The sequence below is a fragment of the Lysobacter olei genome (genome assembly GCF_054777355.1).
This window is the reverse complement of record NZ_BAAHAT010000006.1, coordinates 115,344-170,475: the sequence shown is the minus strand read 5'-3', so window position 1 is coordinate 170,475 and position 55,132 is coordinate 115,344. Positions and strand designations below refer to the sequence as shown.

Annotated in this window: 52 protein-coding genes and 1 tRNA gene (2 of these 53 only partly in view); 34 read left to right on the top strand and 19 right to left on the bottom strand. The window is 67.2% G+C overall.

Features of this window, described 5'->3' with window-relative positions:
• From ACYVBS_RS10730 to ACYVBS_RS10720, 3 genes are all read right to left on the bottom strand, one after another.
• Nucleotides 1–616, bottom strand: the 5' portion of a protein-coding gene (locus tag ACYVBS_RS10730) for an FKBP-type peptidyl-prolyl cis-trans isomerase (protein WP_460823585.1). Its footprint begins 164 nt before the window's first position; only the first 616 of its 780 coding nucleotides appear in the window; its start codon is at nucleotides 614–616; its stop codon lies beyond the left edge, outside the window.
• 110 nt (nucleotides 617–726) lie between these two features.
• Nucleotides 727–1,665, bottom strand: coding sequence for an FKBP-type peptidyl-prolyl cis-trans isomerase N-terminal domain-containing protein (locus ACYVBS_RS10725; protein ID WP_460823584.1), 939 nt, complete (start codon nucleotides 1,663–1,665; stop codon nucleotides 727–729).
• 116 nt (nucleotides 1,666–1,781) lie between these two features.
• Nucleotides 1,782–2,351, bottom strand: a complete 570-nt coding sequence (locus tag ACYVBS_RS10720) for a glutathione peroxidase (RefSeq protein WP_460823582.1) — start codon at nucleotides 2,349–2,351, stop codon at nucleotides 1,782–1,784.
• Between the two features lie 126 nt (nucleotides 2,352–2,477).
• Here ACYVBS_RS10720 and ACYVBS_RS10715 point away from each other — a divergent pair, with 126 nt between their 5' ends.
• The 5 genes from ACYVBS_RS10715 to ACYVBS_RS10695 are packed head-to-tail and all read left to right on the top strand — an operon-like array spanning nucleotide 2,478 to nucleotide 5,760.
• Nucleotides 2,478–2,747: a hypothetical protein gene (locus ACYVBS_RS10715; protein WP_460823580.1), complete on the top strand. Its 270-nt coding sequence runs from the start codon at nucleotides 2,478–2,480 to the stop codon at nucleotides 2,745–2,747.
• Between the two features lie 2 nt (nucleotides 2,748–2,749).
• A complete protein-coding gene (locus tag ACYVBS_RS10710; RefSeq protein ID WP_460823579.1) occupies nucleotides 2,750–3,121 on the top strand; it encodes a GntR family transcriptional regulator in 372 nt (123 codons plus the stop codon).
• Between the two features lie 5 nt (nucleotides 3,122–3,126).
• Nucleotides 3,127–4,002, top strand: a complete 876-nt coding sequence (locus tag ACYVBS_RS10705) for an ABC transporter ATP-binding protein (protein ID WP_460823686.1) — start codon at nucleotides 3,127–3,129, stop codon at nucleotides 4,000–4,002.
• Nucleotides 3,999–5,048, top strand: a complete 1,050-nt coding sequence (locus ACYVBS_RS10700; protein WP_460823577.1) for an ABC-2 transporter permease — start codon at nucleotides 3,999–4,001, stop codon at nucleotides 5,046–5,048. Before ACYVBS_RS10705 ends, ACYVBS_RS10700 begins: the two co-directional genes overlap by 4 nt.
• A 40-nt stretch (nucleotides 5,049–5,088) precedes the next feature.
• Nucleotides 5,089–5,760 carry a hypothetical protein gene (locus ACYVBS_RS10695; protein WP_460823576.1) on the top strand — a complete coding sequence of 224 codons (672 nt, stop codon included), beginning with the start codon at nucleotides 5,089–5,091 and terminating at the stop codon, nucleotides 5,758–5,760.
• 71 nt (nucleotides 5,761–5,831) lie between these two features.
• Here the strand turns inward: ACYVBS_RS10695 and ACYVBS_RS10690 are convergent, their stop codons facing one another.
• Entirely contained in the window at nucleotides 5,832–7,238 is a 1,407-nt protein-coding gene (locus tag ACYVBS_RS10690) for a class II fumarate hydratase (protein WP_460823574.1), read from the bottom strand.
• A gap of 184 nt (nucleotides 7,239–7,422) precedes the next feature.
• Between ACYVBS_RS10690 and purB the strand changes: the two genes are divergently transcribed.
• The 9 genes from purB to ACYVBS_RS10645 all read left to right on the top strand — a co-directional run bounded on the left by purB (nucleotide 7,423) and on the right by ACYVBS_RS10645 (nucleotide 19,096).
• Nucleotides 7,423–8,805, top strand: a complete 1,383-nt coding sequence (gene purB, locus ACYVBS_RS10685) for an adenylosuccinate lyase (protein ID WP_460823573.1) — start codon at nucleotides 7,423–7,425, stop codon at nucleotides 8,803–8,805.
• 247 nt (nucleotides 8,806–9,052) lie between these two features.
• Nucleotides 9,053–10,207 carry a ribosomal protein uL16 3-hydroxylase gene (locus ACYVBS_RS10680; RefSeq protein ID WP_460823685.1) on the top strand — a complete coding sequence of 385 codons (1,155 nt, stop codon included), beginning with the start codon at nucleotides 9,053–9,055 and terminating at the stop codon, nucleotides 10,205–10,207.
• A gap of 1 nt (nucleotide 10,208) precedes the next feature.
• A complete protein-coding gene (locus tag ACYVBS_RS10675; RefSeq protein ID WP_460823572.1) occupies nucleotides 10,209–11,111 on the top strand; it encodes a GNAT family N-acetyltransferase in 903 nt (300 codons plus the stop codon).
• Between the two features lie 130 nt (nucleotides 11,112–11,241).
• The gene (locus ACYVBS_RS10670; RefSeq protein ID WP_460823571.1) at nucleotides 11,242–14,073 is read left to right on the top strand and encodes a 2-oxoglutarate dehydrogenase E1 component; all 2,832 of its coding nucleotides are present in this window, start codon (nucleotides 11,242–11,244) and stop codon (nucleotides 14,071–14,073) included.
• Nucleotides 14,074–14,125: 52 nt separating this feature from the next.
• Nucleotides 14,126–15,340, top strand: coding sequence for a dihydrolipoyllysine-residue succinyltransferase (gene sucB, locus ACYVBS_RS10665; RefSeq protein ID WP_460823570.1), 1,215 nt, complete (start codon nucleotides 14,126–14,128; stop codon nucleotides 15,338–15,340).
• A 122-nt stretch (nucleotides 15,341–15,462) separates the two neighbouring features.
• Nucleotides 15,463–16,905, top strand: coding sequence for a dihydrolipoyl dehydrogenase (gene lpdA, locus ACYVBS_RS10660; protein ID WP_460823569.1), 1,443 nt, complete (start codon nucleotides 15,463–15,465; stop codon nucleotides 16,903–16,905).
• Between the two features lie 83 nt (nucleotides 16,906–16,988).
• Entirely contained in the window at nucleotides 16,989–17,582 is a 594-nt protein-coding gene (locus tag ACYVBS_RS10655; RefSeq protein WP_460823568.1) for an LOG family protein, read from the top strand.
• A gap of 84 nt (nucleotides 17,583–17,666) precedes the next feature.
• Nucleotides 17,667–18,659, top strand: coding sequence for a YhdH/YhfP family quinone oxidoreductase (locus ACYVBS_RS10650; RefSeq protein WP_460823567.1), 993 nt, complete (start codon nucleotides 17,667–17,669; stop codon nucleotides 18,657–18,659).
• Nucleotides 18,660–18,730: 71 nt separating this feature from the next.
• Nucleotides 18,731–19,096 carry a response regulator gene (locus ACYVBS_RS10645; protein ID WP_460823566.1) on the top strand — a complete coding sequence of 122 codons (366 nt, stop codon included), beginning with the start codon at nucleotides 18,731–18,733 and terminating at the stop codon, nucleotides 19,094–19,096.
• Between the two features lie 88 nt (nucleotides 19,097–19,184).
• Here ACYVBS_RS10645 and ACYVBS_RS10640 read toward each other — a convergent pair whose 3' ends face one another.
• Nucleotides 19,185–20,099 carry a DnaJ C-terminal domain-containing protein gene (locus ACYVBS_RS10640; protein WP_460823565.1) on the bottom strand — a complete coding sequence of 305 codons (915 nt, stop codon included), beginning with the start codon at nucleotides 20,097–20,099 and terminating at the stop codon, nucleotides 19,185–19,187.
• Nucleotides 20,100–20,253: 154 nt separating this feature from the next.
• Between ACYVBS_RS10640 and ACYVBS_RS10635 the strand changes: the two genes are divergently transcribed.
• Nucleotides 20,254–20,736, top strand: coding sequence for a redoxin family protein (locus ACYVBS_RS10635; protein ID WP_460823564.1), 483 nt, complete (start codon nucleotides 20,254–20,256; stop codon nucleotides 20,734–20,736).
• 125 nt (nucleotides 20,737–20,861) lie between these two features.
• Here ACYVBS_RS10635 and gyrA read toward each other — a convergent pair whose 3' ends face one another.
• From gyrA to smc, 7 genes are all read right to left on the bottom strand, one after another.
• The gene (gyrA, locus tag ACYVBS_RS10630; protein WP_460823563.1) at nucleotides 20,862–23,510 is read right to left on the bottom strand and encodes a DNA gyrase subunit A; all 2,649 of its coding nucleotides are present in this window, start codon (nucleotides 23,508–23,510) and stop codon (nucleotides 20,862–20,864) included.
• Between the two features lie 337 nt (nucleotides 23,511–23,847).
• A complete protein-coding gene (mtnA, locus tag ACYVBS_RS10625; RefSeq protein ID WP_460823561.1) occupies nucleotides 23,848–24,909 on the bottom strand; it encodes an S-methyl-5-thioribose-1-phosphate isomerase in 1,062 nt (353 codons plus the stop codon).
• 38 nt (nucleotides 24,910–24,947) lie between these two features.
• Nucleotides 24,948–25,706, bottom strand: a complete 759-nt coding sequence (locus ACYVBS_RS10620) for a DUF3011 domain-containing protein (protein WP_460823560.1) — start codon at nucleotides 25,704–25,706, stop codon at nucleotides 24,948–24,950.
• A gap of 115 nt (nucleotides 25,707–25,821) precedes the next feature.
• Complete coding sequence (epmA, locus tag ACYVBS_RS10615; RefSeq protein ID WP_460823558.1) at nucleotides 25,822–26,805, bottom strand: EF-P lysine aminoacylase EpmA; 984 nt, start codon at nucleotides 26,803–26,805, stop codon at nucleotides 25,822–25,824.
• On the bottom strand, nucleotides 26,802–29,150 hold the full coding sequence (gene ligA, locus ACYVBS_RS10610) for an NAD-dependent DNA ligase LigA (protein WP_460823556.1): 2,349 nt from the start codon (nucleotides 29,148–29,150) through the stop codon (nucleotides 26,802–26,804). The genes epmA and ligA overlap by 4 nt, the downstream gene beginning before the upstream one ends.
• Nucleotides 29,151–29,174: 24 nt before the next feature.
• Nucleotides 29,175–29,933, bottom strand: a complete 759-nt coding sequence (gene zipA, locus ACYVBS_RS10605) for a cell division protein ZipA (RefSeq protein WP_460823555.1) — start codon at nucleotides 29,931–29,933, stop codon at nucleotides 29,175–29,177.
• A gap of 49 nt (nucleotides 29,934–29,982) precedes the next feature.
• Entirely contained in the window at nucleotides 29,983–33,486 is a 3,504-nt protein-coding gene (gene smc / locus ACYVBS_RS10600) for a chromosome segregation protein SMC (protein WP_460823554.1), read from the bottom strand.
• Nucleotides 33,487–33,751: 265 nt separating this feature from the next.
• On the opposite strand from smc, the gene ACYVBS_RS10595 reads away from it, so the two are divergent.
• Both ACYVBS_RS10595 and ACYVBS_RS10590 read left to right on the top strand, forming a co-directional pair.
• Nucleotides 33,752–36,331 carry a type VI secretion system Vgr family protein gene (locus ACYVBS_RS10595; RefSeq protein ID WP_460823552.1) on the top strand — a complete coding sequence of 860 codons (2,580 nt, stop codon included), beginning with the start codon at nucleotides 33,752–33,754 and terminating at the stop codon, nucleotides 36,329–36,331.
• 40 nt (nucleotides 36,332–36,371) lie between these two features.
• The gene (locus tag ACYVBS_RS10590; RefSeq protein WP_460823551.1) at nucleotides 36,372–36,647 is read left to right on the top strand and encodes a hypothetical protein; all 276 of its coding nucleotides are present in this window, start codon (nucleotides 36,372–36,374) and stop codon (nucleotides 36,645–36,647) included.
• A gap of 107 nt (nucleotides 36,648–36,754) precedes the next feature.
• Here the strand turns inward: ACYVBS_RS10590 and ACYVBS_RS10585 are convergent, their stop codons facing one another.
• Together ACYVBS_RS10585 and ACYVBS_RS10580 are read right to left on the bottom strand one after the other, a co-directional pair.
• The gene (locus ACYVBS_RS10585) at nucleotides 36,755–37,048 is read right to left on the bottom strand and encodes a BolA family protein (protein ID WP_460823550.1); all 294 of its coding nucleotides are present in this window, start codon (nucleotides 37,046–37,048) and stop codon (nucleotides 36,755–36,757) included.
• Entirely contained in the window at nucleotides 37,045–37,344 is a 300-nt protein-coding gene (locus ACYVBS_RS10580) for a YciI family protein (RefSeq protein WP_460823548.1), read from the bottom strand. Before ACYVBS_RS10580 ends, ACYVBS_RS10585 begins: the two co-directional genes overlap by 4 nt.
• A 493-nt stretch (nucleotides 37,345–37,837) precedes the next feature.
• On the opposite strand from ACYVBS_RS10580, the gene ACYVBS_RS10575 reads away from it, so the two are divergent.
• The 3 genes from ACYVBS_RS10575 to ACYVBS_RS10565 are packed head-to-tail and all read left to right on the top strand — an operon-like array spanning nucleotide 37,838 to nucleotide 41,303.
• Nucleotides 37,838–38,683, top strand: coding sequence for a segregation and condensation protein A (locus tag ACYVBS_RS10575; RefSeq protein WP_460823684.1), 846 nt, complete (start codon nucleotides 37,838–37,840; stop codon nucleotides 38,681–38,683).
• 39 nt (nucleotides 38,684–38,722) lie between these two features.
• Nucleotides 38,723–39,646, top strand: coding sequence for an SMC-Scp complex subunit ScpB (scpB, locus tag ACYVBS_RS10570; RefSeq protein ID WP_460823547.1), 924 nt, complete (start codon nucleotides 38,723–38,725; stop codon nucleotides 39,644–39,646).
• Nucleotides 39,639–41,303 carry a pseudouridine synthase gene (locus ACYVBS_RS10565; RefSeq protein WP_460823545.1) on the top strand — a complete coding sequence of 555 codons (1,665 nt, stop codon included), beginning with the start codon at nucleotides 39,639–39,641 and terminating at the stop codon, nucleotides 41,301–41,303. Before scpB ends, ACYVBS_RS10565 begins: the two co-directional genes overlap by 8 nt.
• 48 nt (nucleotides 41,304–41,351) lie before the next feature.
• Here ACYVBS_RS10565 and ACYVBS_RS10560 read toward each other — a convergent pair whose 3' ends face one another.
• On the bottom strand, nucleotides 41,352–41,816 hold the full coding sequence (locus ACYVBS_RS10560; RefSeq protein WP_460823543.1) for an aminoacyl-tRNA deacylase: 465 nt from the start codon (nucleotides 41,814–41,816) through the stop codon (nucleotides 41,352–41,354).
• Nucleotides 41,817–42,080: 264 nt separating this feature from the next.
• Here ACYVBS_RS10560 and ACYVBS_RS10555 point away from each other — a divergent pair, with 264 nt between their 5' ends.
• Complete coding sequence (locus ACYVBS_RS10555; protein ID WP_460823542.1) at nucleotides 42,081–42,290, top strand: dodecin; 210 nt, start codon at nucleotides 42,081–42,083, stop codon at nucleotides 42,288–42,290.
• Between the two features lie 48 nt (nucleotides 42,291–42,338).
• Here ACYVBS_RS10555 and ACYVBS_RS10550 read toward each other — a convergent pair whose 3' ends face one another.
• Nucleotides 42,339–43,136 carry an amidohydrolase gene (locus tag ACYVBS_RS10550; protein WP_460823540.1) on the bottom strand — a complete coding sequence of 266 codons (798 nt, stop codon included), beginning with the start codon at nucleotides 43,134–43,136 and terminating at the stop codon, nucleotides 42,339–42,341.
• Nucleotides 43,137–43,205: 69 nt separating this feature from the next.
• The gene (locus ACYVBS_RS10545; protein WP_460823539.1) at nucleotides 43,206–44,366 is read right to left on the bottom strand and encodes a pyridoxal phosphate-dependent aminotransferase; all 1,161 of its coding nucleotides are present in this window, start codon (nucleotides 44,364–44,366) and stop codon (nucleotides 43,206–43,208) included.
• A gap of 265 nt (nucleotides 44,367–44,631) precedes the next feature.
• Here ACYVBS_RS10545 and ACYVBS_RS10540 point away from each other — a divergent pair, with 265 nt between their 5' ends.
• The 13 genes from ACYVBS_RS10540 to ACYVBS_RS10480 all read left to right on the top strand — a co-directional run bounded on the left by ACYVBS_RS10540 (nucleotide 44,632) and on the right by ACYVBS_RS10480 (nucleotide 54,438).
• A complete protein-coding gene (locus tag ACYVBS_RS10540; RefSeq protein WP_460823538.1) occupies nucleotides 44,632–45,102 on the top strand; it encodes a DUF3293 domain-containing protein in 471 nt (156 codons plus the stop codon).
• A gap of 36 nt (nucleotides 45,103–45,138) precedes the next feature.
• A complete protein-coding gene (gene ccmA / locus ACYVBS_RS10535; protein WP_460823682.1) occupies nucleotides 45,139–45,798 on the top strand; it encodes a heme ABC exporter ATP-binding protein CcmA in 660 nt (219 codons plus the stop codon).
• Nucleotides 45,795–46,490, top strand: coding sequence for a heme exporter protein CcmB (ccmB, locus tag ACYVBS_RS10530; RefSeq protein WP_460823537.1), 696 nt, complete (start codon nucleotides 45,795–45,797; stop codon nucleotides 46,488–46,490). The genes ccmA and ccmB overlap by 4 nt, the downstream gene beginning before the upstream one ends.
• An 87-nt stretch (nucleotides 46,491–46,577) precedes the next feature.
• Entirely contained in the window at nucleotides 46,578–47,348 is a 771-nt protein-coding gene (locus ACYVBS_RS10525; RefSeq protein ID WP_460823536.1) for a heme ABC transporter permease, read from the top strand.
• Entirely contained in the window at nucleotides 47,345–47,509 is a 165-nt protein-coding gene (locus tag ACYVBS_RS10520; protein ID WP_460823535.1) for a heme exporter protein CcmD, read from the top strand. The genes ACYVBS_RS10525 and ACYVBS_RS10520 overlap by 4 nt, the downstream gene beginning before the upstream one ends.
• Nucleotides 47,506–47,988, top strand: coding sequence for a cytochrome c maturation protein CcmE (gene ccmE, locus ACYVBS_RS10515; RefSeq protein ID WP_460823534.1), 483 nt, complete (start codon nucleotides 47,506–47,508; stop codon nucleotides 47,986–47,988). Before ACYVBS_RS10520 ends, ccmE begins: the two co-directional genes overlap by 4 nt.
• Before the next feature lie 65 nt (nucleotides 47,989–48,053).
• Nucleotides 48,054–50,102 carry a heme lyase CcmF/NrfE family subunit gene (locus ACYVBS_RS10510; RefSeq protein WP_460823533.1) on the top strand — a complete coding sequence of 683 codons (2,049 nt, stop codon included), beginning with the start codon at nucleotides 48,054–48,056 and terminating at the stop codon, nucleotides 50,100–50,102.
• Nucleotides 50,099–50,683, top strand: coding sequence for a DsbE family thiol:disulfide interchange protein (locus tag ACYVBS_RS10505; RefSeq protein ID WP_460823531.1), 585 nt, complete (start codon nucleotides 50,099–50,101; stop codon nucleotides 50,681–50,683). The genes ACYVBS_RS10510 and ACYVBS_RS10505 overlap by 4 nt, the downstream gene beginning before the upstream one ends.
• 128 nt (nucleotides 50,684–50,811) lie before the next feature.
• Nucleotides 50,812–51,279, top strand: a complete 468-nt coding sequence (locus ACYVBS_RS10500) for a cytochrome c-type biogenesis protein (protein ID WP_460823680.1) — start codon at nucleotides 50,812–50,814, stop codon at nucleotides 51,277–51,279.
• Nucleotides 51,279–52,283, top strand: a complete 1,005-nt coding sequence (locus tag ACYVBS_RS10495; RefSeq protein ID WP_460823530.1) for a tetratricopeptide repeat protein — start codon at nucleotides 51,279–51,281, stop codon at nucleotides 52,281–52,283. Before ACYVBS_RS10500 ends, ACYVBS_RS10495 begins: the two co-directional genes overlap by 1 nt.
• Before the next feature lie 133 nt (nucleotides 52,284–52,416).
• A complete protein-coding gene (metX, locus tag ACYVBS_RS10490) occupies nucleotides 52,417–53,565 on the top strand; it encodes a homoserine O-acetyltransferase MetX (RefSeq protein WP_460823529.1) in 1,149 nt (382 codons plus the stop codon).
• 142 nt (nucleotides 53,566–53,707) lie between these two features.
• Nucleotides 53,708–54,307, top strand: a complete 600-nt coding sequence (locus ACYVBS_RS10485) for a cysteine dioxygenase family protein (RefSeq protein ID WP_460823528.1) — start codon at nucleotides 53,708–53,710, stop codon at nucleotides 54,305–54,307.
• A 44-nt stretch (nucleotides 54,308–54,351) separates the two neighbouring features.
• A tRNA-Leu gene (locus tag ACYVBS_RS10480) sits at nucleotides 54,352–54,438 on the top strand.
• 51 nt (nucleotides 54,439–54,489) lie between these two features.
• Here the strand turns inward: ACYVBS_RS10480 and ACYVBS_RS10475 are convergent.
• Both ACYVBS_RS10475 and ACYVBS_RS10470 read right to left on the bottom strand, forming a co-directional pair.
• A complete protein-coding gene (locus ACYVBS_RS10475; RefSeq protein WP_460823527.1) occupies nucleotides 54,490–54,762 on the bottom strand; it encodes a hypothetical protein in 273 nt (90 codons plus the stop codon).
• Between the two features lie 111 nt (nucleotides 54,763–54,873).
• Nucleotides 54,874–55,132 carry the 3' end of a hypothetical protein gene (locus ACYVBS_RS10470; protein ID WP_460823526.1) on the bottom strand. Its footprint extends 1,073 nt past the window's final position, so only the last 259 of its 1,332 coding nucleotides appear in the window; its start codon lies off the right edge, out of view — the gene reads right to left on this strand; it ends in the stop codon at nucleotides 54,874–54,876.

The following is a 55,132-nucleotide window of genomic DNA, read 5'->3' as shown; positions in this document are numbered from 1 at the left end:
GCCAGCCCGGGACCACGCCCTGCAGCGGGAACACGACCGGTTCGCCACGGTCGTAGGAGCTGTCGAAGGTCTTGCCGTCCAGCAGGGTGCCCTTGTAGTGCACCTTCACCATGTCGGTGGCCTTCGGCTTGGCGCCGGTGCCTTCGGTGATGACCTGGTATTGCAGGCCGGAAGCCGTCGTCTTCACGCCTTCCTTCTTGGCATTCTCGGCCAGGAATTTCGTGCCCGCCTCGGCGTTCTTCTTGGCCTTGGCCATCATTTCCGCGATGCGCTTGGCCTGGATCTTCTGGCCGAAGGCCTCGCGGATGGCCTGTGCCTGCTTGTCGTCGATCAGTGCCTTTTCACCGGCCACGCCGGCCTTGAGGCCTTTGATCATGGCCTCGACGTCGTACTCGCCCTTCGCGGGCTCCAGCGACTTGGCGATGTCCAGGCCGATCACGTAACCGGCCTGGGCCTTCTCGCCCTCCAAGCCCGGGATCTTGGCGGCCGTGGACGCAGCGTCGGCGGACGCAGCGCCCGTGGCGGCGCCTTCAGCCTTGTCAGCGGGCTTGTTGCAAGCGGCCAGCGCCAGCGTGGCGGCGGCCAGTACGGCGATATGACGCACGGATTGCTTCATGGAACAGGACTCCATCGGGATGCGACGACCGTCGCGCTGGCGGGGGCCAACGCGGCGGATGGGCACGGAACGTGCCGGCGGAATGTGTCGTGGCGGGACTGAACGTACCGTTACGGCACGATCGCCATCAGCTCGACATCGAACTGCAGCGTGGCATTCGGACCGATCGGGCCGCCCGGAGTTCCGCGCGCGCCGTAGGCCAACTCGCCCGGGATCCAGAAGCGGAACTTGCTGCCCACGGGCATCATTGCAACGCCTTCGGTCCAGCCGGCGATCACCTGGTTCAGCGGGAACTCCGCTTCCTGGCCACGATCGTACGAGCTGTCGAACACGGTGCCGTCCAGCAGCGTGCCGTGGTAGTTCACGCGCACTTTGTCGGTCGCCTTCGGGCGCGGACCCGAGCCCTGGCGCAGCACCATGTACTGCAGGCCCGACGGCGTGGTGAACACGCCCTTCTCACCCTTGTTCTTGGCCAGGAACGCGGCGCCTTCGGCCTTGTTCTTGTCAGCCTGTTCGGTCGCACGCGCCTGCGCCTTCGCTTGCATGCGCTGCGAGAATGCATCACGGATGGCGTTGGCTTCGGTTTCCGAGAGCAGCGACGGCTGCTTGGCCATCGCGGTACGCACCGACTGCATCAGGACCGGGAGTTCGATCTCTTCCTTGATGCCCGCCAGCGAACGCCCGACGTCAGCGCCCACCAGATAGCCCACCTTGTCCTTGGCCACTTCGGGTGCCTTGGTGCCTTCCGGCGCCTTGCCCATGCGCACGCCAATGCGCTGCATCAGCGCGCCGCCCACGGCCTGCGCTTCCTTGTCGTCCAGCAGCGGCTTGCCACCGTTGAAGGCGTTCTGGACCGCGCGCTCGAACGCAGCCACGTCGAGGTCCGGACCCACGGGCGCGATCGAGGTCGCGACGTCCTGGCCAATCATGTAGCTGACCTTTTCACGGTCGGTCGTAAGCACGGTCTTGTCCTTGGCAATGGCGACGGCACCGGTAAGGGCCGCGGCAGTGGTGATGATCACGGCCAGGCCGCGCGAGAAAGCATTCATTCCGAGACAACTCCTGTCGGATACGCCGCTGGCGCGGCGCGAAGTCCCCATTGTCGCGGCCTGCGCCCCAGACGGCAATCTCAGGCGCCGATCAACGCGTCAGGAGGCGCCGGCATTCAGCGCTTGGCTGGCCGGGGGGCCTTCAGGGCCTGTTCGATGGCGTTCACGATGGCCTTGTCATCGGGCTTGGTGCGACTGCCCCAACTGGCCACCAGACGGCCATCGCGGCCGATCAGGTATTTATGGAAGTTCCACTTCGGCGCTTCGCCCGAGGCGGCCGCCAGCGCCTTGTAGAACGGCGTGGTTTGTTCACCCACCACGTGCACTTTCTCGAACATCGGGAATTTCACCCCGTAGGTCAGCGTGCAGAACTCCTGGATCTCCTTCTCGTCCGTGAATTCCTGCTCGCGGAAGTCGCCCGACGGGAAACCCAGGACGGCGAACCCCTTGCTCTTGTACTTGGCGTGCAGGGCCTCCAGGCCCTCGAACTGGGGCGTGAAGCCGCATTTACTGGCCGTGTTCACCACCAGCAGCACTTGGCCGCCATAGGTCGCCTCCAGGTTCACCGGGGTCTTGCCCGCCAGGGGACGAAAGGTGTGGGCCAGCAGGCCCGAGGCCGCCAGGACGGCGCCGCCAGCCAGCAAGGATGCGGCCGCAAAGGCCGCCAGGACGGGGTTTCGGGACATGGGAAGGCATCTCAAGAGGGCCGGGGCCCAAGTATGACTTCAGTTGGGTCGGCGGCGCTTGACGGGACGTATTTTGGTGTTATAGTTGCCTACAACACCGGTCTACTAACGAGCAGGACGTTCACCATGAACAACGCGCTCCGCCACACCGCACTGACCTTCGCCGCCGCCAGCGCCCTGCTGGTGCTGGTGGCCCTGCCCACGACGCCGACCAGCGTCGCCACGGGCGCGTCGCTTCCCAACCCGGTTGCGGCTGCGGCTGACACCCTCTCCCCCACGGGCCTGCCGTCCACGGACGGCTCCGTGGATGTCTCCAAACGCGTCATCAGGAAGAGTGCGCGCCACCGCCGGCAGACGTTGGTCATGCCCTTTTTCTCATTCGCACAGCGGGGTTGACCATGTCCGCAATTCAATGGAGCGATGGCGCTCCCATCTACCGCCAGCTGAAGGACCGCGTCATCGCCATGATGCTCGATGGCGTCCTCAAGCCCGGCGACGCCCTGCCCTCCGTCCGGCAGGTCGCGGCCGAGTACCAGCTGAATCCCATCACCGTCTCGCGCGCCTATCAGGAACTGGCGGACGAGGCACTCGTAGAAAAGCGCAGGGGACTGGGCATGTACGTCACAGAAGAGGCTGCAAGGAAGTTGCTCATCAATGAACGTGAACGCTTCCTCAGCGAGGAATGGCCGCTGGTACTGGAGCGCATCCAGCGCCTGGGCCTGTCCATGGAGGAACTGATGGGGCCGAAGGCCATTGGAGGTACGGCATGAACACCATGGCCAATGTCGCCACCGGCTCGGTGGTCACCGCCCGCAACCTGCGCAAGGCCTACAAGAACAAGGTGGCGCTGGACAACACCACGTTCTCCATCCCCACCGGCCGCATCATCGGTCTGATCGGCCCCAACGGCGCGGGCAAGACGACCGCGCTCAAGGCCATCCTTGGCCTGATCCCGTTCGAGGGCGAGCTGAACGTGCTGGGCCGCGACCCGCGCACCCAGCGTGACGAGCTGATGCGCGACGTGTGCTTCATCGCCGATGTGGCGGTGCTGCCGCGCTGGATCCGGGTCAAGGAAGCCATTGAATTCGTCGCCGGCGTGCACCCGCGCTTCGACCGCGCCAAGTGCGAGCGCTTCCTCGAGCACACCCAGCTCAAGCCCAACCTTCGCGTCCGTGAGATGTCCAAGGGCATGATCGTGCAGCTGCACCTGGCGCTGGTGATGGCCATCGACGCCAAGCTGCTGGTGCTGGACGAGCCGACCCTGGGCCTGGACATCCTCTACCGCAAGCAGTTCTACCAGCGCCTGCTGGAGGACTACTTCGACGAGGAGAAGACGATCATCGTCACCACCCATCAGGTGGAGGAGATCGAGCACATCCTCACCGACGTCATGTTCATCCGCGACGGCAAGGTGGTGCTGGACAACGACATGGAGTCGCTGGGCGATCGCTTCATCGAGGTGCTGGTGGACACCGCCCACCTGGACGCCGCCCGCGGCCTCAAGCCGATCGACGAGCGCTCGCTGCCGTTCGGCAAGACCGTGATGCTGTTCGACGGCGTGCCCGCCGCGCAGCTGGACCCGCTCGGTGAAACCCGCACGCCGGGCCTGGCCGACCTGTTCGTCGCCACCATGAAGGGGACCTACGCATGAACGCTGTTGCCGAGACCCATGTGCGCGCCCCGGTGGCCGCACCCCACTCCACCCACAAGCTGAAACTGCTGCTCAAGCGTGAGTTCTGGGAGCACAAGGGCGGTTTCCTCTGGGCGCCTCTGGTGGCCGGTGGGATCTTCCTGCTGCTGAGCCTGATGGGCGCTGGCGTGGGCGAAGCCTTCCTGCGCAAGGCCCCCGACCATGCCCGCGTCAACGTCGAGGGCGCGAGCTTCCGCGTCAACGGGCTGGACCTGTCCCAGCTGACCGAAAAGCTGGGACCCGAGGAACTGCACGAGTTCGGTGGCGTGATCGACGCCAGCCTGTACATGGCCGCCAGCTGGCCACTGATCGTGCTGACCTTTGTCGTGTTCTTCTATTGCCTGAGCTGCCTGTACGACGACCGCAAGGACCGCAGCGTGCTGTTCTGGAAGTCGCTGCCGGTGTCCGACCGCGACACCGTGCTGTCGAAGGTGGCCAGCGCCGTCGTGGTGGCGCCCGCGCTCGCCATCGTGGCCGGCATCGTGACCATGCTCGGTTCGATGGTGCTGTACAGCGGCCTGGTGCTGCTGCACGGTGGCAATCCGCTGACCCTGCTGTGGGGGCCCGCCAGCCCGCTTAAGGTGGCCGGCAATATGATCGCCTCGCTCCCGGTGTACGCGCTGTGGGCCATGCCGACCGTGGGCTGGCTGATGCTCTGCTCGGCCTGGGCACGCAGCAAGGCGTTCCTGTGGGCAGTGATGATCCCGGTGTTCGCAGGCATCTTCGTCACCTGGTTCGACATGATGCCGTACTTCAACCTCGAGGCATCCTGGTTCTGGAAGAACGTCGTGGCCCGCGTGCTGTTCAGCGTGGCCCCGGGCACCTGGTTCGACGCCGCCCGTATCGGCCACATCGATGCCGACGGCCCGCAGGCGGTGCATTCGCTGGTGAACCTGCAGACCACCTACTCGACCCTGGCCTCGCCCTCGCTGTGGATTGGCGTGGTGGCTGGCGCCCTGATGCTGGTGGTCGCGATCCGACTGCGCCGGTGGCGTGACGAGGGCTGAGCCCTCGTCCTTCCCCCCTAAATTGCACAAGGTCCATTCCATGAGCACCGTACGCAACGCAACCCTGGCCCTGCTGACCTGCGTCCCCCTGCTGGGAGCGTGCCAACAGGCCCCCTCGCCGGCACCGACCAGCGCCCCCGACGCGCCCGCCAAGAGTTTGGGCAAGGTGGTGGAAGAGGCCACCCAAGCAGCCCGCACCAAGTTGGCCAACGAGCCCATCACCCTCGCCAGCGACAACAACTCGCTGCCGAAGGCGGAGATCTCGCCCAAGGGCGACCTGTTGATCGATGGCAAGGCCGTGCCCGTCGACGCCGCACAGCGCGCGCTGCTGCTGGAACATCGGGCGAACGTCGTCGCCATCGCCGAGGCAGGCATGGCGATCGGCGTTCGTGGCGCGGACCTGGGCATGAAGGCTGCCGGCGAAGCGCTCAAGGGCGTTTTCACTGGCAATACCGACGAGATCGAAAAGCGGATCGAAGCCGAAGCGGAGAACATCAAGGCCGAGGCGGTGGTGCTGTGCGATCGCCTGCCGGCCGTGCTGGATTCGCAGCAGCGGCTTGCGACTGCGATTCCGGAGTTCAAGCCCTACGCGACGATGACCGAAAAGGACATCGACGATTGCCATGACGAGACGGCGACCAAGCCTGCCGCCCCGGCGGCACCCTCTGCACCACCGGCGCCTCCCGCCCCTCCGGCCCCGACTGAAGGCTGAGCCTTCGACAACACGGGATGGGGGAGAGTACCCACGGACGGCGTCGTCATGATGACGACGCCGTTTTTCGTTCAACCCCCTGACACACCCTCGCGGATACCGCCCTTGGTCAGCGCGCGCGGATCCAGGAGCGCCCGCAACTCAGCCTCTGGCATCCCGGTTTCCTCCACCGCCACCGCCAACACCGGACGCCCTTCCTTGTAGGCCTGCTTGGCAATGGCCGCGGCCCGCTCGTAGCCGATGATCGGGTTGAGTGCGGTGACCAGGATCGGATTGCGATCCAGCGCTTCCCGCACCCGTTCCGCGCGCACTTGCATCCCGGCGATGCTGCGATCCGCCAGCAGGCGCATGCCGTTGGCCAACACGTGGATCGCATCCAGCAGGTTGGCGCCGATGAGCGGCAGCATCACGTTCAACTGGAAGTTGCCGCTCTGCCCCGCCACGGTAATCGCCGTGTGGTGCCCCATCACCTGCGCACAGACCATCGCAAGCGCCTCCGGCACCACCGCATTGACCTTGCCCGGCATGATCGAGCTGCCTGGCTGCAACGCCGGCAATTCGACTTCGCCCAGTCCCGCCAGAGGACCCGAATTCATCCAGCGCAGGTCGTTGGCGATCTTCATCAACGCCACCGCCAGTGCATTGAGCTGGCCCGACAGCTCCACCAGATCGTCCTGCGCGGCGATGCCCTCAAAGCGGTTGGAAGCCGCCTCGAAACGCGTGCCAGTTAGCCCGGTCAATGCTTTCGCCATGGCATTGCCAAAGCGCGGATCAGCGTTGATCCCGGTCCCAATGGCGGTCCCGCCAATCGGCAAGCGCCGCACGCGCTTGAGCGTGTCCTCAATCCGCGCCTGCGCCGAATCCAGTTGCGCGACCCAGGTACCGAACTCCTGCCCAAAGGTGAGCGGCATGGCATCCATGAGGTGGGTGCGCCCGGTCTTGGTCACCTTCGACAGGGCCCGCGCACGTCCGGCAACGGTACGGCGCAGATGCTTGAGTGCCGGCAGCAGCGCTTCGCCCACCGCCAACCGCGCGGAGACCCGGATGGCGGTCGGCACCACGTCATTGGAGCTCTGCCCCAGGTTCACATGATCGTTGGGATGCACCTTCGCCTTGCCCAGCCGCGAGGCCAGGGTGGCGATCACCTCGTTGGCGTTCATGTTGCTGGAGGTTCCCGATCCGGTCTGGAAAACATCCACCGGGAACTGGGCGTCGTGCTCGCCCGCAACCACCTCGAGCGCTGCCTTGCGAATCGCCGCTGCCATGCCTTTTCGTAGCAACCCCAGGCCGCCGTTGACCTCGGCAGCAGCGGCCTTGACCAATCCCAGCCCCCGGATGAAGTCGCGCGGCATCGGACGGCCGGACACCGGAAAGTTCTCCACGGCGCGCTGGGTCTGCGCGCCCCAAAGTGCCTCCTCGGGCACCCGCAGCGCCCCCATGCTGTCGTGCTCGATGCGGTATTTCGCCTGCTTGGGCATGGCCGCGCTCCCGGTCCAGGTTCGGATGGACCGAGCATAACGCCGGGCCGGTATGGGCTCGTTTCACCGCCTGGCACGGAATGCCCCCTCTTCGGTGGCTCGCCGCCCTGCACTCCCGCGCCCCGGAAACGCCCGGACGCCGGGACCTGTAGAATTACGGCCCCGCTTCGCCTACCGCGCACCCATGACCGCCGCCAACGTCGTCGAAACCCAGCTGCTTGCCCTGTCCCCGCTCGATGGCCGCTACGCCGGCAAAGTCGACGCGCTGCGCCCGATCTTCTCCGAATACGGCCTGATCCAGGCCCGCGTGAAGGTCGAGGTGGAGTGGCTGCTCGTGCTGGCCAACGAGCCGGGCATCGTGGAACTCAACCCGTTCTCGGCCGCTGCCGTCGCCCGACTGCGCGCCCTCGCCGACGAGTTATCGGTCCGCGACGCCGCCCGGGTCAAGGAGATCGAGCGCACCACCAACCACGACGTCAAGGCCGTCGAGTACCTGATCAAGGAAAAGCTCAAGGACGACGCCGAGCTGGCCCCCGCGCTGGAGTTCGTGCACTTCGCCTGCACTTCCGAGGACATCAACAACCTCAGCTACTCGCTGATGCTCAACGCCGCGCGCGAGCAGGTCATGCTGCCGGCGCTGGACGGGGTGATCAGCAAGCTCCGCACCATGGCCCACGAATACGCCGGCCTGCCGATGCTCTCGCGCACCCACGGCCAGACCGCCTCGCCGACCACCGTGGGCAAGGAACTCGCCAACGTCGTCGCCCGCCTGCAGCGCCAGCGCGACGTGCTGGCCGCGCTGCCAATGCCGGGCAAGATCAACGGCGCGGTGGGCAACTACAACGCACACTCGGTCTCTTACCCGGACGTGGACTGGGCAAAGTTCTCGCAGGTCTTCGTGACTTCGCTGGGCCTGACCTGGCAGCCGTACACCACCCAGATCGAGCCGCACGACGGCATCGCCGAGCTGTGCGACGTGCAGAAGCGCATCGACACCATCCTGCTCGACCTGTGCCGCGACATGTGGGGCTACATCTCGGTCGGCTACTTCAAGCAGGCCGTCAAGGCCGGCGAAGTGGGCAGCTCGGCCATGCCGCACAAGGTCAACCCGATCGACTTCGAGAACGCGGAAGGCAACTTCGGCATCGCCAACGCGCTGCTGGAACACTTCGCCGCCAAGCTGCCGATCAGCCGCTGGCAGCGCGACCTGACCGACTCCACCGTGTTGCGCGCGCTGGGCACCGCCTTCGGCCACGCGCTGATCGGGTTCGAGGCGCTGGGCCGCGGCCTGGGCAAGGTCTCGGCCAACCCGGAGCGCCTGGCTGCCGACCTCGATGCCTCGTGGGAAGTGCTGGCCGAAGCCGTGCAGACCGTAATGCGCCGTCATGGCCTGCCGCAGCCGTACGAGCAACTGAAGGCCCTGACCCGCGGCCACGGCATCGACAAGCAGTCCATGCGCGATTTCATCGCTGGCTTGGAACTGCCGGCCGAGGCAAAGCAGCGCCTGCTCGAGATGACGCCGGGCAGCTACATCGGCATCGCCGAGCGACTCGCGAAGGAAATTTGATCGTCCTCAGGGCGAGCTGAAGGCGTCCGGGCGAGCATGCGTCCGGACGCCCCGGAACCCGTCCAATGGCATAAGCCGTGCCTCGACAGGGTGCGCCCGCCTCCACGACACCGGCGAAGGAGACCCGCCCATGGCCATCCGCAAGGCCCCGCGCAAACCAACCGGCCGCATCGCGGCACCAGGTAAGGCCAAGGCGGCCAATGATTTCCCCTTCGAGATCAATGCCCAGGGCAACGGCCCGCTGGGCATGTCGCCGGAGGCCTTCCTGCGCGACTACTGGCAGAAGCGCCCATTGCTGGTCCGCAACGCCTTCCCCGGCTTCATTTCGCCGATCCAGCCCGAAGACCTGGCCGGCGTGGCCTGCGAGGAAATGGCGCTGTCGCGCATCGTCATGCACGACCGCGCGCACGACGGCTGGACGGTGCGCACCGGCCCGTTCGACGAAGCCATGTTCCCCGACATGCCGCACCAGGACTGGACCCTGCTGGTGCAGGACATGGACAAGTGGGACGTGGACATCCGCGAGCTGCTGGAGGACTTCCGCTTCCTGCCGCGATGGCGCATCGACGACATCATGGTGTCCTTCGCCGCGCCCGGCGGCTCGGTCGGCGCACACGTGGACCAGTACGACGTGTTCCTGCTGCAGGCCCACGGCCACCGCCGCTGGCAGATCGACGCCTCGGTGGCGCAGGGTCGTCCCGCACCCTCACTCGCCTTCCGCCCCGATGTCGAGTTGAAGCTGCTGCAAGCCTTCCACGCCACCCACGACTGGGTGCTCGGCCCCGGCGACATGCTGTACCTGCCGCCCAACGTGCCGCACAACGGCGTGGCCGAGGACGCGTGCCTTACGTTTTCGGTGGGCATGCGCGCCCCCGCGGCTGCCGAGTTGCTGGGCGATTTCGTCGACACCCTCGCCGCAGAGGCTGACGAATCGCTGCGCTACCACGACCCCGACCTGAAACCGGCCAAGGATCCGTATGAGATCGATACGGACGCGATGGCGCGTGCGGTCGAGGCGCTCAACATGCTGCGCATGAACGATCCTGAGCGGCTGGGTGACTGGTTCGGCCGCTTCATGACCATCTACCGTGCCGCTGGCGAGGTCATGCCCAACGGCGAGGAGCGTTCGCGCATCGAGATCGAGTGGGACCTGCAACAGGGCGCCCAGCTGGTGCGCCATCCGTGGACGCGCATGGCCTGGCGCAAGGCGAGCCGCGGCGCCACGTTGTTCGTCAGCGGCCAGGACCACCCGCTGCCAGTGGCCGATGCCCGCCTGCTGGCCAACAATGCCAGCATCGACGGCCACGACTACGCGGCCCTGTCCGAACACGGCCGCGACCTGCTGTTTGCGCTACTGTCGGCTGGCCATTACCAGCTCCAGATCGCCGAAGACGAGGACTGACATGCCCGACGCCGAGTTCCAGGTCACTCCCATCGCCTATGACACCGGCTTGGCCGAGTTGCGCGCCGTGCGCGAGCCGGTCTTCGTCGCCGAGCAGGGCGTGCCGCTGGAGCTGGAGTGGGACGAGCTGGACCCGGCCTGCCACCATGTCATCGCCCGCGATGCCGGCGGCCATCCCATCGGCACCGGACGCCTGACGCCCGATCACCGCATTGGTCGGATGGCGGTACTGCCCGACTGGCGCGGCAAAGGCGTCGGCGACGCCCTGCTCCGCGCCTTGCTCGACGAGGCGCGCAAGCTGGGCTGGCGCGAGGTCACCCTGCACGCGCAGGTCACGGCGATCAATTTCTACGCCCGCCACGGCTTCCTGCCCTACGGTCCGCGATATGAAGAGGCCGGCATCGAGCACCAGTCCATGCGCCTGCTGCTGGACCACGCCAACGCCGTGGAGACCCGCGACCAGGCGCTGGCTGCATTGCTTGGCGTGGTCTCGGGCGCACGTCGCCAGCTGGTCATCTACAGCCGCGACCTCGACCCCGGCTTGCTCGACGACCCCGATCTCATCACCGCCCTGAAGCAACTGGCCACCCGCCGCGGCGAGATCCGCATCCTGCTGCAGGACCCGACGACACCCCAGCGCGCCCATTCGCCGCTGCTGGCGCTGGCCCAGCGCCTGCCCAGCGCCTTCCATTTCCGCGCCGTGGAGGAGCCCGGCGACCAGGCCTATGCCGCGGCTTACGCGGCCAGCGATGCCGGCGGCTGGTACTTCCGCACGCTCGGCCACCGCTTCGATGGCGAGACGCGGCTGGACGATCGCGCCCGCGCCCGGCAGCTGGAGGCCACGTTCGACCCCGTATGGGAACGCGCACGTCCCTGCAGCGAATACCGCGCACTCGGCATCTGACTGGTTTGACCTAAGTGTTAGCCGCGTGGCCCGCCGCAGGGGCTATAATTCGCGGATTGTTACCTGAATAGCGCCCGCGGCTCCCGCGGGACTCCCTGCCTCCCCCAAAAAGAGTTTCCCGATCACCGTCGTGGACAGCCTCCTGAAGCAGTTCTCCCAGTCGTCCCAGCTCGGCGCGAACGCCGCCTTCATCGAAGACCTGTACGAGCAGTACCTGGTCGATCCCGACAGCGTCGGGCCCAAGTGGAAAACCTATTTCGACGGCTTCAAGGGCCGCGAGGCGGGCGACGTGCCCCACTCCGCCGCGATCGAAAGCATCGTGGACGCGGGCAAGCGCGCCGCCAAGGGGCAGGTCACGGTCGCCGCGGGCGCCGGTGACGAGCGCGAGCGCCAGGTCGGCCGTCTGATCACCGCCTACCGTTCGCGCGGCCACCTGGGTGCCAACATCGACCCGCTGGGCCTGATGCAGAAGCCCGAAGCGCCGGACCTCGGCCTGGCCTTCCACCGCCTGTCCGAGAGCGATCTCAATGCCGAGTTCAGCACCGGTGGCGTGGGCGGTAACGACCGCATGAAGCTGGGCGACCTGCTCGCCCTGCTCAAGGCCACGTATACCGGCCCGATCGGCGCTGAGTTCATGCACATCACCGACGCCGAACAGCGTCGCTGGCTCTACGAGCGCCTGGAAAAGGCCGGCGGCAAGTACGGCCGCACCGCCGACGACAAGAAGCGCATCCTCGAGCGCCTCACCGCCGCCGATGGTCTGGAGCGTTACCTGGGCACCAAGTACGTCGGCCAGAAGCGCTTTTCGCTGGAAGGCGGCGATGCGCTGGTCCCGCTGATGGACACCACCATCCGCCGCGCCGGCACGCAGGGCGCCAAGGACGTGGTCATCGGCATGGCCCACCGCGGCCGCCTCAACATGCTGGTCAACACGCTCGGCAAGCCGCCGCGCCACCTGTTCGACGAGTTCGAAGGCAAGTTCGAGCACGTCCACAGCGACCTCGCCCACCAGGGCGACGTGAAGTACCACATGGGTTTCTCCGCCGACGTCGCTACCCCCGGCGGCCCGGTGCACCTGGCGCTGGCCTTCAACCCGTCGCACCTGGAAATCGTCGACCCGGTGGTCGTCGGTTCGGTGCGTTCGCGCCAGACCCGCCGCGGCGAGAAGGGCCGCGAGCAGGTCATCCCGGTGCTGATCCACGGCGACGCCGCATTCGCCGGCCAGGGCGTGGTGATGGAGCTGTTCCAGATGTCGCAGGCCCGCGGCTTCGCGGTCGGCGGCACGCTGCACATCGTCATCAACAACCAGGTGGGCTTCACCACCAGCGCCGTGCAGGACGCCCGCTCCACCCTGTACTGCACCGACGTGGCCAAGATGGTCGGCGCCCCGGTGCTGCACGTGAACGGCGACGATCCGGAAGCCGTGGTGTTCTGCGCCGAGCTGGCGCTGGACTTCCGCAACCGCTTCGGCCGCGACGTGGTCATCGACCTGGTCTGCTACCGCCGCCACGGCCACAACGAGGCCGACGAGCCGGCAGCCACCCAGCCGGTGATGTACCAGGTCATCCGCAAGCACAAGACCCCGCGCGAGCTGTACGCCGCCAAGCTGGTCGAGGAAGGCACGCTGACCGCCGACGAGGCGCAGGCGCTGGTCGATGGCTACCGCCAGAAGCTGGACGACGGCGTGGTCACCACCGAGGTGGTGGAGGTCAAGCCGGACGAGTTCACCATTGACTGGTCGAAGTACCTGACCGGCAAGCTGTCCGACCCGGTGGACACCACCTTTGACAGCAAGAAGCTGGTCGCGCTGGCCACCGAGATCAACGACGTACCGGACAGCATCAAGCTGCATCCGCGCGTGGCCAAGATCTACGAAGACCGCCGCAAGATGACCGCCGGCGAACTGCCGGGCGACTGGGGCTTTGCCGAGAACCTCGCCTACGCCACGCTGCTGGACGAAGGCTACAAGCTGCGCCTGGTCGGCCAGGACTGCGGTCGCGGCACGTTCTTCCACCGCCACGCCATCCAGCACGAGCAGACCAGCGACGAGTACATCCTGCCGCTGCGCCGCCTGGTCAAGAACCCGGTCGACGTCACCATCATCGACTCGCTGCTCAGCGAGGAAGCGGTGATGGCGTTCGAATACGGCTACTCCACCGCCGATCCGATGACCCTGGACATCTGGGAAGCGCAGTTCGGCGACTTCGCCAACGGCGCGCAGGTCGTCGTGGACCAGTTCCTGTCGTCGGGTGAGGCCAAGTGGGGCCGCCTGAGCGGCCTGGCGCTGTTCCTGCCGCACGGTTACGAAGGCCAGGGTCCGGAGCACAGCTCCGCGCGTCTGGAGCGTTACCTGCAGCTGTGCGCGCTCGACAACATGATCGTCTGCACGCCGACCACTCCGGCACAGGCGTACCACATGATCCGCCGCCAGATGCGCATGACCACCCGCAAGCCGCTGGTGGTGATGACGCCCAAGTCGCTGTTGCGCCACAAGCTGGCCGTGTCCTCGCTGGACGATCTGGCCAAGGGCGAGTTCCAGCAGCTGATCCCGGACGCCAACGCCAACCCGAAGAAGGTCAAGCGCGTCGTGGTCTGCGGCGGCAAGGTGTACTACGACCTGCTGGAAGAGCAGCAGAAGCAGGGCCTGGACAACGTGGCACTGGTTCGCGTGGAGCAGCTGTACCCGTTCCCGCGCAAGCAGCTGGCCGCCGAGCTCAAGCGTTTCTCCGCCGCCACCGACGTCGTGTGGTGCCAGGAAGAGCCGCAGAACCAGGGCGCGTGGTACCAGATCCGCCACCACCTCAACGCCTGCCTGGCGCCGAAGCAGTCGCTGCACTACGCCGGCCGTGCCCGCTCGCCGTCGCCGGCGGCCGGCCACTTCGCCGACCACGTGCGCGAGCAGACGCAGCTGATCGCAGACGCACTGGTCAATTCGTTGCGCGGCGAAGCCGGCGACGAGTGATCGTCAACGAATCCACCCTTTTCACTTATTAGCAAGCCAGGATGCCCGCCCCATGAGCACCGAGATCAAAGTTCCGGTCCTGCCCGAGTCCGTCTCCGACGCCACCATCGCCACGTGGCACAAGAAGGTGGGCGATGCCGTCAAGCGTGACGAGAACATCGTCGACCTCGAGACCGACAAGGTCGTGCTGGAAGTGCCGTCGCCGGTCGACGGCGTGATCAAGGAAATCAAGTTCGAAGAAGGCGCCACCGTGCTCAGCCAGCAGCTGATCGCGATCGTCGAGGAAGGCGCTGCCGCCGCTGCCGCGCCGGCCGCCCAGCCGGCCGCCGGCGCGCAGGAAGTGCAGCCCAAGGCCGAGGCCGCCAAGGTTGCGGCCGTCGCTCCGGCGTCCACCACGCCGGCGCCGGTCACCTCCGGCTCCGCCCTGCCCCCGGGCGCGCGCTTTGAAGCCATCACCAGCGGTGTCGACAGCTCGCAGGTGCCGGGCACCGGCCGCCGCGGCATGGTGACCAAGGAAGACATCGTCAACTACGCCAAGTCCGGCGGCGTTGGCGCGGCCGGCGGTGCGCGTCCGGAAGAGCGCGTGCCGATGACCCGCATGCGCGCCCGCATCGCCGAGCGCCTGATGCAGTCGAAGGAATCCATCGCCATGCTGACCTCGTTCAACGAGGTCAACCTGTCCAAGGTCATGGAGATGCGGAAGGAACTGCAGGACGACTTCGTCAAGGCCCACGGCATCAAGCTCGGCTTCATGAGCTTCTTCGCCAAGGCCGCCGCCAACGCCCTGCAGAAGTACCCGGTGATCAACGCCTCGGTCGACGGCAACGACATCGTCTACCACGGCTATGCCGACATCTCGATCGCGGTGTCCACCGACAAGGGCCTGGTGACCCCGGTGCTGCGCAACGTCGAGCGCATGGGCTTCGCCGACGTCGAGAGACAGATCGGCGAGTACGCCAAGAAGGCGCGTGACGGCAAGATCGGCCTGGAAGACCTGCAGGGCGGCACCTTCACCATCACCAACGGTGGCACCTTCGGTTCACTGATGTCGACCCCGATCGTCAACCCGCCGCAGTCCGCCATCCTCGGCATGCATGCCATCAAGGAACGCGCCATCGTCGAGAACGGCCAGGTCCTCGCCGCGCCGATGATGTACATCGCGCTGTCCTATGACCACCGCATCATCGACGGCAAGGACGCGGTGCTCTTCCTGGTCGACATCAAGAACCAGCTCGAGAACCCGCACCGCATGCTGCTGGGCATGTAATCGCACTGGGGCGGGAACCGGCGACGGTTCCCGCCCGCGTATTCGGACACAGGGCCTTCGCCCTGCCCCCTACCAGCTCCAAGGACGCGCGCAGCGCGCACGGCTGAACACCTGAGATCCCCATGACCGAACAACAGAATTTCGACGTCGTCGTCATCGGCGGCGGCCCCGCCGGCTACCACGCTGCCATCCGCGCGGCACAGCTTGGCCTCAAGACCGCCTGCATTGACGCCGGCATGGGCAAGGACGGCAAGCCCGCGCTCGGCGGCACCTGCCTGCGCGTGGGTTGCGTCCCGTCGAAGGCGCTGCTCGACAGCTCGCGCCAGTTCTGGAACATGGGCCACATCTTCCACCTGCATGGCATCGACTTCGACAACGCGAAGATCGACGTGCCGACGATGGTGTCGCGCAAGGACAAGATCGTCCACCAGTTCACTGGCGGCATCGCGTCGCTGTTCAAGGCTAACAAGGTTTCCGCCTTCTACGGCTTCGGCCAGCTGCAGCCGGGCAACGTGGTCAAGGTGAAGCAGCACGACGGCACCGAGGTCGAGCTCAAGGGCACCAACGTCGTCATCGCCGCCGGCTCGGACTCGATCGAGCTGCCGTTCGCCAAGTTCGACGGCGAGTGCATCGTCGACAACGTGGGCGCGCTGGATTTTGAAGCCGTACCGGGACGCCTCGGCGTGATCGGCGCCGGCGTGATCGGCCTGGAACTGGGCAGCGTGTGGAACCGCCTGGGCGCCAAGGTCACCATCCTGGAGGCGATGCCGGGCTTCCTGTCCGCGGCCGATGCCGAGGTCAGCAAGCTCTCCGCCCGGGAGTTCAAGAAGCAGGGCCTGGACATCAAGCTGGGCGCCAAGGTCTCCAAGGCCGAGGTCAAGGGCAAGGGCAAAAAGAAGGAAGTCGAGCTCACCTACACCGACGCATCGGGCGAGCAGACCATCACCGTCGACAAGCTGCTGGTGGCCGTCGGCCGTCGCGCCGCGAGCAAGGGCCTGCTGGCCGAAGGGACTGGCGTGCGTGTCAACGAGCGCGGCCAGATCGAGGTGGACGAGCATTGCCACACCGGCGTCGATGGCGTGTGGGCGATCGGCGACTGCGTGCGCGGCCCGATGCTGGCGCACAAGGGCTTCGAGGAAGGCATCGCGGTCGCCGAACTGATCGCAGGCCTGCCGGGCCACGTCAACTTCGACACCATTCCGTGGGTCATCTACACCGAGCCGGAAATCGCCTGGGTGGGCAAGACCGAGGAACAGCTGAAGGCCGAGGGCGTGCCCTACAAGGCCGGCAGCTTCCCGTTCGCTGCCGTGGGCCGCGCCGTGGCCATGGCCGAGCCAGTGGGCTTCGTGAAGGTCATCGCGCATGCTGAGACCGACCGCGTGCTGGGCATGCACTTGGTGGGCGCCAACGTGTCCGAGCTGGTGCACGAGGGCGTGCTGACCATGGAGTTCAGCGGTTCGGCCGACGACCTGGCGCGCATCTGCCACGCGCATCCGTCGTTGTCGGAAGCCGTGCATGACGCGGCGATGGCCGTGCACAAGCGGGCGATCCACAAGGCGAACTGATCGCTTTGAGCCTGAAATGCAATGTCACGGACGGCGCACCCTAGGGTGCGCCGTTCTGTTTTCAGCAGTGAGGTAGCAGCAGGATGAAATCCGTAGCGGTGTATTGCGGCTCCAACGCGGGTGCGCGGCCGATCTATACCGAGCGCGCGATTGCGCTCGGCCAGCAACTGGCGCGCGACGGGATCGCGCTGGTCTATGGCGGCGGCAACGTGGGGTTGATGGGTATCGTCGCCGATGCGGCGCTGGAGGCCGGCGGCGAAGTCATCGGCGTCATTCCTGAGCAGCTGATGGGCTGGGAGGTCGCGCACAAGGGCCTCACCCGCCTGGAGGTCGTGGCCAACATGCACGAGCGCAAGATGCGCATGTTCGACCTGTCCGATGGCTTCATCGCGCTGCCCGGTGGCTTTGGCACCATGGACGAGATGTTCGAGATGCTGACCTGGCGCCAACTCGGCATCGGCGACAAGCCGTGTGCATTCCTCGACGTCGATGGCTTCTATGCGCCCATCGTCGCGATGATGGACCGCATGGTGGAAGAACGGTTCCTGCATCCCGACCAACGCCGAGACCTGTGGCACGGTGAGGACGTAGGGGCCATGCTCGACTGGATGCAGCGCTACGAGCCCGCGCAGGCCAGCAAGTGGCTGGACGAGAAGCGTCGCAAGGACCTGCGCTGATGTTTGGCGCAGCCTTGGTCGGATGCGGGATCGTCCCCGCCCGGTCACAATAGCAGCCGGCCCGCATCAACCACGGACGCACGCATGACCCTCCCCAGCCGCTTCGCCGCCTTCCGTATCCACAACGACGACGCGGGCTACCGCAGCGGCGTCGAGCAGATCGCGCTCGACGACCTCGCGCCGGGCGAAGTGGTGATCAAGACGGCCTACTCGTCCATCAACTTCAAGGACGCGCTGGCCGGGACCGGCCAGGGCAAGATCCTGCGCCGCTTCCCGCTGGTGGGCGGCATCGACGTGGCGGGCCACGTGGTGGCCTCGACCGACCCGGCCTTCAAGGAAGGCGATGCGGTGCTCACCACCGGCTGCGGCCTCAGCGAGACCCGGGACGGCGGCTACAGCGAGTACGCACGCCTCGAAGCGCGCTGGGCCGTGCGCCTGCCGGAAGGACTGGGCCTACGCGAGAGCATGATCCTGGGCACCGCCGGCTTTACCGCGGCGCTGGCATTGCTGCGCATGGTGGAGAACCGCCAGACGCCGGAGCTGGGCCCCTTGGCCGTCACTGGCGCCACCGGCGGCGTCGGCTCGCTGTCCGTCGACATCTTCAGCCGCGCGGGCTTCGAGGTGCATGCCATCAGCGGCAAGCCTGAGCATGCCAACTACCTCAAGGCCATCGGCGCAAGCCAGGTGCTGGGGCGCGACGCCCTTGCCACCACGCGGCCGATGGAGTCGGCACGCTTCGGGGGCGGCCTCGACAACGTAGGTGGGCCGATGCTCGCCAGCCTCCTCGCGCAGACCGCGCCTTACGGCAACGTCGCCAGTGCCGGCCTGGCCGCCACTGCGGACCTGCCCACCACGGTCATGCCCTTCATCATCCGGGGCGTCTCTTTGCTGGGCGTGGCGTCGGCCGGCACTGCTCGCGATATCCGTGACGCGGTCTGGCAGCACCTTGCCACCGACTGGAAGCCGCGCCACCTGGACCGCATCTGCACCCGCGAAGTGACCTTGGCCGATTTGCCGACCGTGTTCCCCACCATGCTCGCCGGTGGGTCCTTCGGGCGAACCCTGGTCACGTTCTGAGCCGTGCCTGTTCAGCAGCGCTTGCGGTGTTGCCACGCGTCGCTACAATCGGCGGGAACAAGGGGGAGCTGATGGCGCGCATCCTTATCGTCGACGATTCACCGGTGCAGCTGATGGGGATCCGTCGCATCGTGGAAAAGCTGGGCCATGACCCACTCACTGCCGAAGACGGCGCGGCCGGCGTTGAAGCCGCCAAGCGCGAGTTGCCCGACCTCATCCTGATGGACGTGGTGATGCCCAACCTCAACGGGTTCCAGGCCACGCGCTCGATCTGCCGCGACCCGGCGACCAAACACATTCCGGTCGTCCTGGTCACTACCAAGGATCAGGATACCGACCGCGTGTGGGGCATGCGCCAAGGCGCCAAGGCCTATATCACCAAGCCTTTCAGTGAGGACGACCTGTCCTCGATCATCGCCGAGCTGCTGCCCGGCTGATCCCGCCTAGCGGGCGTTCCTCGGGCTCGGCGGCCGCTTCCAGTGCCGCTCCCCATATGCGTCGTCGCCCGACAACTTGCGGCGTCCCTCAGGCCCGCCGCCAGTCGTCGCCAAACGCATCGCGCAGGCTGACGTACGCCGCCTCCTGAGCCTCTGTGTGCGCCTTGGGTGCCAGCACCTCCAACTCCACGATCTGATCACCGGTGGGGTGCCGACCACTGGCGTCGCCCGGCAGTCCACGCCCGCGCAGCCGAAGTTTGCGTCCCGCCTCCGAGCCTGCAGGAATCTTGAGCTCCACTCGCCCGCCCAGGGTCGGCACGCTCAGGGTCGCCCCCAGGGCGGCCTCCCAGGGGGCAATGGGCAGGATGTGGATCACGTTGCGGCCATCGACCTCGAATTGCGGATGCGCGGCGTACTCGATCTCCAGCAGCAGGTCCCCGTGGGCCCCCTGCCCGCCCAGTCGGATCACTTGGCCGGGGCGCACGCCCTTGGGCACGCGCACGTCCAGGGTCTTGCCACCGACTGAAATGCGTACGCTGCTGCCTTCGTACACGGCCTCTAGGGATACCGCGAGCTTTGCGCGCGTGTCGCCACGCGGCGCCGGGCCGCGAGCACCGCCCGGACCTTGGCCGAAGCCACCGGCGCGTCCGCGCCCGAACAGGCTTTCGAAGAAGTCGCTGAAACCGCCGCCCGCGCCACCGCCGGCAAAGATTTCGTCGAAGTCCGCACCGCCAAAGCCACCGCCAAACCCACCCGGCGGCGGCTGGATGTCGTCGCCCGGGCGGTAACCGCGCGCGCGCAACTGGTCATACGCCTGGCGCTTCTGCGGGTCGCGCAGCGCCTCATAGGCCTCATTGATGGCCTTGAACTTCTCTTCGGCGTCGTGCTCCTTGCTGACGTCGGGGTGGTACTTGCGCGCGAGGCGTCGGTAGGCAGTCTTGATCTCCGCCTCGCCCGCACTGGGTTCCACGCCCAACGTCTGGTAGTAATCCTTGAACTGCATTGCTCACTCCGCCTTTCCGTCACCCACGGCACGCCGGCCGGCGGCCGGGGTTTCAAGCACTGATGGCGGCAGGTGCGTCAAATTCAAGTGATCGACCTCTCGCCATGGGCAGAGGATACTCTGTGGTTTACGCCCCCACGCAAAGGAGCCATCCATGACCATCCAGGTCGGTGACCATCTTCCCGAAATCCCCCTGCAGCGTATCCGCGAAGGCGTCGAGATCGTCGATACGGCGACCCTCTTCAACGGCCGTCGCGCGGTCCTGTTCGCCGTGCCGGGTGCGTTCACGCCCACGTGTTCGGAACGCCACCTGCCGGGGTTCGTCGAGAACTTCGAAGCCTTCCGCAGCCGCGGCGTCGAGGTCTACTGCATGGCCGTCAATGACGCGTTCGTGATGCAGGCGTGGGGCAAGAGCCAGAATGTGCCGGATGGCCTGACCCTGCTGGCCGACGGCAACGGCGAATTCACGCGCGCACTGGGCCTGGAACTGGACGCGACCGGTTATGGCATGGGCATCCGCTCCAAGCGCTTCGCGTTGTACGCGGACAACGGCGTGGTGCGTCAGCTGCACGTCGAGGCGCCGGGCGAGTTCCGTGTTTCTTCCGCCGAGTACGTGCTGGAACATCTGCCCGCCTGAGTCGTTGCCCGGCGCGTTGCAGCGGGGGGCCAGCCCCCTCGAGGCAAGCGCCGAAGCAAGCCCCGCATGAAAAAAGCCCCGGCCTGCGCCGGGGCTTTTCATCTCAATGCAGAGCGGCCCTCGCTTCAGGCTTCATTGCCACCTTCGCCGCCGGCCTCCACGGTGACCGCGGCACTGTCGCTGAGGCTACCTTCACCCTCAACGCCTTCGTCCTCATCCAGCGAGGCATCCAGGCGTTCGATGGCCTGCAGCGTCTCACCGGCCGCCAGACGCATCAGGGTCACGCCCTGCGTATTGCGGCCGACCTGCGAGATCTCGGCCGCGCGGGTGCGCACCAGGGTGCCGCCATCGGAGATCAGCAGCACGTCGTGGTGGTCGCTGAGCTGGATGGCACCCACCAGCGCGCCATTGCGCTCGGTGGTCTTCAGCGCGATCACGCCCTGGATGCCACGGCCCTTGCGCGGGTACTCGTCGAGCGGGGTGCGCTTGCCATAACCGTGCTCCGACGCGGTGAGGATGTCGCCCTCGCCATCGAGCACAATCAGGCTGACCACCTTCGCGCCGGCGGTGGCATCGTCGCCCTCGCCTTCGCCCTCGGCCAGACGCATGCCGCGCACGCCGGTGGCGGTACGGCCCATGGCTCGGACCTCGTCCTCGTTGAAGCGCACGGCCTTGCCGTTGCTGGCGAACAGCATGACGTCACGGTTGCCGTCGGTCAGCTCGGCGTTGACCAGCGCATCGCCCTCGTCCAGGTTGATGGCGATCTTGCCGCGCGCCAGCTTGAACGCGAACTCGGTCAGCGGGGTTTTCTTGACCGTGCCGTTGCGCGTGGCGAAAAAGACGTACTTGCCTTCCTCATACGCGCGCACGGGCACCATGGCCTGCACCTTCTCGCCGGCTTCCAGCGCGATCCAGTTGATGATCGGGCGACCGCGCGCGTTCGGCCCGGCGTCAGGCAGCTGGTGCACCGGCAGCCAGAACACGCGACCGGCACTGGTGAAGGTCAACAGCGTGTCGTGCGTGTTGACCAGCCACAACTGGTCGATGAAATCCTCGTCCTTGGTCGACGCGGCGTTGCGACCCTTGCCGCCACGCTTCTGCGCGCGATAGGTGGTCACCGGCTGGCGCTTGGCGTAACCAGCGTGCGACAGGGTCACGACCACGTCTTCCGGCGCGATCAGGTCGAGGATGTCGAGGTCTTCTTCGCTCTGGCGGATCTCGCTGCGGCGCGCATCGCCGAACTCTTCCTTGACGTTGCGCAGTTCGGTGCGGATCACCTCCAGCAGCACCGCCGGGTCCTCGAGGATCTCGATCAGGCCGCGGATGGTTTCCAGCAGCTGCTTGTATTCCTCGGTGAGCTTGTCCTGCTCCAGTCCGGTCAGGCGGTGCAGGCGCATTTCCAGGATCTGCTGCGCCTGCGTTTCGGTCAGCTGGTAACGGCCGTCGATCAGGCCGACCCCCTGCGGCAGGTCATCCGGACGCGAGGCATCGGCACCGGTGGCGGCCAGCAGCGCGCCGACCAGACCCGGCTCCCACGTGCGCGCCAACATGCGTTCGCGCGCCTCGTTCGGATTGGCCGACGTCTTGATCAGCTCGATCATCTCGTCGATGTTGGCGAGCGCGACGGTCAGGCCTTCCAAGATGTGCGCGCGCTGGCGGGCCTTGCGCAGCTCGAAGATGGTGCGGCGGGTCACCACCTCGCGGCGGTGGCGCAGGAAGATCTCGAGGAAATCCTTGAGGTTCAGCAGCTTCGGACGGCCATCGACGATGGCGACCATGTTGATGCCGAACACCGACTCCATCTGGGTCTGCTGGTAGAGGTTGTTGAGCACAACCTCGGCGGACTCGCCGCGCTTGACCTCGATGTAGATGCGCATGCCGTCCTTGTCGGACTCATCGCGCAGCTCGCTGATGCCCTCGAGCTTCTTTTCCTTGACCAGCTCGGCGATCTTCTCGATCAGGCGGGCCTTGTTGACCTGGTACGGGATCTCGGTGACGGCGATGGCCTCGCGGCCGTTGTCGGCGACCTCGATCTCGGCGCGCGCGCGCATGCGCACACGGCCGCGGCCGGTGCGGTAGCCGGCAACGATGCCGGCAGTGCCGTTGATGATGCCCGCGGTCGGGAAGTCAGGGCCCGGGATGTATTCCATCAGGCCGTCGACGTCGATCAGCGGGTTGTCGATCAGCGCGATGGTTGCGTCGATCACTTCCGACAGGTTGTGCGGCGGGATGTTGGTGGCCATGCCCACCGCGATGCCGGCCGAACCGTTGACCAGCAGGTTCGGGATCCGGGTCGGCATGACCGTCGGCTCCAGTTCCTTCTCGTCGTAGTTGGGCTGGAAATCGACGGTTTCCTTGTCGATGTCGGCCATCAACTCGTGGCTGAGGCGCGACATGCGCGCTTCGGTGTATCGCATGGCCGCGGCGGAGTCGCCGTCGATCGAGCCGAAGTTACCCTGGCCGTCCACCAGCATGTAGCGCAGCGAGAACGGCTGCGCCATGCGCACCAGCGTGTCGTACACCGCGGTGTCGCCATGCGGGTGGTACTTACCGATGACGTCACCGACGATACGCGCCGACTTGTAGTACGGCTTGTTGCTGTGGGCACCGAGCTCGTTCATCGCGTACAGCACGCGGCGGTGCACCGGCTTGAGGCCGTCCCGGGCATCGGGGAGTGCGCGGCCCACGATCACGCTCATGGCGTAATCGAGGTAGCTGCGGCGCATCTCGTCTTCGAGGTTGACCGGGATGATTTCCTTGGCGAGTTCGGCCATCAGGGTTCCGTGTTCTGCGGTGATCGGCGCCACTGGAAACACCGCCGCGCAGGCGCGCCCGGCGGGCCGGAGCGCGTCGCTTCGACGGCCGTTTCAGGGCGGGCGGAAAGGACACTGAATCCTATCACATTTCACACGCTGTTTGCCGCGGTTTTCCCACGCATAAACAGCAACTTACACACGAATATCGCTGGATTTTCCGCGCATGCGCCAAGCGCACGGCTGAGCGGAAAGGGCCGGTACTCAACCCGACCGGCGCGCGGCGTCGGCTCCCGTCAGGATTACGCCGACGGAGTGGCGCGTTGACACACGCACCAGCCACCGTCCGGGACCGCCGTCAACCGCCAAATGCGGCCTTCATCGACGCCACCGTGGGCTGCTCGATCACGCCCTTCTCGGTCACGATCGCATCAATCAGCTCCGCCGGAGTGACATCGAACACCGGGTTCCAGGCCGCAATGTCCGCCGCCGCGGTGCGCACGCCGCCGATGGAGAACATCTCGCCCGGATCGCGCTCCTCGATGTGGATGGCATCGCCCGAAGGCGTGGCCATGTCGACGGTGGACGACGGCGCCACCACCATGAATTTCACGCCGTGGTGGCGCGCGGCAATGGCCAGCGAGTAGGTGCCGATCTTGTTGGCGGTGTCGCCGTTGGCGCAGATGCGATCGGCGCCCACGATCACCCAGTCCACCGCACCGGTCTTCATCAGGTGCGCGGCGGCCGCGTCGGCCACCAGCGTGGGCGCGATGCCGTCCTGCTGCAGCTCCCAGGCGGTCAGACGCGCGCCCTGCAACCAGGGGCGGGTCTCGCCCGCGTACACCTTGGCAATGCGCCCTTGTGCGACGCCCGCTCGGATCACGCCCAGCGCGGTACCGAAGCCGGCGGTCGCCAGGGAGCCCGTGTTGCAGTGGGTCATGACATCGCTGCCGGGCGCGATCAGTGCCGCGCCCAGTTCGCCCATGCGGCGGTTGGCCGCGAGGTCCTCGTCGGCAATCGCCTGCGCTTCACGCGCCAGCACCTCCCGCCAGTCCGCGCCCGCGCCGCCCAACACCTGGCGCATGCGTGAAAGGGCCCAAGCCAGGTTCACCGCCGTCGGGCGCGCGGCATTGATCTGCTGCATCGCAGGCTCGAGCTTGGCGGCCGCCTCGGCGCCGGTGGCCGCTTCCACGCCACGAGCCGCCAGGACCACGCCCCACCCCGCGGCGATGCCGATGGCCGGCGCACCGCGAACGGTCAGCGAGTGGATCGCCTCGGCGACGGCCTCGCTATCCGCGCAGGCCACGTACTCGACCACGAACGGCAGCTTGCGCTGGTCCAGCAGTTCAAGAGTGTCGCCGGTCCAGCGGATCGGGCGGATGCGGTCGTAGCGGTCGAAGTCGAATTGGGCGTCGTTCATCCGCCAATTCTAGCGCGGCGCCCGTGATACGGCGCCGATCATTCCTGTTCGTTGCGGCCCAGGCCCCACGCCGGGTCGTGCCGTTGACCGACTTCGAAATCAGCGCGGCAGCCTTCTTTCACCCAGATGCCGTTGCGGTCGAACCGCCAGTTGTGGCCTTCGATGCAGGCAACGCGGGAAATCTGTCGCGCGATCCGCACACCGCCGCGGGTGTTGACCGGGCAATGTTCCTGCCGACCATCGTTGGACTCGCAGCGCACGACTTGCACACCGCCGCGGTCCGGGCCGGCTTCGTACGTGGCGATCCGGAATTCGGCGCGGCAACCGCCGCTGACCCAGATCCCTCGCGGGTCGACACCCCATGTCTGATCACGCAGGCATGTACCGCGCGACAACTGGCGGACGAACTCGACCCGACCCTCAACGTCGGTCGGACAATGCTTCCAGCGGCCATCCTTGGATTCGCAGCGAACCGTGCGGTCACGGCTGCGGACATCCCGGTCATTCGCGTCGCCCATGCCGTAGCCGTAGGCGAAATCGGCGCGACAGCCGTCCGACACCCACACGCCATCCCGGCTGATGCCCCAGGTGCGGCCACGCAGGCATTCCGAACGCGACAACTGCTTGGACAGGCGCACGCCGCCACGGGTGTCGATCGGGCACTCGCGCAGGCGGCCATCGCGGGACTCGCAGCGCACGGTGCCGGTGCCTGGCGCGTCGGCAAACTGCGCCGTCGCCGCGGGCGCCGCGCCAAGCGCGACGATCCCGATCAGAACCCCGGTCAGATTGCGGTGCATCAGCCAATCCCCTGCGATTGCCCTCAGTACGCCCCCACTCTACCGCGACTGCATGAATGCAAGCACGCGGCTTCCGCCTTTTGGGACGGCCATCAGCCTGCGTTCATCCAAGCCTTCAGGCGCGGAAGAAATCGAACGCCAGCACGTCGGCAATCCGGGGCGTCTGCTGCAAGGCCATCATCAGCCGGTCCACGCCCAGCGCCACGCCGGCGCAGTCAGGCAGCGCGTGGAGCGCGGCAAGCAATCGCTCGTCTTGAGGCGGCACGGCATCGCCCCGCGATTGGCGCACTGCAACATCACGACTGAAGCGCGCCGCCTGCTCCGTGGAGTCGGCCAACTCGTGGTAGCCATTGGCGAGCTCAAGCGGCCCCAGATACAGCTCAAAGCGCTCGGCAACTGAGAACCCGCCACTCGCGGCGTCACCGGGTCGAATCCGCGCCAGCGCACACTGGGTGGCCGGGTAGTCGACGACGGCGAGCATGCTGTCTGGCGCAAAGCCCGGCTGCAGGCGGTGGGTCATCAGCAGGTCCAGCCAGTCGTCGCGGGTCAATCCAGCGGGATCGATCGCCACGTCGCCCAGCGCGGACTGCAGCTCGGTGTCGGTGGCGGTCATCGGGTCCAGGCCCAACCTTTCCAGGTAGAGGTCGCGGTAGGTGGTGCGCACGAGCGTGGCGCGGCGGTCGACCAATGCCAGCGCGGCGTTCACGAGATCGGCGACCTCCTCGACCAGTCGGAGGTGATCCCAACCCACCCGGTACCACTCCAGCATGGTGAACTCGGGGTTGTGGCGCCCGCCAGCCTCGCCGTCGCGGAAAACGCGGCCCAGTTCGTAGCAGTCGCCGAATCCGGCGGCGAGCAGGCGCTTGAGCGGGTACTCAGGCGACGTGCGGAGCCAGCGCGCGCGCGGGCCGCCCTCGGTGCGGCCACTGAACGCGACGGAAAAAGAGGCAATGTTGGGCTCGGTATTGCCGGCCACCGACATCACCGGTGTTTCCACCTCGACCACGCCCCGATCCGCAAGGAAGCGGCGCAACGTGGCGTTCACCTCCGCGCGAAGCCGCAGTGCCTCGAAGCCGGCCGATGGTTGCCAGTCACTCATGGCGCGAGGCCATGCTCGGCGAGGAACTGCAGGAGGCGGGCTTCGTCCCAGATTTCCACGCCCAACTCCTGCGCCTTGTCCAGCTTGGAGCCAGCGGCTTCGCCGGCCACCACGAAAGAGGTCTTCTTGGACACGCTGCCCGCCACCTTCGCGCCCAGCGCCTCCAGCCGTGCCTTGGCGTCGTCGCGGGTCAATGCGGTCAAGGTGCCAGTCAGCACCGCGGTCTGACCGTCCAGGATGCCCGCGCCGCCCGCGGCAGCCTCTGGGGTGATGGCGCGCAGTTCGTGCAGCGCCGCATCGGCGGCCGCCAGCAATGCGGCATGGCGGTCATTGGCGAGCCAATCGGCCAGCGCCTTGGCGGTATCCGCTGGCAGGCCGGCACTGATGAAGTGGTGCTGCGGTGCGTCTATCAGGGCATCCGCACCTGCGAAAGCCGAAGCCAGTTGCTCTGCGCGGACCTTGGTGATCTTGGGAATCTCCAGGTCCACCAGCAGCGTGGCAAACCCGAGCCCGCCATGCAGTTTGGGCGACGGGGCATGCTGGTCACGCAGCGTCACCCCGCCGGTCAGCAGTTCGTCAATGACACGCTGGTTGCCTTGCTGGTCGAAGAAATGACCAATGGCTCGCGCAACCTCACCGCCAATATCGGGCACGCGCTTGAAGAGCGGCCACGGCAGCCGGCGGATCAGCGTCAGGTCACCAAACCACTGCGCCAGCGCCTTCGCCGTGCTTTCCCCGACGTGCTCAATGCCCAACGCGAACAGGAAACGCTCCAGCGTGGTATCGCGGCTGTGGTCGATGGCCGCGATGAGGTTTTCGGCCCACTTGCTGGCGACCTTGCCCGCCTTCACTGTTTCCGGCGTGGTGCCATCGCGCTTGTCGGCGCGACGCTTCATCTCCAGCAGGTCGTCCAGCGTCAGTCGGTAGAGATCGGCGACGGACATGACGTAGCCGAGGTCACCCAGGTCCTCGATGAAACGCTCGCCCAGGCCTTCGATATCCATGGCGCGGCGCGAGGCGAAGTGGCGGATCGCCTCGTTGCGTTGCGCCGGGCAGGACAACTCGCCGGAACAGCGCCACACGGCCTCGCCTTCCTCGCGCACGATCTCCGAGCCGCACACCGGGCACTGCGTGGGCATCTGCCACTCCGGTGCATCGGCGGCACGCCCTTCGGGCACTACCCGCACGATCTCCGGGATCACGTCGCCGGCGCGGCGCACGATCACCGTGTCGCCCACGCGGACGTCCAGGCGGCCGATCTGGTCGGCGTTGTGCAAGGTCGCATTGGTGACCACCACACCGGCCACCTGCACGGGCTCCAGGCGCGCTACCGGGGTCGCGGCGCCGGTGCGGCCGATCTGGATGTCGATGCCGATCAGCCGCGTCTGCTGTTCCTGTGCGGGGAATTTGTGGGCGATCGCCCAGCGCGGTGCGCGCGAGACAAAACCCAGCTCGCGCTGACCTTCGTAATCGTCCAGCTTGTAGACCACGCCATCGATATCGAACGGCAGCCCATCGCGCCTTTCGCCCATCGCGCGGTAGTAGCGAAGCAGGCCTTCTGCCCCGGTCACCACATCGCCTTCGGCACTGACCGGAAAGCCCCAGGACTTGAGCGCGGCCAACGTCTGCGAATGCGTGGGCGGCAGATTCGCGCCTTCCACCATCCCGACGCCGTAGGCGTAGAACGCCAGCGGGCGCTGCGCGGTGATGCGCGGGTCCAGCTGGCGCAGCGAACCGGCAGCGCCATTGCGCGGGTTGGCCAGGACCTTGCCGCCGTCCTTGAGCGCGCGTTCGTTGTACGCACGGAACGCAGCCAACGGCATGTAGACCTCGCCGCGCACTTCCAGCACGGCAGGCCAATCGTCGCCGCGCAGGTGCAGCGGAATGGCCTTGATCGTGCGCAGGTTGGCGGTCACGTCCTCGCCCGTGGCGCCGTCACCACGGGTAGCACCCTGCACGAAGCGGCCCTTTTCGTAACGCAGGCTGATGGCCAAGCCATCGAGCTTGGGCTCGACCGAGAAGCGCGGCTCGCGGCGGTCCAGACGCTCTTCAATGCGAGCGACAAAGTCACGTACTTCCTCGTCGCTGAAGGCATTGCCGAGCGAAAGCATCGGGATGGCGTGGCGCACCTCCGCAAACGCACCCGACGGCGCGATGCCCACGCGTTGGGTGGGGGAATCCGGAGTCCGGAACTCGGGATGGGCGGCCTCAAGCGATTCCAGCTCGCGCAGGAGCCGGTCGTACTCGGCGTCGGCGATCGACGGGTCGTCGAGTACGTAATAGCGGTAATTGGCATCCTCGAGCCGCTTGCGAAGCTCGGCGATGCGGGCGGCGATGTCACTCATCGGCGTGTCGCGGCGAGGGGCGCGTTACCAGCGGCCGGGCTTGGTCAGTGGCGGGGCTTCGCGCTGGCGGTCGTACGCCCGCAAGTCGTCGCGGACGTGGGCGATCCGTTGGCGGCCCAGCGCATTGCGCTGGTCGTCCAGCACGATGCCGTCCAGCAGCTCGGCCATGCGCTGCACGGTCGGCAACATCGTTTCCCACGCCTCAAGCGCGGGCACCGGGGCCGGCAACGTCAGGAAAAACGCCACCGCCGGGGTTTCGAGCGACTGGATTGAGCCCATGTCGAAGCTGCCAGGCGGCTTGATGTTGGCCATGCTGAACACCGGCCCCTGTTCCGGGCGGCGCTCGACCAGACGGTGGAAGACGCCCATGTAGCCGTACACCAGCCCGGCCTTCTCGGCAGCCACCACGATATCCGCGCCGTTCAGCACCTGACCCGACCGCGCCGCAAGGTAGACGGTGACGACTTTGTCGTAAGCCTCGCTGGCGCGCTTGCCCAGTTCGGTGGTCGGCACGCCGCTGCTGCTTTCAAGGGTGCGATCGAACAAATCCAGCTCGGCCTGGGTGGCGGCCTCGCCACCGCGCGTTTCGCCTTCAGCCAGGTCGGCGTCAATCTGCTCGCCCAGTGTCGGCTCCATGCGCCCGGCCTCAGCGTCCTTCGAGGCGGCGCGCGCGAGGCGTTTGCCCTGCCCCGGCTTGCGCGGACGGCCAAACCAGAAGATGGCGGCGATCAGGATCAGCCCGGCCACCAGGATGCCCACTCGCAGCAAGGTCATGTCCGACATCAGCAGCTCCGTTGTCTGTCAGGCGGGAATCTTACGCAATGCCCGGAAATCAGGCCACGCCAGCCAGGCGCGTGGCTTCGGCCAGGTCGACCGACACCAGGCGGCTCACGCCCGGCTCGCGCATGGTCACGCCGGAAAGCTGGTGCGCAGCCTCCATCGTCGCCTTGTTGTGGGTCACGAAGAGGAACTGCACCTGCTCGCTCATCTCACTGACCATCTGCGCCAGGCGGCCGACATTGGCTTCGTCCAGCGGCGCGTCCACCTCGTCCAGCAGGCAGAACGGCGCCGGGTTGAGGCGGAAGATGGCGAACACCAGCGCTACCGCGGTCATCGCCTTCTCGCCACCCGACAGCAGCGAGATGTTGGACACGCGCTTGCCCGGCGGACGGGCCATGATCGCCACGCCGGTGTCGAGCAGGTCCTCGCCGGTGAGCTCCAGATAGGCATGGCCACCGCCGAACAGCCGCGGGTAAAGCTCCTGTACACCGCTGTTGACCCGATCGAAGGTGTCCTTGAAGCGGCCGCGGGTCTCGCGGTCGATCTTGCGGATGGCCTCTTCCAGCGTTTCCAACGCCGTGGTCAGGTCGGTGTGCTGGGAGTCCAGGTATTCCTTGCGTTGCGCGGCCTCGGCGTGTTCCTGGATGGCGGCCAGATTGACCGGTTCGAGTCGGCGCAGCTTGGCGTCCAGCTCGTTGACGCTACGGCCCCAGGTCTCGGCGTCCATGTCCTCGGTCAAGGTGTTGACCAGGTCATCGAGCACGAATCCGGCTTCGGTGATAGCGGACACCAGCGTTTCGGCCTTGAGGATGAGCGCCTGCTGGTCGAGGCGGCGCTGGCCGATGGCCTCGCGCTGCTGCAGTGCCTGTTCGTCGCGCTGCTGGCGGGTCTGCTCGAAACGACGCAGGTCATGGTCGATACCATCCAGCGCGGTGCGGGCCTGGGTGAGCTCCTGTTCTGCCGAGACGCGGCGTTCCAGCGCCACCTGGCGCTGCTCCTCCAACTCCACCACCGGCGAATCGCCCTCCGCCAGCTGGGTCACCAGCTCTTCCAGGCGGCTGTCGAGCTGGCCCCGCTGGCCGCCCATGCGCTCCAGCGCCTGTGCCAGACCCACGATCTGGGCGCGGTGGGACTCCAGCGTAAGCGCCAGGGCGTGGGCGGTGTCGCGCGACTCGCGGGCCATGGCTCGGGCCTGGTCACGCGCTTCGGTGAAGCTGCGGCGCTCGGCCTCCAGCGCCTGGCGGGCGTCTTCCAGCTCGCCCATGCGCATGACCGCCTCTTCCTGGCGCATGCGGGCTTCGCGGGCTTGCTCGCGGGCGCTTTCCAGCGCCTCCGCCAACTGGGCCAGTTCGGCTTCAATCTTGTCGATGCGGTTGCGGGCGGTGTCCAACCGGCCCTGCTGGCTCTGCAACTGGCCCGCCAGCTCGGATACGCTGCGGTGGGCCATGTACAGCGTGCGCTGCGCGTCCTCGCGCTGCTGCTCGGTGGCCAGCATGCGGTCGCGCAGTTGAGTCAGCGTGGCTTCCAGCGTGCGCTCGCGCTCCTGCAGCGTCTCGATCTCGCTGCGCAGCGACTGGATCTCGCGCTCGCGCAACAGTGCGCCCTGCTTGGCCGCGCCGGAGCGCAGCACACGCAACCAACCTGCGCCCAGGCGCTCGCCATTGCGTGTGATGACGGACTCGCCGTCACCCAGGCCCGGCAGCAGCGCACGCGCGGCATGCAGGTCCTCGGCGGCGTGCAGCTTGGACAGGATGCGGCGGATTGCGATGGGGCCGCGGACCTTGGCGGCCAGCGACGTCGGTGCGAAATCCACCGCGTCGTTGTGCGGGTCCACCAGCGCGAGGCGACCTTCGCCCAGTTCGCCAATGGCATCGACCAACGTTTCGGGAGACTCGACCAGCACGCCTTCGATCAGCTGGCCCAAGGCACCTTCGACGGCGTTTTCCCAGCCGGGTTCGACCTGCAACGCCTCGCCGACGCGGGTGGCCGAGTCGAGGCCGCGCGCCTTCAACCAGGTCAGTGCGGCGCCCTGCTCCTGGCCGAGCGCAGCGTGCTGCAGCGTCTCCAACGAGGACAGGCGACCGCGTGCGGCCTGCGCGTTCTTGCGCACCTCCGCCAGTTCCGATTGTGCGACGCGCTGCTGGTCCTGCATGTCGGAGACCGCGCGCTTGCGGGTCTCCAACTCCTCGTTGAGGCTCTCCAGCGAGGCCTTCTTGAGTTCATGCTCTTCGCTTAGGCCCTCAAAGGCCTCCATCAGCGCGGTGACATCCAGACCGGCGCGTTCGCTGGCCAGCGATTCGCGGCGACGGTCGGCGTCCAGCACCTGGCGGTCCAGGTGTTCGATGCGCGTGCGCTCGACATCGGCGGCGCGGGCGGCCTCGGATTGCGAGCGGCTGTGCTGGTCCCAACGCTGCTGCCAGTCGTGCAGGCGGGTTTCGGCCTCGCGCAGCGCCTCCTGGCGGGCCTCGTCTTCGGCCTGCAACTGTTCCAGCCTCGGCTCGTCCTGCTCGATCGCGGCCCGCAGCACGTCCAGGCGCGACTGGTCGCTGCCCATGTGTGCCGCGATCTCCGACAGCTGGCTCTGTGCTTCGTCGCGGGCGCGCTGCAGGCGCTGCGAGAGTTCACGCTGGTGCTGGATCTGCTGCTCGATGCGCGCCAACGCGCCGCTGACCTCGTAGCTGGCCGCCTGCGCCTTGTTCAGGTGCTCGGCCGCTTCTTCTCGCTTGAACCGCCCCGTCTCGATTTCACGTTCGGCCTCGCGCTGTTCGGCGATCAGCTGTTGCAGGCGGGTTTCCTGCTGGTTGAGCTTCTCGCGCGCGGCCTGCAGCTTCTGGTCCAGCCCGCGGTGCTCCAGCGCCTTCCACTCCGCGTCCTTGACCTTGCGCTCGGCTTGGATGGCCTGGTACTGCTCGGCCTGCCGCGCCTGGCGCTTGAGGTGCTCGAGCTGCTTGCCGACTTCCTCGCGCAGGTCGTTGAGGCGATCGAGGTTCTCGCGGGTGTGCCGGATGCGGGTTTCGGTTTCCTTGCGGCGCTCCTTGTACTTGGAGATGCCGGCGGCCTCCTCCAGGTACACGCGCAGGTCCTCGGGCCGGGCTTCGATGATCTGGCTGATCATGCCCTGCTCGATGATCGAGTAGCTGCGCGGGCCCAGGCCGGTGCCGAGGAACAGGTCGGTGATGTCGCGGCGGCGGCACTTGGCGCCGTTGAGGTAATAGCTGCTCTGCCCGTCGCGGCTGACCGTCCGCTTGACCGAGATCTCGTTGAACGCCGCGTACTCACCCGTGATGGTGTGGTCGGTGTTGTCGAAGATCAGCTCGACCATCGCCTGCGACACCGGCTTGCGGGCCGAAGAGCCGGCAAAGATCACGTCGGTCAGCGAATCGCCACGCAGGCGGCTGGCCGAGCTTTCGCCCATGACCCAGCGCACGGCATCGATGATGTTGGACTTGCCGCAGCCGTTGGGACCGACGACGCCGGTCATGTTGGTGGGCAGGTGCAGCGTCGTGGGATCGACGAAGGACTTGAAACCGGACAGCTTGATGGTGGACAGACGCATGCGTCGAGGAGGCCCCTGGCGCAGCGCACGGGCGCTGCCATTGATGTCGAAACAAAATAAGGTTTGCGCTGCAAATTATTGATTTGCTTAGCCACAACGTGGTGAGGCGCACACAACCACAGGTGAGTATAGCGGGCGAACGCCGCCAGGGACCAAGCCCTTCCGGGATGCCGGCCCCCGGTTTGCGAGTGCTATGCTCCACCTCCTGCGCTGCGGATGGGATCCGCGGCCAAGCTCGACCAAACGGACTTGGGTTGACATCGCCATGGATTGGACCGAAGCGGCGCCGGACGCCGCCATTGCCTTGGGCAAACTGCTTTCGCAGGACGCCCGTCTCATTGAACTCGACTGTCCCCTGCCCGGCGTCTTCGTGACCGAGCGGTTCAACGGCCGTGAGGCCGTCTGCGAGGGGTTCCGCTTCGAGATCGACTGCCTCTCGCCCAGTGCCTTCTCGCCACTCGCCCCCCTGCTGGGTCAACCGGCCACCCTGCGCTTGCGCCGGGCGGATGGCGGGCAACGGGTGTGGCATGGACTGTGTACGCAGGCCGCGGAATTGGGCAGCGATGGCGGGCTGGCTCGCTATCGCCTCACGCTCGAACCCTGGACTGCATTGTTGCAACTGCGGATCAATGCGTTGATTTTCCAGGATCAGGACGTGCTGGGCGTGTTGACGCGCGTATTCGCCGAATACCCCCAGGCATCGTGGCGTTCGGAAGTTACCCAGCCGCTGCAGCGACACGCCATCACTACCCAGTACCGGGAAAGTGACTGGGATTTCGTCACGCGCCTGTTGGCGGAAAATGGCTTGGGTTGGCGATTTGATCATGACGCCGGCTTGCCCCGCACCGATGCAGGCGGCGGTGGCCCCGACAACGGTGCTGGCCACACGCTGGTGGTATTCGACCGGCATGCCGAAGCCCCTGTGGCACTACCGGCCGGCGTGCGGTTCCACCGCACCAACGCCACGGAGACGCTGGACGCAATCAGTCACTTTGCGGAGCAGCGCTCGCTTGGGCCCGACGCCGTTGCCGTCGCGAGCTGGGACGCACGCCAGGTGGAAGCTGTTTCGGCAACCGGGGAAACCCGAGAAGAGGCCGCAGGCGTCGCCAGCAGGGAAGTCTATCTGGCCGACCGAGCGGGTCGCTTTGGTGAACGCTCCGAGGCCGAGCGAGCGAGCACCCTGAACCTAGACGCGCTTCGCGTGCCGCGAGCCCTGCAGTCCGGCGCCGGCAGCGAGCGCGGACTCGCCGCCGGAAAAGCATTCACCCTGCTCCAGCATCCCGAACTGTCCGGGCAACAATTCGTGCCCCTGGTCGTTGAACACACGGCTGCGAACAACCTTGGCAGCGGCATCGTCACGCTCCTGGGGGCGCCAACGCTGGAGCGGGGCAGCTATCGCAATCGTTTCCTTGCGGTAGCACAGGGCACCCCGATTGTTCCGGTCGATCGAGCCAAACCCCGGGCCACAGGAGCACAGACGGCCGTGGTCGTCGGCCTGCCAGATGCAGCCGTCACCTCATCTCGCGACCACCAGGTACGGATCCAGTTTCCATGGCAGCGTGGCGCCCACCCCCAGCGTGGCGGCTTGACGGATACCGGCGACGGGAGTGGAGGTCATGCCCCCGGCGACCACACCAGCGGTGCCTGGGTGCGCGTGGCGGAGTGGCTCGCCGGGCCCAACTGGGGCAGTCATGCCCTGCCCCGCATCGGCAGCGAGGTGCTTGTCGAGTTCCTCCATGCCGACATCGACCAGCCGGTGGTGACGGGGCAGCTTTACAACGGCGATGTTGCCCCGCCCTATGCTGCGGGCATCGACTCGGCGGCGAACCACATCGGCACCTTGAGTGGCCTGCACACGCAGTCGCTGGATGCCAGCGGTACCCAGCAGTGGTTGATGGATGACACGCCCGGCCAGTTGCGCCAGCGACTGCACACCAGCCTGGCTGAAAGCCGGGTAGAGCTTGGCTACCTGGTCGAACACGCCAACGGGCACCGCGGTGGATTGCGAGGCCAAGGGTTCGATCTCGCGACGCTTGGTTGGGGCAACCTGCGAGGAGGCCATGGCGTACTTCTGTCGACCAGCCTGCAGGCCAATGCGTCCCTTGCCCAGATGGACACGATGGGAGCGGTGGGGCAATTGCGAGGTGCGGAGCAAACGGCGCAGTCGCTGGATGATGCGCTGGATCATCACAATGTGCCTGCGTTGAAGGCGAACGAATCCCAGGTTGACTTCATCAGGCGCATCGACACGGTGGCGCATGAAGTATCGTCCAGCGGTCGCAACACGGATCGCCAGGCTAGGTCATTTGCTTCCCCCGCGATCATCGTCGAAGGCCCCGACGTGATCGCGCTCACCACCCCCAAAAGTGCGCTGGCCTATGCCGGTGGTTACCTGCACCTGACCGTGCAGGGCGACACTCACCTTGCAGCTGGGCAGACGTTCGCGGGCGTCAGTGGCGACCATGCCGCCGTGTTCGCGCAGAAAGGACCGATGCGCGCCATCGCCGCCAACGGTCCGGTCAGCGTGCAGGCGCACACGGGGCCGTTGGAGTTGCTGGCAGATCAGTCGGTCACGGTGACGGCTACTGATAATCGCATCGACGTGCTAGCAAAGGAAAAGATCGTCCTGAAGGCAGGACAGACTGCGATCACGCTGGAGGGCGGCGATATCACGTTTGCCTGCCCGGGCAACTTCACGGTCAAGGCCAGTGAGAACCCGTTCCTGGATGCCCACTCCAATGCTGCGGTACTGGAGGCGCTGCCGGACGGAAAGCTCAGGCTCGAGCACTGGATAGAGATCGACCATCGCGACGTCGAGAATCAGCAATCCAGGAAGGCCATGTAAGCCATGCCCAAACCGCTGATTCCGCAAGCGGTCTATCTCCTTGATCTTCGGCTTCGAACCAGGCCGGATGCAATTTGTCAGTCGCGAGTCGACGCGTTGGATCCTGGTGGAACGGGCTCCCGGCGAGGCCGTCGCAAATGGACTCTCTGACCTGCTCGACGCGAGCCCGACCGCCGTGTCTCGCGTTGCGGCCGGGACAACCGCGCCACGAACCGGCTGGTGGTTCAGCCCTGTGAAAGAGAACTCCCGCCGCTATTTCAAACGGGGCGACACGTTCCCTGAGATCGAAGGCAACGCTTACGGCGCAACCTTCTGACAATGGTCGCCGGACCAGTCAGGGCCAACCCTTGCCTGACTTCATCCGGCCTGCGCCCTTTTGATCGCAAGGCCCAACGGGTTCCTGTTGAGAGGAAGCCTGGGACTTTACCTTTGTGATCCGGGCGTTTTCGCCTCAATCGCCAACGCATGAATATCGGTGACCATCAGGTCACCGAGCGCCGCATACACCGCCCTGTGCCTCGCAATCGGGCCCATACGCTCGAATGCTTCACTGATCACCTTCACCCGGAAGTGCCCCCGGCCATCCCTGGCCCCCTCGTGCCCGGCATGCAGGTGACTCTCGTCCTCCACCAGCAGCGATACGGGATGCAACGCCGCCTCAATCGCCGCCCGGATTGCCGCCACCCGCTGCTCGCGCGGCAGCGGTCCGCCGGTCACGGCAGCACCTTTCGGAACGGCCGCACGTCCACGCGGGTGTAAACGCCGGCGGCGACGTAGGGGTCGGCATCCGCCCAGGCGCGGGCAGCTTCCAGCGATTCAAACTCAGCCACGATCAGGCTGCCGCTGAACCCGGCAGGGCCCGGATCCTCGGCGTCGATGGCCGGGCACGGGCCGGCCAACAACAGGCGGCCGGCATCGCGCAGCGCGGTCAGCCGGGCCACGTGGTCGGGACGGGCGGCCAGGCGCCGCGCCAGCACATCATCACCGTCATAGCCTTCGATCACGTACCACATGCGGCCCAGCTCCTTGATAGGTATCGACCTGCCACGCAGGCCCAGCCTGAATTGTAGTCAGTGCACGGTGGCCACATCACTGGACAGTGCCACCCCCAACCCCGTACCCTTGGCAGCAATCGCCTGAGGCCGTCAGGTGGTGATGCCCGCGGCTCCGGCGCCTGCCCCCGCGGTTTCCCGTGCCCCACCACGGTTCGCCCCGCTCCCGGCCCACGCCCAGCGCATCTCTGACTGCTGCCCGCCATGCCATGGCGCGCGAGCCAGACCCGTTGGGGCCTTTGGCAAAGACGTTCAGCTGTCCGTAGCACCTTATCCAGGTGACCGACCGGTCGCCCGTTCCGACGCATTGGCAGTGCCGCAGGCCCGAGGGGGCCGGCTCTTGATGACCAACGAAAACGCGCCAGAAGCGACCGACGCCCCCGGGCAGGACGCTCAGACGCCCCCATCGGTGCCCGCCGCGGTACCCCAGGCGACCGCCCCCCAGCAGCAGGAAATGCCGCTGGCGGTGGTGCATGGACAGCCGGTGCTGCAGATCCCGCAGGACCTGTACATCCCGCCGGATGCGCTGGAAGTCATCCTGGAGGCCTTCGAGGGCCCGCTGGACCTGCTGCTGTACCTGATCCGCCGGCAGAACCTGGACATCCTCGACATTCCGGTGGCGGACATCACCCGCCAGTACGTCGACTACATCCAGGCCATGCATGAAATGCGCTTCGAGCTGGCCGCCGACTATCTGGTCATGGCCGCCATGCTGGCCGAGATCAAATCGCGGATGCTGCTGCCGCGCTCGGCCAACGTGGAGGGAGAGGAAGACGACCCTCGCGCCGAGCTGGTCCGTCGGCTGCAGGAGTACGAGCGCTTCAAGAAAGCCGCCGAGGACATCGACGCCCTGCCCCGCCAGGACCGCGACACCACCCCGGCGCAGGCATTCGTGCCGGACCGCGCGGCGGTCAAGTTGCCGCCGCCGGTGGACCTGAAGGAAATGCTGCTGGCCCTGCACGACGTGCTCAAGCGCGCCGAGCTCTTCACCCAACATGCGATCAAGCGTGACGCGCTCAGCGTCCGCCAGCGCATGGCGGAGCTGCTGGAGCGGCTGGGCGATGGTGCCTTCCACCGCTTCGAGTCGCTGTTCACCGCAGAGGAAGGCAAGCTCGGGGTAGTCGTGACGTTCCTGGGCATGCTGACCCTTGCCAAGGAGCAGATGGTGGAGATCGTGCAGGAGGCACCGCTGCAACCGATCTACGTGAAATCGCTGGTCATCGGTCAGGACGCGCCGGACGCGCTGGAACTGTCCAGCGAATTTGACGACGAACCCGCCGCCAATGATCCGGCCAACTGATTCGGGCATCCGCCCAACCGCCCCATAGCAAACGAGCGAATGGACCAACACCTCATCACCCGCATCGTGGAAGCGGCCCTGCTGGCGGCCAACCAGCCGCTGTCGCTGTCGCAGCTGCAGACCTTGTTCCCCGAGGACCAGCCGCCGCCGAGCGGCGCCGTGGCACAGGCCATCCAGTCCCTCCAGGAAGGCTGCGCGGATCGCGGCGTCGAACTGGTCGAGTTGGCGTCGGGCTTCCGGTATCAGGTCAAGGCCGACGTGCACCCTTGGGTGGCGCGCCTGTGGACCGAGCGCAAGACCAAGTACACCCGTGCCACGCTGGAAACGTTGGCGCTGATCGCCTACCGCCAGCCGATCACCCGCGGCGAGATCGAGCAGATCCGTGGCGTGGCGGTCAGCAGCAACATCATCCAGGCACTGGAAGAACGCGAGTGGATCCGCGTGGTGGGCCACCGCGACGTGCCGGGCCGTCCGGCGCTGTTCGGCACCACCAAGGGCTTCCTCGACTATTTCGGCCTGAAGCGGCTGGACGAGCTGCCGCCGCTGTCGGAGATCAAGGACATCGGCGAACTGGAGCCGCAATTGGCGCTGGGCGACGCACCGCTGCCTGCGTCGGCCATCGGCAAAGGCAATGACGGGCACGAGGGTGACGGTGGCGACGAAACACCCGCCGCAGCCCAGGGAAGTGCGCAGGACGGCGCCTCTGATGGGGCCGACCTGAGCGACATAACAAATTCGACCGCTGCGGACCTGGAGGGTGCCGACCAAGGCCTCGACCAGGACGCCAGCGACCGCAACACCCCGCAAGACACCGCCCCCATGGGCACCCCCGAAGCCGCGCCGGGCGAGCGCGCGGCGGACGAGAACGATCACGAGCAAGACAACGCCGTCGCGACGACGACCGTTCCCGAAGTAGAGGCCGCCTCCAACGAGAGCGCGCCGGAGCAAGAGAAAAATGACTGAAGAGAAGAGCCGCAAGCTCACGCTCAAGCGCGGCACCGAAACCGCTGCCGAAGCAACCGCACCGAAGCTGGAAGAACGCCTGCACAAGGTATTGGCGCAGGCCGGCCTCGGCTCGCGCCGCGCGCTGGAACAGCGCATCGCCGATGGCCTGGTCAAGGTCAATGGCGAGACCGCGCAGGTGGGCCAGAGCATCAAGGGCGGCGACAAGATCGAGATCGACGGACGCCAGTTCGTCGCCAGCGCACTGACCGACCCGTCGCGCGTGCTGATGTACAACAAGCCCGAAGGCGAAGTGACCACGCGCGAGGACCCCGAAGGTCGCCCCACCGTGTTCGAGGCCCTGCCGCCGCTCAAGGGCGCGCGCTGGATCGCGATCGGCCGACTGGACATCAACACCACGGGCCTGCTGCTGCTCACCACGGACGGCGAGCTGGCCAACGCGCTGATGCACCCGTCGTTCGAAGTCGAACGCGAGTACGTGTGCCGCGTGCGCGCGCCGGAAGGCATGGACACCGTGCCGGAGAACATCGTCGATCGCCTGCGCCGCGGCGTGGCGCTGGACGACGGCCCGGCCAAGTTCGACGAGATCGAGGCCATCGGTGGCACCGACTCGCATGACTGGTTCCGCGTGGTGGTGAAGGAAGGCCGCAACCGCGAAGTGCGCCGCCTGTGGGAGTCGCAGGGCTGCCAGGTGAGTCGCCTGAAGCGCATCCGCTACGGCGATGTGACCCTGCCGCAGCCGCTGCTCCGCGGCCAGTCGCAGGAATTGCCTGCCGACCGCGTCGAAGCACTGCGTACCAAGCTGGGTCTTGAGGACGGGACGCCTTCGGCCCTGACGCTGCAGCCGGTCATCGGCCAGCGCAAGGCAGCCAAGGCCACCATCCACTTGGGCGGCGAGCGCACGCAAGGTTATGTGGGCGGCCACAACACGGCCGATGAAGGCCGCGAGCTGCGCCGTTTTGACCACGTGCGGGACGACCGTCGCGGCGGCCGTGGCGGCAAGAAGCCGCACGGCGGCCTGACCGTCAGCGGCGAGATGGCGGCCAAGGCGTCGCACAAGCCGTTCAAGCAGCGCAAGGAAAAGGGACCCAAGTTGCCGGAAGGCAGTCCGGCCGCGTTCCGCACCTGGTACGTGCCGGAAGGCGTGGACACCGGCCCGACCGGCCACCGTAATCCGGAGCAGCGCGGCCCGAAGAAGCCGTGGGGTGACAAGAGTGGCAAGCCCGGCGGGGCTCGGAGCGGCGGCCCGGGTGGCCGCAGCGGCGGTCCCGGCGGACGCCCCGGCGCGGGTGGTCGTGGCGGTGCGGGCGGCGGTTACGAAGGCCAGGGCGGCTTTGGTGGCGGCGGCTTCGGCGGCGAGCGTCGTGGGCCAGGCGGTGGTCAAGGCAAGCCGCAGCGTGCGGCCAAGCCGTATGGCCATCCGGGCAACGCGCCGTCATTCCCGTCCGACCACGCCAATCCGGGCAGCTTCAACCCGTACGGCGACCGCCCGCGTGGCGCCCGTCCGGGCGGTGGAAAGCCGGGCGGACGCCCGGGCGGCAACCGCCCGGGTGGCGGTGGCCCGCGCCCCGGCGGCGCCCCGCGTCCAGGTGGTCCGCGCGGCGGCGGCCGTCCGGGTGGCGGCCGCACCGGTGGTGGTCACGGCCCGCGCGGCTGATGCAAGGAACGAAGGGCACCGCAAGGTGCCCTTCGTACATCCAGGCCCTCAGTGCCGTGTCATCGACATGATGCGCGGGTGCACCAGACGCTCGTAATCGCTCCAGCCCATGCGAACCATTTCGTCATGGTTGCCCGCGTGGAACGCGATATCGTGCTCGTGCGATAGCGTGTCGGCGGCATACACGTCCAGGCCGTAGAGATTACCGAACGGCGGCATCGCCCCCACTTCGCATTCAGGGAATCGGTCGCGGAATTCGTGTTCACCCGCAAGGCTGGCACTGCGCACCCCGGCCGCCTGGCGCAACGCTTCCAGGCTGATCCACTCATTGGCCGGAATCACCGCCATGGCCAAGCGACCGTCCAACTTCACCATCACGGTCTTGGCCACGTCATGGCTGGCGAGATGAGCGCGCCGCGCGGCGTCAAGCGTGGTTACCGCATGATCATGCGCCACCGTGTCGAATCGCACGTTGTGCGAACGAAGGAACTGTTCGAGTCGTTGTGTAGCCATGGCCTGACTCCTCGGTTGATGGAGCCGGCATCGCGCGGAATCAGGCTGGCCATGGGCAGCAGGCCACGAACACCGCGATCCGGCATCCGGCAGGCGTGACCAGTGGACACGCAACGCCAATATAGTCCTGTCGCCGAAGGGGTACACGCCGTACGTCGGACATCGGCGCTGGCGCGAATCGACGGCAGGGACGGCCGCCCCGGCAGAGTTCCACCGTTGTGACCAGCAGGCGCCGTTCGGCGTCCACAATCGGAGCGCACCGCCATGGCCGAACACGTGTACAAGTCAGTCGAGTTGACCGGGTCCTCGATGGCCAGCAGTGATGACGCCATCCGAAACGCCATCGAGCGCGCCTCCAAGACCATCCGGGACATCCGCTGGTTTCAGGTCACGGACGTGCGGGGCCACGTGGAAGGCGGCAAGGTGGCCCACTGGCAGGTGACGCTGAAAGTGGGCTTCACCCTCGAGGAGTGACGACGGGAGGACGCCGGTCGGTGCCAGCCGCCGTCGCCCCCTTAGGCATCAGCGCAGGTCGAAGGCGTCCCCGTCCAACATTGCGGGGAAGCGTTCGCGGTGCGCCTTCAACTCGGCGGCCTGCAGCGTGGTGGTCACCACGACCTCCTCGTCAGTGCACTCGCTTACCGGGTGCCCCAGGAAGTCGATCACGGCGCTGTCGCCGCTGTAGTGCAGTCCGTTGCCATCCGTTCCCACGCGGTTGACGCCCACGACGTAGCAAAGGTTCTCGATGGCACGGGCGCGCAGCAGCGTCTTCCACGGGTAGTTGCGTGCCGATGGCCAGTTGGCCACGTACAGGGCCAGATCGTAATCCAGCTGACCTGGACGCTCGACGTCGTAGCGGTTGCGCGAGAAGACGGGGAAGCGCAGGTCATAGCAAACCAGCGGACAGATCCGCCAGCCTTTCCAGTCCAGTGTCAGGCGCTCGCGGCCGGCGGCATAGCGTTCGTGCTCGCGCGCATAACGGAACAGATGACGCTTGTCGTAGGTGTGCAGCGCGCCGTCGGGCGTGGCGAACAGCATGCGATTGAACACGCCTTCGTCCGCGCGCAGTTGCACGCTGCCGGTGACTGCGGCGCCGAGCTTCACGGCCTGCTCGCGGATCCATGCCACGGTCGGGCCGTCCATGCCTTCGGCGTTGCCGATGGCGTCGTTGCTGAAGCCGCTCGTAAAGGTCTCCGGCAGCACGACCAGGTCGGTGGTGCCGTGCAACGGCGCGATCAAGTGGGCGTAGTACTCGCGGTTGGCGGTCGGGTCATGCCAACGCGTGTCGCCCTGGACGATGGAAACGCGCAAGTCCTGCATGGGGAGTCCTCTACAGCAAGGCGGTGCCCGGCGCGGACGCGCCAGGCCATGGTTGATTATCGCGATTCGTCAGAGCGCCTGCAGGCGCGCAATGGCCGCATCCAAAGTGGCTTCGTTCTTGGCAAAGCACAGCCGCGCCAAACGCTGCCCCTTCGGTGGCGTCTCATAGAACGGCGACAGCGGAATGGCCGTGACACCCTTCTCCACCGTCAACCAGCGGCAGAACTCCACGTCGTCCAGGTCGCTCACCGCCGAGTAATCGACCAGCTGGAAGTAACCGCCCGGCACCGGCAGCGGCTTCAGCTTCGTGGTCAGCAGTTGCTCGCGGAAGCGGTCGCGCTTTTCCTGGTAGAACGCCCCCAGCGTTTCGTAATGCTCCGGCTCGGCCTCGATCATCTCGGCGAACGCGGCCTGGGCCGGGGTGAAGGTGCAGAAGGTGTTGTACTGGTGCACCTTGCGCAGCTCGGCCGACAGCGCGGCCGGCGCGATGCAGTAGCCCACCTTCCAGCCAGTGCAGTGGTACGTCTTGCCGAAGCTGGACACCACGAACGCGCGCTCGCGCAGTTCGGGATAACGCAGCACCGATTCGTGGCGCGCGCCATCGAACACGATGTGCTCGTAGACCTCGTCCGACAGCAGGTAGATGCCGGTATCGCGCAGCAACCCGGTCAACTGGGCGATGTCATCGCTGGTGAACATGGCGCCTGACGGGTTATGCGGGCTGTTGATCATCAGCAACCGCGTCTTCGGCGTGACGGCGGCACGGATCGCGGCCCAGTCCGGGGCGAAGGTCACCGGATCCAGCGCCACGTGCACCGCCGCGCCACCGGCCAGGTCAATGGCCGGCTCGTAGCAGTCGTAACACGGGTCCAGCACGATCACTTCGTCGCCGGCGCGCACCACTGCGGCGATGGCGTCGAAGATCGCCTCGCTGGCGCCCGAGACCACCGTGACTTCGGCGTCGATGTGCGGAAGGTAGCCGTAGCAGCGCTCCGTCTTGTCGGCGATGGTCTGGCGCAGCGCCGGCAGGCCCGTCATCGGGGCGTACTGGTTTTTGCCCTCGCGCATGGCCCGCGCCAAAGCCTCGACCAGCCGGGCCGGCACATCGAAATCCGGGAACCCCTGCCCCAGGTTCACCGCGCCGTGCTCCATCGCCAGCTGCGACATGACGGTGAAGATGGTGGTGCCCACCTTGGGGAGCTTGGTCTCAGGGTTCTGGAGTGCGGTCATCGCGGTGGAGGCGTCCGGGACAGGAAAAGAGAATCACGCAGTGTACGGAAACGCCGCGCCAAATCCCACCTATCAATCCGCATGAAGCGATGGACGAGAGAATGGTGCGCACGGGGTGAACCTGGATTGCCCACTCAACCTAACTTGCCGCATTGCCCCCGTCGGCGCTCGGCGGTCACCTGACCGGCTGGCAGGCGCTCGCCTCCACGTCCGCTTGCCGACGAACGGATAATTTCCACCCCCTTTTTCACGCCACACTCACACGATGCGCGAAATCCAGATCGTGGATGCTGGCCAGCTCGCGACCGCCTATGCCGAGGCGGATTACGCCGTGCGCCTGGACGGCGATACCTTCCGGCTCAAGGTCGGCAAGCCGGCAGGCGACGTCGAGGCCTACTGGCCCGCCGACCGCTACGCCTTCATCACCGCCTGGAACCCCGCCTCCCACCCGCAGTCCGACGCGGTCAACCAGAGCGCGGATTCGTCGCTTGTGGCGCAACTCAAAGCGATCGCGGCGCCGCACCAGCCGGCATGGGCCGAGGACACCACCGGCGATTGGCGCGAGCTGGGCTGGCTCGTGACCGGATTGGATCCGCACATGCTCGACGCGCTGGCCCACGAATTCGGCCAGGCGGGCGTGCTGCACTGGGAACGCGGCCAGCCCGTCCGCCTCAAGATGTACCTGCGCCGTCCACCCCACATATCCCCTGTAGCGCACATCGACTGGGTAGAATGACGGGATCGCGGCCCGATGGCTGCCCGCTTCCTGCCAATGACGCCACCCGACCGCCCCGCCCCGCCGCTGCTCGAAGCCCGCGGCCTCCGCTTCACGCGCAACGATGAGCCCGTCTTCGGGCCGCTCGACTTTTCAGTCAACGCAGGCGAGGCCCTGCTGGTGCAAGGCGGCAACGGCGCCGGCAAAACCACCCTGCTGCGCGTCCTAGCCGGCCTGCTGCGTGCGGACGAAGGCGAAATCGACATCGACGGCGAGCGCGCCAAGGCCTCCCGCCGCGCACGGGCGATCGCCTACCTCAGCCACCTGCCCGGTTTGAAGGCGGACCTGAGCGCCTTGGAGAACCTGGACTTCCTGTGCGGCCTGCAAGGCCGACGCCGGACCCAGGTGCCCGAGAACGCGCTGGCCGTGGTCGGCCTGGCCGGTTACGAGGATGCCCTGGCCCGTCAGTTGTCGGCCGGGCAGAAGAAGCGCCTCTCGCTGGCCCGCATGTGGCTCTCGCCCGCGCCGCTGTGGCTGATGGATGAGCCTTACGCCAACCTCGATCTGCAGGGCATCGAACTGGTCAACCGCATGGTGCAGGCGCACCTGCGCGAAGGCGGCGCCGCGCTCGTCACCACCCACGGCGCCTACGCCGCGCCGCCCGTTCGCACCCGCCTGTTGACGCTGGAGCGCCAGCGCACGGAGGGCTACCGATGAGCCCTACGCACCATGCCCCCGGCCTGGTTTCGTCGGCCAAGGCCCTGATGGCCCGCGACCTGCGTCTGCTTTGGCGCCGCCGCGGTGACGCCTTCCAGCCGGCGCTGTTCGCGCTGTTGGTGGTGGTGCTGTTCGCGCTGGGCCTGGGCGGCGAGCCGCAGGCCCTGTCGAAGGTTGCCGCCGCCGTGCTGTGGCTGGCCGTGCTGCTGGCCGGCCTGCTGGCGCTGGACACCCTGTTCCGCGGCGATGCCGAGGACGGCTCGCTGGAGCAGTGGATGCTGGCGCCGGTGCCGCTGGCGTGGCTGGTGGGCGTCCGCACGTTCATGCACTGGGCCACGACGGCGCTGCCGCTGCTGGTCGCCACCCCGTTCCTGGGCGAACTGCTGCACCTGCCGCGCGAGCAATTGGGCGTGCTGATGGCGTCGCTGGCGCTGGGCACGCCGTTGCTGAGTCTGCTCGGAGCGGTGGTGGCCGCGCTGACGGTCGGCATGCGCCGCTCTGGTATCCTTGTCGCGTTGCTGGCGCTGCCGCTGTACGTGCCGATTCTGGTGTTTGGCGCAGGCGCGGTGGCAGCGTCGGCACAGGGTTTGGACCCGATTGGCGCGCTGTTGATGCTGGCCGCCGGGCTGGTCGTCACGGCCCTGCTGGCCCCCCTGGCCGCCGCTACCGCCATCCGGATCGCGCTCAATTGAGGCGCGTCAACGCCCGGCCCGCCCCTTCGGCGACAATGGCCCCACCCAACCGGCGCCCCGCGCCTGCGCGGAGCGCGACCTGACCGCATGAATCCGATCGTCCTCTGGTTCCACAAACTCGGCTCGCCCCCCTACTTCGATCGCTTCGCCGCGCGCTGGGCGCCGTGGGCCTACGGCCTAGGCCTGCTGGTCATGGCGGTGGGCGTATACGGTGCGCTGTTCCAGGTGCCGTCGGATTACCAGCAGGGCGACAGCTTCCGCATCCTGTACATCCACGTGCCCAGCGCCTGGATGAGCATGGCGGTGTTCGGCCTGATGGCCGTGTACTCGGCCATCGCACTGGTCTGGCGGATCAAGCTGGCCGAAATCCTGGCCATGGCCTGCGCGCCCATCGGTGCCGCGTTCACCCTCATCACCCTGGCCACCGGCTCCATCTGGGGCAAACCGATGTGGGGCACGTGGTGGGATTGGGACCCGCGCCTGACCACCGAGCTGATCCTGCTGTTCCTGTACCTGGGCGTGATCGGGCTGTACAACGCCATCGATGACCGCCGCTCCGCCGCGCGTGCCGCCGGCTTCCTCGCCATCGTCGGCGTGGTGTTGCTACCGATCATCCGCTACTCGGTGGTTTGGTGGAATTCGCTGCACCAGAGCCAGACCATCCGCGTGTTCGGCGAGTCGGCCATGGACCCGTCGATGATGCCGCCGCTGTGGTGGATGATCATCGGCACCAAACTGTGGTTCATCGGCGCCCTGCTCGCCCGCGCCCGCGCCGACAACCTCCGCCGCGAGGCCGGCAAGTCGTGGGTGGCGGACCTGGCCGGTGTCGGCCCCGACAGCCGGAAGCGCACCCGATGAGCTACCAGAACTACGTCATTGCATCCTTTGCGGTCTTCGTGATCGTACTGGGATGGGACTATGTGGCCACCCGGCTGCAGATCCGCCGCGAGATCAACAACGCCCGCCAGCGCGCCAAGCGCGAAGCGGCCCGCACGCAGTCCGATGAGTTGACCCGATGAACCCGATCCGTCGCCGACGCCTGCTGTGGATCCTCGCCCTCGTGGTGGCGGCCGGCCTGGCCGCGACCCTGGTGGCGATGGCCCTGCAGCGCAACGTCGCCTATCTCTACACTCCCACCGAAGTGAAGGCCGGCGAGGCTGGCAAGCACGCCCGGTTCCGCCTCGGCGGCATGGTGGCCAAGAACTCGTTCAAGCGCGCCGAAGGCTCGATGGAAGCCCACTTCGACGTGACCGACGGCGACAACATCCTGCCCGTGGTCTACACCGGCATCCTCCCCGACCTGTTCCGCGAGAACCAGGCGGTGGTGGCCACCGGCCGCATGGAGGGTGACCGCTTCGTCGCCGAGGAAGTGCTCGCCAAGCACGACGAGAACTACATGCCCAAGGAAGTGGCCGACAAGATGGGCCAGGCCCACAAGAAGCACAACGTGGCCGAGCCCGCCGCCGACGCCGCGGCCAACCCCGGCTACGCGAATTGAGCCAGCCCGGCCGCCACTTCGACGGCCGGGCCCCACTGACGCGCAGCGCGCGCCGGAGCTGAACGATGTTGCCTGAACTTGGCCAGATCACCCTGATCCTGGCGCTGCTGGTCTCGGTGCTGCAGGCCACCCTGCCGCTGGTGGGGGCGCAGCGCGGCATCGCGCCCTGGATGGCCACGGCGCGACCCGCCGCCTACGCGCAGTTGCTGCTGGTGGGCCTGGCCTTCGCCGTGCTGACCTGGGCCTTCGTGGTGCAGGACTTCTCGGTGGCCTACGTGGCCAAGAACAGCAATTCGCTGCTGCCGATGATGTACCGCTACTCGGCGGTCTGGGGCTCGCACGAGGGCTCCCTGCTGCTTTGGGCGCTGGTGCTGGCGCTGTGGACCGGCGCGGTGGCGTTGTGGTCCAAGCGCCTGCCCGATGAGGTGATCGCCCGCGTGCTGGCAGTGATGGGCTGGGTCAGCGTGGGCTTCCTCGCCTTCCTGATCTTCACCAGCAATCCGTTTGACCGCCTGCTGCCGGCCGCCGCCGAAGGCCGCGACCTCAATCCGCTGCTGCAGGACCCCGGCCTGATCATCCATCCGCCGATGCTGTATGCCGGCTACGTTGGATTTGCGGTGCCGTTCGCGTTCGCCATCGCCGCGCTGCTGGACGGCCGCGTGGATGCGCGCTGGCTGCGCTGGACGCGGCCGTGGACCAACGTGGCGTGGGCGTTCCTGACCTTGGGCATCGCGCTGGGCAGCTGGTGGGCCTATTACGAGCTGGGCTGGGGCGGCTGGTGGTTCTGGGACCCGGTGGAAAACGCCAGCTTCATGCCGTGGCTGGCCGGTGCCGCGCTGATCCACTCGCAGGCCGTCACCGAAAAGCGGGGCAGCTTCCGCGGCTGGACCCTGCTGCTGGCGATCGCCACGTTTTCGCTGTCGCTGCTGGGCACCTTCCTGGTGCGCTCGGGCGTGCTGACCAGCGTGCACGCGTTTGCGGCGGATCCGTCGCGCGGACTTTTCATCCTGATCTTCCTGGGCATCGTCGTCGGTGGCTCGCTGCTGCTGTACGCGCTGCGCGCGCCCGGCGGCGACGACGAGGGCAAGCCGTTCGAGGCCAGTTCCCGCGAGACGCTGCTGCTGGCCAACAACCTGTTGCTGACCACTGCCTGCGCGATGGTGCTGCTCGGCACGCTGTACCCGCTGCTCGCCGATGCGCTGGATCTGGGCAAGATCTCGGTCGGCCCGCCCTACTTCGCGCTGATGTTCACGCTGCTGATGGCGCCGCTGGTGCTGCTGCTGCCGTTCGGCCCCATCACCCGCTGGCAGCGCGAGCAGGTTTCCAGGCCGCTGGCGATGCTGGCGCCGTGGGCCGGGCTGGCGTTGGTGGCGGGCATCGCCGCGTACTTCATGGCGCCGCAAGGGGCCTGGAAGGTGGCGATGGGCGTGATGGGCGCGGTGTGGGTGGCCACCGGCACCGCGCGCTTCGTGTGGACGCGCCTGCAGTCCAACGGCAAGCGTTTCACCGCGGAAATGGCGGGCATGATCCTCGCCCACGTCGGTGTCGCCGTGTTCCTGGTCGGTGCATTGCTGGTGGAAGGCCTGAACCAGCAGCGCGAAGTGGCCGTGTCCCCGGGCAAGTCGGTGGAAGTGGCCGGCTATGAATTCCGGTTGGATGGCGTGGCGCATAGCCAGGGCCCCAACTATGAAGCCGACCGCGGCACCGTGACCGTGCTGCGCAACGACCGCGTGGTCGTCGTGCTGCACCCGGAGAAGCGGGCGTACGCCAGCGGCGGTCAGGTCATGACCGAGGCGGCCATCCGCCCGGGGATCACGAAGGACCTGTACGTCGCACTCGGCGAGCCGCTGGGCGGTGGTGCATGGGCTGTGCGCGTGCACATCAAGCCGTTCGTGCGCTGGATCTGGCTCGGCGCGTTGCTGATGATGCTGGGCGGTTTCGTGACGGCGGCGGACAAGCGTTTCCGCCGCGTTGGGACCGACCGCGTGCGCGAGCCACTGCCCACGAATGACGGCCTCGCGACGCCCGCAGCCGCCGTCGTCACCCGCGCTGCGGCCACTTCCGACACCGCCACGTCCACGCAGACGCCGCCTGCTGCGGAGCCCGCACGATGAGTTCCTCGCCTTCCCCCAAGCGCGGCGCGATGCGCTGGCTGCCGCTGGCCTTCGTCGCGCTGCTGGGCGTGTTGCTCGGCGTGGGCGTGCTGCTCAGCCGCAACCCCAACCGCGAGGCCCTGCCCTCGCCGTTGATCGGCAAGGCCGCACCGGCGTTTTCGCTACCGGTATTGCACGACCTGTCGCGCACCGTGACCTCGCAGGAACTGCGCGGCGCGCCGTACCTGCTGAACGTGTGGGGCAGCTGGTGCCCGGCGTGCCGCGACGAACACCCGGTGCTGACCCGGTTCGCCGAAACCAAACGCGTGCGCGTGGTGGGCTACAACTGGAAGGACGAGCCCGCCGACGCGCTGCGCTGGCTGGACGAGTTCGGTAACCCATATTGGCTGGTGCTGGCCGACTACGAAGGCAAGATCGCCATCGACTGGGGCATCTACGGCGCGCCGGAAACCTTCTTGGTGGACGCCAACGGCATGATTCGCTGGAAGTACGTCGGCCCGCTGACCGATGAGGTGATCCAGAAGCAGTTGCTGCCCGCGTTGCGGGAAGTGGAAACCACACCGGCGGGGGTGTCGCTGTGAGCGAGCCGATGCACACTGTGCCGCGCCTCAGCCCATTGCCTACCTCAACCGGGCCTGCACAGGGTTTTCCCGCGCAGTCGCTGACCCGCGCCGGCCGCGCGGCAGTGACCTCCCTGATGCTCGGCGCGATGCTGGGGCTTTCCGCTTTGTTCGCCCCTCTGTCGGCGCGCGCCCAGGCTGCCGTCGACCCCACGCCCATCCAGTTCAGCGACAACGCCGAGGAAGCCCGCTTCCACGCCTTGGTGAGCGAACTGCGCTGCGTGATGTGCCAGAACCAGTCGCTGGCCGACTCCAATGCGCAGATCGCGGTGGACTTGCGCCACGAGGTGCTGGCGCTGATGCGACAGGGCAAGAGCAACGCAGAGATCAAGGACTTCCTCGTGGCACGCTACGGCGAATTCGTGCTGTACCGCCCACAGGTGGAATCCAAGACCTGGCTGCTGTGGTTCGGCCCGGCCGTGGTGCTGCTTGCAGGCGGCCTGGTAGTGGCGGGCATCGTGCGCCGGCGCTCAACGCAGCAGCGGGGCAAGACGCACGCGGGTGACGCCACCCGCGGTGCCGCGGCCAATGCCGCCGAAGACGATCAGGAGTGGTGATGAGTGCGTTCGTGGTCGCCAGCCTGGTGCTGGTGTTGGTGATACTCGCTTACGTACTGCGTCCCGTGTTGAAGGCCCACCGCCTCACCGGCGCGGCGATGTTCGCCTCGGTGGCGGTGATGACGGGCGCACTGTATTTCGCCGTCGGCACGCCGCGCGCGCTGGACCCGGCCCAACGCCGCGCCCCGCAGACGCTGGACGAGGCCATTACCCAGCTTGAGGCCAAGCTGGCCGAGGACCCGAGCGAGATCGACGGCTGGCGCCTGCTGGCCCGTGCTTACACCGCGGAGGGCCGCCATGCCGATGCGCGCGACGCCCTCGCCCGCGCCGTGACCGTGGCCCCCGATGAGCCCGATCTGCTGGCCGACGCCGCCGAGGCCCGCGCCAACGCCGACAAGGACCACCGCTTCGACGAGAAGGCGGTGCAGATGCTCCGCCACGCCCTCGAGAAGCAGCCCTTGCACCAGCGGGCCCGCTGGTTCCTCGGCATCGCCCATCGCCAGGCCGGCGAAGCCGCCGAAGCGGCGAAGGCCTGGGAACCGCTGCTGACGATCGTGACGCCGGACGTGGCCACCACGCTGCTCCCGCAGATCAACGCCGCACGCGCTGAGGCCGGTCTAGCTGCGCTCGCCCCGCCAACACCGGCACCCGCCAGCGGCAAGGGCATCACGGTCAAGGTGGAACTGGCCGACGCCCTGCGCGACAAGGTCACCGCCGGCGCCACGCTGTTCGTCATCGCCCGCGAGCCGGGCGGCCCACCGATCCCGGTGGCAGCCGAGAAGCTGCCCGCCGCCCAGTTGCCGCTGGAAGTGCGCCTGGACGACGGCGACAGCCTGATGCCGACCAAGAAGTTCTCCGACCTGGCCAAGGCCGAGATCACCGCGCGCCTGTCGACCAGCGGCGACGCCATGCCCAAGGCCGGCGATCTGGAGGCCACGCCCGTACAAACCGCGACCGATGCGAAAGCCCCGGTGGTGATCAAGATCGACCGAGTGCGCCAATGAGCCCTGGGGGGGGCGCGACGCCGCCGGTGACCGCCCCCGTTACTGACGCAGGACCGCCCTTTCGGCCGAAAACGACGGTCTCTGCGACAATCGCAGATCGCTCCCGTCCATCGCGCTGCCCAGAGTCCACGGAATGACCGAATTCATCCCCCCCGGGACCCGTTACATCGACCTGCCTTCGCCCTTCCCCATGCGCCGGGGTGGCGCATTGCATGCGGCAAAGATGGCTTTCGAAACCTGGGGCACGCTCAACGCCGCGCGCGACAACGCCATCCTGATCGTCACCGGCCTATCGCCGGATGCCCACGCCGCCGCCAACGAGGCCAATCCCGCGGCCGGCTGGTGGGAGGCCATGCTCGGCCCCGGCAAGGCCATCGACACCGACCGCTGGCACGTCATCTGCGTCAACTCGCTGGGCAGCTGCAAGGGCTCCACCGGCCCGGCGTCCATCGATCCGGCCACGGGTCAGCCGTACCGCCTGACCTTCCCCGAATTGTCGGTGGAAGACGGGGCCAACGCCGCCGCGCACGTGGTTCGCGCGCTGGGCATTGAGCGTCTGGCATGCGTCATCGGCAACTCCATGGGCGGCATGACCGCGCTAGCCCTGCTGGCCCAGCACCGTGGTATGGCCCGCAGCCACATCAACATCTCCGGTGCGGCGCGTGCGCTGCCGTTCTCCATTGCGATCCGCTCACTGCAGCGCGAGGCCATCCGCCTCGACCCCAACTGGAACGGCGGCGACTACACCGACGAGCGCTACCCCGAGTCGGGCATGCGCATGGCGCGCAAGCTGGGCGTGATCACCTACCGCTCCGCGCTGGAGTGGGATGGCCGCTTCGGCCGCGTGCGCCTGGATTCCGACCGCGCCGATGATGAACCGTTTGGCCTGGAGTTTGAGGTGGAGAGCTACCTCGAGGCCCACGCCCGCCGCTTCGTGCGCCGCTTCGACCCCAACTGCTACCTGTACCTGAGCCGGTCGATGGACTGGTTCGACATCGGCGACTTCTGCCCGGGCGGCTGCGGCCGCGGCGAAGGCCCGTCCAGCGATGACGACACCCGCGCCGCGCTGGCCGCCATCCCGCTGGAGAAGGCGCTGGCCATCGGCGTGCACACCGACATACTGTTCCCGCTGCAGCAACAGCAGGAGATTGCCGAAGGCCTGCTGGCGGGGGGGACCGACGCGCGCTTCTTGCCGCTGCCGTCCCCGCAGGGACACGATGCGTTCCTGGTCGACTTCGACCGGTTCGCGCCGGCGGTGGGTGGGTTCCTGGCCGAACTCTGAGGACAGTGCGGGCGCCGCGACGCTCGCCCTGTTCTCCCCACAATCGCCACTTACGCCCGGCGCTTTCCATACGCGTTGGCACGGCGCGCGCCATGCCGCAGCGCACATAACACCCGGCCATGAGCGGGTTACACTTCGTCATATGCACGCACTCGCCACTGCCCTGCCCGACTTCGACTTCCCCGGCCACGACAAGCTGGTCGCCGCCCTGGACGCCGCGGTCTCCGCCGGCGACCAGCACGCCGTCACCGCCGCGCTGCGCAGTGCGCTGTGCAGCATGATCCGCGACCGCGACGTACAGCTGCCCGAGTGCGTGCATGAGCCCATCGACGACCACTACGCCCGTCGCGAGCTGTACCGCAGCCCCACGCACGGCTACAGCGTGGTGGCCATGACCTGGGGCCCGGGCCAGGGCACCCCGGTGCACGACCACTGCGGCCTGTGGTGCGTGGAAGGCGTGTGGGACGGCGAACTGGAAATCACCCAATACGAGCTGCTGGAAACCGACGGCGACCGCTTCCGCTTCCGCGCCGCCGGTGGCATGCAGGCCGGTCCGGGCAGCGCCGGCAGCCTGATCCCGCCGCACGAGTACCACACCATCCGCAATACCAGTCCCGACAACGTCGCCATCTCCCTGCACATCTACAAGGGGCCGATGGAGAGCTGCTCGATGTTCGTGCCGCAGGACGGCGAATGGTTTGCCCGCGCCTGCAAGGCGCTGAAGACCGACGAAGTGCACTGAACCCGCAGACGCAGGCCCAAGCCTTCGCTATACTGCTGGACCGCGCCGGAATGGCGGAATCGGTAGACGCAGCGGACTCAAAATCCGCCGCCCTTAAAAGCGTGTGGGTTCGAGTCCCACTTCCGGCACCAGTTTGAAGAAAATGCCAAGCCCTTGGGCTTGGCATTTTCGTTGGCGCCCACTCAGGCGCCCTCTTCCTCCGGCGACGGCTGCAACTCGACGGCCAGTTCCTCGAGATCGCCGATCGCGGACTCAACCGCATCGTGGAAGCCAGACTGGCGCGTCATCAGGTCCTCGATCGTCTCCGCCTGCTTCAGCTTCGAAAGCTCGCCATCGAACATCAACCACTGCGTGGTCAGCAGTTCGACGTTGTTCTTCGAATAGTGCCGCATCTCCTTGAGCTGCAGCAGCGTGTCGTTGACGTGGTCCAGCGGGGTCTTGGCGTCAGCGGACATGGCAAACCTCCTTGGGGGAGTGACGACGGCAGGGTAACCACGCGAACCTGTCTGGCAGCGAAACACCCACCTTCCAGTGAAGGCTGCGTGATCGACTTGGCTCGCATCTGCTTACAGCGCGCCACCTGCACCGGCAATCCGCCGGAGCACGGTGTCATCGACGTCTTCGGAAATGACCCGGTCCACCTGACCGGCCTCATTGCGGGCAAAGCGCAAGGGGCCCAGTCCCCCATCCATTGCGAACAACTCCTCCGACAACGGCACCAGTTCTTTGGGGGGCGCGCCGCCAGGTTCTCGAGCATGGAGCTTTCCATGGATGAGTTCGACCTGGACCGTCCAGTCGAACTCATCGATGCGGTAGGTGCCGGTG

What these genes read in the sequence shown, in the direction of transcription:
- ACYVBS_RS10675 (WP_460823572.1), top strand. Translation starts at nt 10,209, where the DNA reads ATGCCCGACGCCGAGTTCCAGGTCACTCCCATCGCCTATGACACCGGC.
- ACYVBS_RS10720 (WP_460823582.1), bottom strand. Translation starts at nt 2,351, where the DNA reads ATGTCCCGAAACCCCGTCCTGGCGGCCTTTGCGGCCGCATCCTTGCTG.
- lpdA (WP_460823569.1), top strand. Translation starts at nt 15,463, where the DNA reads ATGACCGAACAACAGAATTTCGACGTCGTCGTCATCGGCGGCGGCCCC.
- metX (WP_460823529.1), top strand. Translation starts at nt 52,417, where the DNA reads ATGACCGAATTCATCCCCCCCGGGACCCGTTACATCGACCTGCCTTCG.
- ACYVBS_RS10645 (WP_460823566.1), top strand. Translation starts at nt 18,731, where the DNA reads ATGGCGCGCATCCTTATCGTCGACGATTCACCGGTGCAGCTGATGGGG.
- ACYVBS_RS10520 (WP_460823535.1), top strand. Translation starts at nt 47,345, where the DNA reads ATGAGCTACCAGAACTACGTCATTGCATCCTTTGCGGTCTTCGTGATC.
- ACYVBS_RS10635 (WP_460823564.1), top strand. Translation starts at nt 20,254, where the DNA reads ATGACCATCCAGGTCGGTGACCATCTTCCCGAAATCCCCCTGCAGCGT.
- ACYVBS_RS10700 (WP_460823577.1), top strand. Translation starts at nt 3,999, where the DNA reads ATGAACGCTGTTGCCGAGACCCATGTGCGCGCCCCGGTGGCCGCACCC.
- ACYVBS_RS10580 (WP_460823548.1), bottom strand. Translation starts at nt 37,344, where the DNA reads ATGTGGTACGTGATCGAAGGCTATGACGGTGATGATGTGCTGGCGCGG.
- zipA (WP_460823555.1), bottom strand. Translation starts at nt 29,933, where the DNA reads ATGTCGGACATGACCTTGCTGCGAGTGGGCATCCTGGTGGCCGGGCTG.
- ACYVBS_RS10695 (WP_460823576.1), top strand. Translation starts at nt 5,089, where the DNA reads ATGAGCACCGTACGCAACGCAACCCTGGCCCTGCTGACCTGCGTCCCC.
- ACYVBS_RS10595 (WP_460823552.1), top strand. Translation starts at nt 33,752, where the DNA reads ATGGATTGGACCGAAGCGGCGCCGGACGCCGCCATTGCCTTGGGCAAA.
- ACYVBS_RS10510 (WP_460823533.1), top strand. Translation starts at nt 48,054, where the DNA reads ATGTTGCCTGAACTTGGCCAGATCACCCTGATCCTGGCGCTGCTGGTC.
- ACYVBS_RS10550 (WP_460823540.1), bottom strand. Translation starts at nt 43,136, where the DNA reads ATGCAGGACTTGCGCGTTTCCATCGTCCAGGGCGACACGCGTTGGCAT.
- ligA (WP_460823556.1), bottom strand. Translation starts at nt 29,150, where the DNA reads ATGAGTGACATCGCCGCCCGCATCGCCGAGCTTCGCAAGCGGCTCGAG.
- smc (WP_460823554.1), bottom strand. Translation starts at nt 33,486, where the DNA reads ATGCGTCTGTCCACCATCAAGCTGTCCGGTTTCAAGTCCTTCGTCGAT.
- ACYVBS_RS10565 (WP_460823545.1), top strand. Translation starts at nt 39,639, where the DNA reads ATGACTGAAGAGAAGAGCCGCAAGCTCACGCTCAAGCGCGGCACCGAA.
- ccmE (WP_460823534.1), top strand. Translation starts at nt 47,506, where the DNA reads ATGAACCCGATCCGTCGCCGACGCCTGCTGTGGATCCTCGCCCTCGTG.
- sucB (WP_460823570.1), top strand. Translation starts at nt 14,126, where the DNA reads ATGAGCACCGAGATCAAAGTTCCGGTCCTGCCCGAGTCCGTCTCCGAC.
- ACYVBS_RS10705 (WP_460823686.1), top strand. Translation starts at nt 3,127, where the DNA reads ATGGCCAATGTCGCCACCGGCTCGGTGGTCACCGCCCGCAACCTGCGC.
- ACYVBS_RS10505 (WP_460823531.1), top strand. Translation starts at nt 50,099, where the DNA reads ATGAGTTCCTCGCCTTCCCCCAAGCGCGGCGCGATGCGCTGGCTGCCG.
- ACYVBS_RS10525 (WP_460823536.1), top strand. Translation starts at nt 46,578, where the DNA reads ATGAATCCGATCGTCCTCTGGTTCCACAAACTCGGCTCGCCCCCCTAC.
- mtnA (WP_460823561.1), bottom strand. Translation starts at nt 24,909, where the DNA reads ATGAACGACGCCCAATTCGACTTCGACCGCTACGACCGCATCCGCCCG.
- ACYVBS_RS10650 (WP_460823567.1), top strand. Translation starts at nt 17,667, where the DNA reads ATGACCCTCCCCAGCCGCTTCGCCGCCTTCCGTATCCACAACGACGAC.
- ACYVBS_RS10710 (WP_460823579.1), top strand. Translation starts at nt 2,750, where the DNA reads ATGTCCGCAATTCAATGGAGCGATGGCGCTCCCATCTACCGCCAGCTG.
- purB (WP_460823573.1), top strand. Translation starts at nt 7,423, where the DNA reads ATGACCGCCGCCAACGTCGTCGAAACCCAGCTGCTTGCCCTGTCCCCG.
- ACYVBS_RS10655 (WP_460823568.1), top strand. Translation starts at nt 16,989, where the DNA reads ATGAAATCCGTAGCGGTGTATTGCGGCTCCAACGCGGGTGCGCGGCCG.
- ACYVBS_RS10725 (WP_460823584.1), bottom strand. Translation starts at nt 1,665, where the DNA reads ATGAATGCTTTCTCGCGCGGCCTGGCCGTGATCATCACCACTGCCGCG.
- ACYVBS_RS10495 (WP_460823530.1), top strand. Translation starts at nt 51,279, where the DNA reads ATGAGTGCGTTCGTGGTCGCCAGCCTGGTGCTGGTGTTGGTGATACTC.
- scpB (WP_460823547.1), top strand. Translation starts at nt 38,723, where the DNA reads ATGGACCAACACCTCATCACCCGCATCGTGGAAGCGGCCCTGCTGGCG.
- ACYVBS_RS10545 (WP_460823539.1), bottom strand. Translation starts at nt 44,366, where the DNA reads ATGACCGCACTCCAGAACCCTGAGACCAAGCTCCCCAAGGTGGGCACC.
- ACYVBS_RS10475 (WP_460823527.1), bottom strand. Translation starts at nt 54,762, where the DNA reads ATGTCCGCTGACGCCAAGACCCCGCTGGACCACGTCAACGACACGCTG.
- epmA (WP_460823558.1), bottom strand. Translation starts at nt 26,805, where the DNA reads ATGAGTGACTGGCAACCATCGGCCGGCTTCGAGGCACTGCGGCTTCGC.
- ACYVBS_RS10575 (WP_460823684.1), top strand. Translation starts at nt 37,838, where the DNA reads ATGCCGCTGGCGGTGGTGCATGGACAGCCGGTGCTGCAGATCCCGCAG.
- gyrA (WP_460823563.1), bottom strand. Translation starts at nt 23,510, where the DNA reads ATGGCCGAACTCGCCAAGGAAATCATCCCGGTCAACCTCGAAGACGAG.
- ACYVBS_RS10620 (WP_460823560.1), bottom strand. Translation starts at nt 25,706, where the DNA reads ATGCACCGCAATCTGACCGGGGTTCTGATCGGGATCGTCGCGCTTGGC.
- ACYVBS_RS10540 (WP_460823538.1), top strand. Translation starts at nt 44,632, where the DNA reads ATGCGCGAAATCCAGATCGTGGATGCTGGCCAGCTCGCGACCGCCTAT.
- ccmA (WP_460823682.1), top strand. Translation starts at nt 45,139, where the DNA reads ATGACGCCACCCGACCGCCCCGCCCCGCCGCTGCTCGAAGCCCGCGGC.
- ACYVBS_RS10560 (WP_460823543.1), bottom strand. Translation starts at nt 41,816, where the DNA reads ATGGCTACACAACGACTCGAACAGTTCCTTCGTTCGCACAACGTGCGA.
- ACYVBS_RS10680 (WP_460823685.1), top strand. Translation starts at nt 9,053, where the DNA reads ATGTCGCCGGAGGCCTTCCTGCGCGACTACTGGCAGAAGCGCCCATTG.
- ACYVBS_RS10555 (WP_460823542.1), top strand. Translation starts at nt 42,081, where the DNA reads ATGGCCGAACACGTGTACAAGTCAGTCGAGTTGACCGGGTCCTCGATG.
- ACYVBS_RS10690 (WP_460823574.1), bottom strand. Translation starts at nt 7,238, where the DNA reads ATGCCCAAGCAGGCGAAATACCGCATCGAGCACGACAGCATGGGGGCG.
- ccmB (WP_460823537.1), top strand. Translation starts at nt 45,795, where the DNA reads ATGAGCCCTACGCACCATGCCCCCGGCCTGGTTTCGTCGGCCAAGGCC.
- ACYVBS_RS10485 (WP_460823528.1), top strand. Translation starts at nt 53,708, where the DNA reads ATGCACGCACTCGCCACTGCCCTGCCCGACTTCGACTTCCCCGGCCAC.
- ACYVBS_RS10640 (WP_460823565.1), bottom strand. Translation starts at nt 20,099, where the DNA reads ATGCAGTTCAAGGATTACTACCAGACGTTGGGCGTGGAACCCAGTGCG.
- ACYVBS_RS10715 (WP_460823580.1), top strand. Translation starts at nt 2,478, where the DNA reads ATGAACAACGCGCTCCGCCACACCGCACTGACCTTCGCCGCCGCCAGC.
- ACYVBS_RS10500 (WP_460823680.1), top strand. Translation starts at nt 50,812, where the DNA reads ATGCTGGGGCTTTCCGCTTTGTTCGCCCCTCTGTCGGCGCGCGCCCAG.